This window comes from Aquidulcibacter sp. (assembly GCF_020253525.1).
Taxonomy (GTDB): domain Bacteria; phylum Pseudomonadota; class Alphaproteobacteria; order Caulobacterales; family Aquidulcibacteraceae; genus Aquidulcibacter.
Window position 1 is genome coordinate 1 of sequence record NZ_JADCBK010000046.1, and the last position, 57671, is coordinate 57671.

At 57.5% G+C, this 57671-nt stretch carries 49 protein-coding genes (1 of these 49 running past the window's edge); 27 read left to right on the forward strand and 22 right to left on the reverse strand.

Features of this window, described 5'->3' with window-relative positions; translation table 11 throughout:
* The 4 genes from IOB61_RS05955 to IOB61_RS05970 form a co-directional block, all read left to right on the forward strand.
* On the forward strand, positions 1-1158 hold a 1158-nt coding region (locus IOB61_RS05955), incomplete at its 5' end, for a sulfatase-like hydrolase/transferase (RefSeq protein WP_290813625.1).
* Entirely contained in the window at positions 1158-2204 is a 1047-nt protein-coding gene (locus IOB61_RS05960) for a glutathione S-transferase N-terminal domain-containing protein (RefSeq protein ID WP_290813628.1), read from the forward strand. The genes IOB61_RS05955 and IOB61_RS05960, both read left to right, overlap by 1 nt.
* Before the next feature lie 26 nt (positions 2205-2230).
* Positions 2231-3898 carry a sulfatase-like hydrolase/transferase gene (locus IOB61_RS05965; protein ID WP_290813631.1) on the forward strand — a complete coding sequence of 556 codons (1668 nt, stop codon included), beginning with the start codon at positions 2231-2233 and terminating at the stop codon, positions 3896-3898.
* 14 nt (positions 3899-3912) lie between these two features.
* A complete protein-coding gene (locus IOB61_RS05970) occupies positions 3913-5070 on the forward strand; it encodes an epoxide hydrolase family protein (protein ID WP_290813634.1) in 1158 nt (385 codons plus the stop codon).
* Here IOB61_RS05970 and IOB61_RS05975 read toward each other — a convergent pair.
* Positions 5038-6042, reverse strand: coding sequence for an acetyl-CoA carboxylase carboxyltransferase subunit alpha (locus IOB61_RS05975; protein WP_290813637.1), 1005 nt, complete (start codon positions 6040-6042; stop codon positions 5038-5040). The genes IOB61_RS05970 and IOB61_RS05975 overlap by 33 nt on opposite strands.
* A gap of 203 nt (positions 6043-6245) precedes the next feature.
* Between IOB61_RS05975 and IOB61_RS05980 the strand changes: the two genes are divergently transcribed.
* On the forward strand, positions 6246-8108 hold the full coding sequence (locus IOB61_RS05980) for a VWA domain-containing protein (RefSeq protein ID WP_290813640.1): 1863 nt from the start codon (positions 6246-6248) through the stop codon (positions 8106-8108).
* Between the two features lie 47 nt (positions 8109-8155).
* Here IOB61_RS05980 and IOB61_RS05985 read toward each other — a convergent pair whose 3' ends face one another.
* Genes IOB61_RS05985 through IOB61_RS05995 form a run of 3 tightly spaced genes read right to left on the reverse strand, consistent with a single transcriptional unit; the run spans position 8156 to position 11096 of the window.
* On the reverse strand, positions 8156-9580 hold the full coding sequence (locus tag IOB61_RS05985) for an FAD-dependent oxidoreductase (protein WP_290813643.1): 1425 nt from the start codon (positions 9578-9580) through the stop codon (positions 8156-8158).
* On the reverse strand, positions 9577-10305 hold the full coding sequence (locus IOB61_RS05990) for a VTT domain-containing protein (RefSeq protein WP_290813646.1): 729 nt from the start codon (positions 10303-10305) through the stop codon (positions 9577-9579). Before IOB61_RS05990 ends, IOB61_RS05985 begins: the two co-directional genes overlap by 4 nt.
* 2 nt (positions 10306-10307) lie before the next feature.
* Positions 10308-11096, reverse strand: coding sequence for a DUF547 domain-containing protein (locus IOB61_RS05995; RefSeq protein ID WP_290813649.1), 789 nt, complete (start codon positions 11094-11096; stop codon positions 10308-10310).
* A gap of 121 nt (positions 11097-11217) precedes the next feature.
* Here IOB61_RS05995 and purQ point away from each other — a divergent pair, with 121 nt between their 5' ends.
* The 4 genes from purQ to IOB61_RS06015 all read left to right on the forward strand — a co-directional run bounded on the left by purQ (position 11218) and on the right by IOB61_RS06015 (position 14214).
* A complete protein-coding gene (purQ, locus tag IOB61_RS06000) occupies positions 11218-11880 on the forward strand; it encodes a phosphoribosylformylglycinamidine synthase subunit PurQ (RefSeq protein ID WP_290813652.1) in 663 nt (220 codons plus the stop codon).
* 69 nt (positions 11881-11949) lie between these two features.
* Entirely contained in the window at positions 11950-12297 is a 348-nt protein-coding gene (locus tag IOB61_RS06005; protein WP_290813655.1) for a DUF952 domain-containing protein, read from the forward strand.
* Positions 12294-13301 (forward strand): quinone-dependent dihydroorotate dehydrogenase, encoded by a 1008-nt coding sequence (locus IOB61_RS06010; protein WP_290813658.1) that lies wholly within the window; start codon positions 12294-12296, stop codon positions 13299-13301. The genes IOB61_RS06005 and IOB61_RS06010 overlap by 4 nt, the downstream gene beginning before the upstream one ends.
* A gap of 4 nt (positions 13302-13305) precedes the next feature.
* Positions 13306-14214 carry a histone deacetylase gene (locus IOB61_RS06015; protein WP_290813660.1) on the forward strand — a complete coding sequence of 303 codons (909 nt, stop codon included), beginning with the start codon at positions 13306-13308 and terminating at the stop codon, positions 14212-14214.
* Here IOB61_RS06015 and IOB61_RS16810 read toward each other — a convergent pair.
* From IOB61_RS16810 to IOB61_RS06030, 4 genes are all read right to left on the reverse strand, one after another.
* Positions 14117-14584: an endonuclease domain-containing protein gene (locus tag IOB61_RS16810; protein WP_367272816.1), complete on the reverse strand. Its 468-nt coding sequence runs from the start codon at positions 14582-14584 to the stop codon at positions 14117-14119. The genes IOB61_RS06015 and IOB61_RS16810 overlap by 98 nt on opposite strands.
* A gap of 360 nt (positions 14585-14944) precedes the next feature.
* Entirely contained in the window at positions 14945-16384 is a 1440-nt protein-coding gene (locus tag IOB61_RS06020) for an aldehyde dehydrogenase family protein (RefSeq protein ID WP_290813662.1), read from the reverse strand.
* A 144-nt stretch (positions 16385-16528) separates the two neighbouring features.
* On the reverse strand, positions 16529-18061 hold the full coding sequence (locus tag IOB61_RS06025; RefSeq protein ID WP_290813664.1) for a helicase HerA-like domain-containing protein: 1533 nt from the start codon (positions 18059-18061) through the stop codon (positions 16529-16531).
* 91 nt (positions 18062-18152) lie between these two features.
* The gene (locus tag IOB61_RS06030; protein ID WP_290813667.1) at positions 18153-19634 is read right to left on the reverse strand and encodes a DASS family sodium-coupled anion symporter; all 1482 of its coding nucleotides are present in this window, start codon (positions 19632-19634) and stop codon (positions 18153-18155) included.
* Positions 19635-19723: 89 nt separating this feature from the next.
* Between IOB61_RS06030 and pgi the strand changes: the two genes are divergently transcribed.
* Entirely contained in the window at positions 19724-21328 is a 1605-nt protein-coding gene (gene pgi, locus IOB61_RS06035; RefSeq protein ID WP_290813670.1) for a glucose-6-phosphate isomerase, read from the forward strand.
* Here pgi and IOB61_RS06040 read toward each other — a convergent pair.
* Positions 21325-22071, reverse strand: a complete 747-nt coding sequence (locus IOB61_RS06040; RefSeq protein ID WP_290813673.1) for a polysaccharide deacetylase family protein — start codon at positions 22069-22071, stop codon at positions 21325-21327. The genes pgi and IOB61_RS06040 overlap by 4 nt on opposite strands.
* Before the next feature lie 2 nt (positions 22072-22073).
* Positions 22074-23900 (reverse strand): HAD family hydrolase, encoded by a 1827-nt coding sequence (locus IOB61_RS06045; protein ID WP_290813676.1) that lies wholly within the window; start codon positions 23898-23900, stop codon positions 22074-22076.
* A 190-nt stretch (positions 23901-24090) separates the two neighbouring features.
* Between IOB61_RS06045 and rsfS the strand changes: the two genes are divergently transcribed.
* The 5 genes from rsfS to IOB61_RS06070 all read left to right on the forward strand — a co-directional run bounded on the left by rsfS (position 24091) and on the right by IOB61_RS06070 (position 28409).
* Entirely contained in the window at positions 24091-24411 is a 321-nt protein-coding gene (gene rsfS, locus IOB61_RS06050) for a ribosome silencing factor (protein ID WP_367272818.1), read from the forward strand.
* 2 nt (positions 24412-24413) lie between these two features.
* Positions 24414-24884 carry a 23S rRNA (pseudouridine(1915)-N(3))-methyltransferase RlmH gene (locus IOB61_RS06055; RefSeq protein WP_290813777.1) on the forward strand — a complete coding sequence of 157 codons (471 nt, stop codon included), beginning with the start codon at positions 24414-24416 and terminating at the stop codon, positions 24882-24884.
* Positions 24885-24902: 18 nt separating this feature from the next.
* On the forward strand, positions 24903-26099 hold the full coding sequence (locus IOB61_RS06060) for a peptidoglycan DD-metalloendopeptidase family protein (RefSeq protein ID WP_290813679.1): 1197 nt from the start codon (positions 24903-24905) through the stop codon (positions 26097-26099).
* 145 nt (positions 26100-26244) lie between these two features.
* Positions 26245-27684: a S41 family peptidase gene (locus tag IOB61_RS06065; RefSeq protein ID WP_290813682.1), complete on the forward strand. Its 1440-nt coding sequence runs from the start codon at positions 26245-26247 to the stop codon at positions 27682-27684.
* A gap of 14 nt (positions 27685-27698) precedes the next feature.
* On the forward strand, positions 27699-28409 hold the full coding sequence (locus tag IOB61_RS06070; RefSeq protein ID WP_290813684.1) for a M48 family metallopeptidase: 711 nt from the start codon (positions 27699-27701) through the stop codon (positions 28407-28409).
* Positions 28410-28440: 31 nt separating this feature from the next.
* Here the strand turns inward: IOB61_RS06070 and IOB61_RS06075 are convergent, their stop codons facing one another.
* Together IOB61_RS06075 and IOB61_RS06080 are read right to left on the reverse strand one after the other, a co-directional pair.
* Positions 28441-30975: an FtsX-like permease family protein gene (locus tag IOB61_RS06075; protein ID WP_290813687.1), complete on the reverse strand. Its 2535-nt coding sequence runs from the start codon at positions 30973-30975 to the stop codon at positions 28441-28443.
* A complete protein-coding gene (locus tag IOB61_RS06080; protein WP_085341099.1) occupies positions 30972-31658 on the reverse strand; it encodes an ABC transporter ATP-binding protein in 687 nt (228 codons plus the stop codon). Before IOB61_RS06080 ends, IOB61_RS06075 begins: the two co-directional genes overlap by 4 nt.
* Before the next feature lie 60 nt (positions 31659-31718).
* On the opposite strand from IOB61_RS06080, the gene IOB61_RS06085 reads away from it, so the two are divergent.
* From IOB61_RS06085 to thpR, 3 genes are read left to right on the forward strand one after another with little or no spacing between them, the layout of a single operon-like run.
* Entirely contained in the window at positions 31719-32399 is a 681-nt protein-coding gene (locus tag IOB61_RS06085; protein WP_290813693.1) for an arylesterase, read from the forward strand.
* 30 nt (positions 32400-32429) lie between these two features.
* The gene (locus IOB61_RS06090) at positions 32430-33470 is read left to right on the forward strand and encodes an aldo/keto reductase (RefSeq protein WP_290813696.1); all 1041 of its coding nucleotides are present in this window, start codon (positions 32430-32432) and stop codon (positions 33468-33470) included.
* Positions 33471-33484: 14 nt separating this feature from the next.
* Positions 33485-34027: an RNA 2',3'-cyclic phosphodiesterase gene (thpR, locus tag IOB61_RS06095; protein ID WP_290813699.1), complete on the forward strand. Its 543-nt coding sequence runs from the start codon at positions 33485-33487 to the stop codon at positions 34025-34027.
* A gap of 93 nt (positions 34028-34120) precedes the next feature.
* Here thpR and IOB61_RS06100 read toward each other — a convergent pair whose 3' ends face one another.
* The 5 genes from IOB61_RS06100 to IOB61_RS06120 are packed head-to-tail and all read right to left on the reverse strand — an operon-like array spanning position 34121 to position 43132.
* Positions 34121-35626 (reverse strand): UxaA family hydrolase, encoded by a 1506-nt coding sequence (locus tag IOB61_RS06100; RefSeq protein WP_290813702.1) that lies wholly within the window; start codon positions 35624-35626, stop codon positions 34121-34123.
* On the reverse strand, positions 35623-37098 hold the full coding sequence (locus tag IOB61_RS06105) for a mannitol dehydrogenase family protein (protein WP_290813705.1): 1476 nt from the start codon (positions 37096-37098) through the stop codon (positions 35623-35625). The genes IOB61_RS06100 and IOB61_RS06105 overlap by 4 nt, the downstream gene beginning before the upstream one ends.
* A gap of 1 nt (position 37099) precedes the next feature.
* Positions 37100-38527, reverse strand: a complete 1428-nt coding sequence (uxaC, locus tag IOB61_RS06110; RefSeq protein WP_290813780.1) for a glucuronate isomerase — start codon at positions 38525-38527, stop codon at positions 37100-37102.
* Positions 38528-38532: 5 nt separating this feature from the next.
* Positions 38533-40167, reverse strand: a complete 1635-nt coding sequence (locus IOB61_RS06115; RefSeq protein WP_290813708.1) for a family 43 glycosylhydrolase — start codon at positions 40165-40167, stop codon at positions 38533-38535.
* A gap of 4 nt (positions 40168-40171) precedes the next feature.
* Complete coding sequence (locus IOB61_RS06120; RefSeq protein ID WP_290813711.1) at positions 40172-43132, reverse strand: TonB-dependent receptor; 2961 nt, start codon at positions 43130-43132, stop codon at positions 40172-40174.
* Positions 43133-43377: 245 nt separating this feature from the next.
* Here IOB61_RS06120 and IOB61_RS06125 point away from each other — a divergent pair, with 245 nt between their 5' ends.
* From IOB61_RS06125 to IOB61_RS06150, 6 genes are all read left to right on the forward strand, one after another.
* On the forward strand, positions 43378-44478 hold the full coding sequence (locus IOB61_RS06125) for a LacI family DNA-binding transcriptional regulator (RefSeq protein ID WP_290813714.1): 1101 nt from the start codon (positions 43378-43380) through the stop codon (positions 44476-44478).
* A 117-nt stretch (positions 44479-44595) separates the two neighbouring features.
* Complete coding sequence (kduI, locus tag IOB61_RS06130) at positions 44596-45444, forward strand: 5-dehydro-4-deoxy-D-glucuronate isomerase (protein ID WP_290813716.1); 849 nt, start codon at positions 44596-44598, stop codon at positions 45442-45444.
* Between the two features lie 16 nt (positions 45445-45460).
* A complete protein-coding gene (gene kduD, locus IOB61_RS06135; RefSeq protein ID WP_290813719.1) occupies positions 45461-46219 on the forward strand; it encodes a 2-dehydro-3-deoxy-D-gluconate 5-dehydrogenase KduD in 759 nt (252 codons plus the stop codon).
* Positions 46220-46225: 6 nt separating this feature from the next.
* Positions 46226-47224 (forward strand): sugar kinase, encoded by a 999-nt coding sequence (locus IOB61_RS06140; RefSeq protein WP_290813722.1) that lies wholly within the window; start codon positions 46226-46228, stop codon positions 47222-47224.
* Positions 47211-48803, forward strand: a complete 1593-nt coding sequence (locus IOB61_RS06145; protein WP_290813725.1) for a carboxylesterase family protein — start codon at positions 47211-47213, stop codon at positions 48801-48803. Before IOB61_RS06140 ends, IOB61_RS06145 begins: the two co-directional genes overlap by 14 nt.
* Positions 48803-50146 carry a pectate lyase gene (locus IOB61_RS06150; RefSeq protein WP_290813728.1) on the forward strand — a complete coding sequence of 448 codons (1344 nt, stop codon included), beginning with the start codon at positions 48803-48805 and terminating at the stop codon, positions 50144-50146. The genes IOB61_RS06145 and IOB61_RS06150 overlap by 1 nt, the downstream gene beginning before the upstream one ends.
* Here IOB61_RS06150 and IOB61_RS06155 read toward each other — a convergent pair whose 3' ends face one another.
* The 4 genes from IOB61_RS06155 to IOB61_RS06170 are packed head-to-tail and all read right to left on the reverse strand — an operon-like array spanning position 50147 to position 53763.
* A complete protein-coding gene (locus IOB61_RS06155) occupies positions 50147-51427 on the reverse strand; it encodes a TRAP transporter large permease (protein ID WP_290813731.1) in 1281 nt (426 codons plus the stop codon).
* A gap of 11 nt (positions 51428-51438) precedes the next feature.
* Entirely contained in the window at positions 51439-51933 is a 495-nt protein-coding gene (locus IOB61_RS06160; protein ID WP_290813733.1) for a TRAP transporter small permease, read from the reverse strand.
* Between the two features lies 1 nt (position 51934).
* A complete protein-coding gene (locus tag IOB61_RS06165) occupies positions 51935-52921 on the reverse strand; it encodes a TRAP transporter substrate-binding protein (RefSeq protein ID WP_290813735.1) in 987 nt (328 codons plus the stop codon).
* Entirely contained in the window at positions 52918-53763 is an 846-nt protein-coding gene (locus IOB61_RS06170; protein WP_290813737.1) for a 2-keto-4-pentenoate hydratase, read from the reverse strand. Before IOB61_RS06170 ends, IOB61_RS06165 begins: the two co-directional genes overlap by 4 nt.
* 121 nt (positions 53764-53884) lie before the next feature.
* Between IOB61_RS06170 and IOB61_RS06175 the strand changes: the two genes are divergently transcribed.
* The gene (locus IOB61_RS06175; RefSeq protein ID WP_290813740.1) at positions 53885-55234 is read left to right on the forward strand and encodes a pectate lyase; all 1350 of its coding nucleotides are present in this window, start codon (positions 53885-53887) and stop codon (positions 55232-55234) included.
* Here IOB61_RS06175 and IOB61_RS06180 read toward each other — a convergent pair.
* A complete protein-coding gene (locus IOB61_RS06180) occupies positions 55231-56235 on the reverse strand; it encodes an alpha/beta hydrolase (protein WP_290813742.1) in 1005 nt (334 codons plus the stop codon). The genes IOB61_RS06175 and IOB61_RS06180 overlap by 4 nt on opposite strands.
* Before the next feature lie 339 nt (positions 56236-56574).
* Here IOB61_RS06180 and IOB61_RS06185 point away from each other — a divergent pair, with 339 nt between their 5' ends.
* The gene (locus tag IOB61_RS06185) at positions 56575-57174 is read left to right on the forward strand and encodes a sigma-70 family RNA polymerase sigma factor (RefSeq protein WP_290813745.1); all 600 of its coding nucleotides are present in this window, start codon (positions 56575-56577) and stop codon (positions 57172-57174) included.
* Between the two features lie 105 nt (positions 57175-57279).
* Positions 57280-57671, forward strand: partial view of a cupin domain-containing protein gene (locus IOB61_RS06190; RefSeq protein ID WP_290813748.1) — the 5' portion only. 256 nt of this gene lie beyond the right edge of the window; 392 of the gene's 648 nt are visible here — the first part of the coding sequence; its start codon is at positions 57280-57282; its stop codon lies off the right edge, out of view.

The window sequence follows — 57671 nt, forward strand, 5'->3', positions numbered from 1 at the left end:
TTGAACGCGCGGCCCAAGGACGATAAGCCATTCTTGGCCTATGTTGCCTTGCAGGCAGTTCATATCCCTGTGCAGGCACCCCGCGAATACACTCAGAAATATGCCGGTCGCTTTGACGGCGGTTGGGACCAATTGCGCAAAGAGCGGTTTGAGCGCGCCAAGGCTTTGGGCCTGGTGTCGCAGGACGCAAAGCCACCTGCCATGCACGCCAGCATGCGAGCTTGGGACAGCCTGAGCCCAGAAGAAAAGAAGATGCAAGCCAAGGCGATGGAAGTCTATGCCGGCATGATCGAGGCGACCGATGCCCAGATCGGGCGTCTGGTGGCGCATTTGGACAAGACGGGTGAGTTGGAAAATACGATCTTCGTCATCACTTCCGATAATGGTCCAGAGCCCAGTAATCCCGGCGGCGAGCGCGGCTTTAACTTCTGGATGAAGACCCATGGCTATACGCACGACTTGGCCAATTTGGGTGAGCGTGGCAGCCATAATTGGATTGGTCCGGAATGGGCGAGTGCGGTGGCAACACCTGGTTATTTGTTCAAATTTTATACCTCCAGCGGTGGGTTACATGTGCCGATGGTGATGGCAGGACCCGGCATTGCCGCAGACAAAGCCGTCAATGCCGCAGCCTTTGTGCAGGACATTACGCCCACGTTGATCGACCTCGTGGGCGGGGCACCCGACATTGCAGGGTCTAAGCCGATTTCTGGGCGAAGCCTTGCCCCGGTGCTTTCTGGTCAAGCCCAGTCAGTCTATGGGCCAAATGATGCGGTCGGGGTGGAGGTGTCGGGCAATGCCGCCATCACCAAAGGCGATTACACGCTCGTGAAATATAACCCGCCCTATGGTGATAATCAGTGGCGGCTCTATCATGTCGTCAATGATCCTGGCCAAACGACGGACCTATCGGCGCAATTGCCCGAAGTTCGCGCTGATCTCGAACGTGCCTATGCCGCTTATGCCAAGGCCAATGGCGTGCTTGAATTGCCCAAGGGCTATAAGGTGCAGCGGGCGGCCGCACATAATAGTTTGATGCGTCAATTGAGCTTTTATGGCTGGCAATTGGCAGGTGTCGCATTGGTTTTGGCCCTTATTGTGTCCGCGCTCGTACGCGGCGCCCTTTCGATCATGTCCCGAAAAAAGAAGGCTGCCTGATGTCGGATGCTCCTACCCCGTCTCGTCTCCATGTCCTCGGGGCTGCAGGTTCACCCTATACCCGCAAAGTCATTGCGGCCTTACGCTACCGCCATATTCCCTATGCTCTACATTGGGGTAGCCACCGCAGCCCCATGCCGGGCTTTCCTGAAGCAAAGGTCAAGCTTCTGCCGACGGTCTATTTCCCGCAAGCCGGGGGTGGCTATGAGGCCCAAGTTGATTCCACGCCCATTCTGGCCCGTCTTGAGCGGGAGTTTGCCGGGCGCGCCTTAGTGCCGACCGATCCCGTAATGGCGTTTCTCGATCACCTCATTGAAGACTTTGCTGATGAGTGGCTGACCAAAGCGATGTTCCATTATCGCTGGGCAAGGGAAGCCGACATCGCCCATGCCGGTCCGCAACTGGTCTTCTGGCATGACACGACAACTTCGGATGCCGATGCTAAGGCCGCCTCAGACTTTATCTCAAAGCGCCAGATAGATCGCCTTTATGTCGTCGGCTCCAATGGCGTGACAGCCGCGACGATTGAGCACTCCTATGAACGTTTACTTGGCGTGCTCGAGAGTTTGATTCAGCCGACTGGCTTTGTGATGGGGGCAAGGCCCGGCACATCTGACTTTGGCCTCTATGGTCAATTGACCCAATTAGGCGTGGTTGATCCAACCCCGGCTGCCCTTTGTGCCGAGCGGGCACCCCGTCTGCGCGCGTGGATTGACCGGATGGAAGATCTTTCCGGGCTTGAGCCCAAAGAGATTGACTGGCTTGACCGCAAAGAAGCGAAAGCCCGCCTTGCACCCTTGTTGGCCGAGATTGGCCGCCTCTATGTGCCCTTCCTTTTGGCCAATGCCCAAGCCGCTCAAACAGGCGCTTCAAGCTTTGAGACACGCATTGACGGGCGGGCATGGACGCAACCAACCTTTGCCTATCAGGCCAAATGTTTGGCTTGGCTGAAAGATCACGCAAAGTCCCTGTCCGAAGCAGAAGGGGCGGCTTGCCGCGCCATTCTCGATGGCACTGGCTGCGAAGCGCTGTTTGAGATCACTTAGAATGAGATTTGGGGGAGAAGGACGTCATGCTGAAGAAAATCCTAGTGGGCGGCCTAATTGCCGTCGTGGGTTTGGGCGCATTGGCCTATGTAAAGCGGGTAGATATTGTTCTGGCGCTCGCTGCTTCCCAAAAGCGCAGCGATATTCCGGAGAACAAGCCCATTGCTTGGATGCAGGGTCCAGCGGCCGCCGAGGCGGCAACTGGCGACCGCCCACCCAATATCATTTTCATTCTGGCCGATGATTTGGGCTATAATGATATCTCGACCTTTGGTGGCGGTCTTGGCAATGGCAAGATCAAGACCCCCAATATTGATGCCTTGGCTGCCTCTGGGGTCGCCTTCCGCCAAGCCTATTCGGGTACCGCAAGCTGTGCGCCATCGCGCGCCATGATCATGACCGGGCGCTATCCAACCCGGACGGGTTTTGAATTCACCCCAACACCAGATGGCATGGGCCGGGTGGTGAAAATGGTGTCGGACTCGATGCGTGGCCAAAGCGGCATGCCGCCCGTTATCTATCATGCCGACCGGGTGGCTGAGATGCCGAAGTTCGACAAGCAGGGTTTGCCGGGTTCGGAAGTTACCATCGCCGAAGTTTTGAAGACGCGCGGCTATCATACCGTGCATATCGGCAAGTGGCACACAGGCCTTGGTCCTGAATTTGGGGCCAATGCACAAGGGTTTGACGAAAGCTTGTTGATGGCCAGTGGCCTACATCTGCCGGAAGATGATCCCAATGTCGTCAATGCCAAGCTTGATTTTGACCCAATCGACAAATTCCTCTGGGCGCGCATGGAATATGCTGCCTCCTATAATGATGGGGAATGGTTTAAGCCGCGCGGCTATTTGGCCGATTATTGGACCGATGAAGCGATCCAAGTCATCAAAGCCAATAAGAACCGGCCCTTTTTCATCAATCTCTCGCATTGGACCGTCCATACACCGCTACAAGCCAAGAAAGCTGATTATGATGCCGTGGGACCGATGAGCTCAGAGCGGGAGCGCGTCTATGCAGCCATGATTGTGGCTTTGGATCGCAGCGTTGGCCGGATCGTTCAAACGCTGAAGGAAGAGGGCATGGCCGACAACACGTTGATCGTATTCTCCAGCGACAATGGTGGGCCGGGCTATATTGGCCTGCCGGAGATCAACAAACCATTCCGCGGCTGGAAGCTCTCGCTGTTTGAAGGTGGCATCCGCGTGCCCATGTTCATGTCTTGGCCCGGCAAAATTCCAGCCGGCAGCCAAGTGCAAGCCCCAGTCGCCCATATTGATCTGATGCCCACATTAGCCGCCGCCGCTGGGGCAGCCCTACCCAAGGGCGTGGCGATTGATGGGGTGAATATTCTGCCCCATGCGAAGGGTAAGGCCGGCGATACCCGCCCGCATGAGACCATCTTTTGGCAAAGCGATGGCTATCGGGTTGTGCGCCATCTCGACTGGAAGCTGCAACTCGTCGATAAGCCGAGCGCGGTCTATCTGTATGATCTTGCGACCGATCCAACCGAGAAAACCAATCTGGCTGCGGCTCGCCCTGATATGGTCGCTAAGCTGCGCAAATTGTTGGACGACCATAAGGCCAATGGTCGCAAGCCGCTCTACCCTGCGACGCTGGAAGGCCCCATTGCCATCGACCGCGCTTTAGGCACCAAGGCGACCAAAGACGATGTCATCGCCTATTGGCCGAATTAGCACTGGACCATTGCATGAAGCCCTATTCCATCCACGTCCCTCCGTCCAAACTTGAGGATGTCCGATGGCGGGTTGCCGCTTTTCAATGGCCAGATGTGCCAGCCGATGAGGGGGTGGAGGATTGGTCGCGTGGGGCGTCTACCGCTTGGTTGAAGGGGCTGCAGGATTATTGGCTCCAGGCCTATGATTGGCGGGCGGTCGAGGCAGAGCTTAATCAACTGCCGCAGTTTCAAGTCACGCTAGACGGCCAAGATATTCATTTCTTGCATATTGTGGGCGAAGCTGGTGGCAAGCGGCCTCTCTTGCTCAGCCACGGCTGGCCAGGGTCCCCATTTGAGTTTCACAAAGTCATTGGCCCATTGGCGTTTCCATCCCAGCATGGTGGTAAGGCCGAAGATGCCTTTGATCTGATCATCCCCAGCCTGCCGGGCTATGGCTTTTCTGGCCCTCCGGCACGCCCCATCGGCCCGCGCACGACGGCGGGCCTGTTTCGCAAACTCATGGTCGAGGTTTTGGGCTATCAGTCCTTTATCGCCCAAGGCGGAGATTGGGGCTCGGTCATCACCGCGTGGTTGGGGCTGGATCATGCAGACGTCGTATCAGGTATTCATCTCAATATGCTGGGATTGCGCCCGGACGTCTCGACTTTGACGACGCCAGAGCGCGGTGCTTGGGCGCAAAAGTCCGCCGCAATGATGCAGGCTGGCGGGGCCTATTTCCAGCTTCAAACCACGCGCCCACAATTACTGGCCATGGCCGTAACAGACTCGCCCTTTGGACAGGCGGCTTGGATCGTTGAGAAATTTCAGAATTGGTCGGATGCGTCGCGCGGCAATCTCGACACGATTTTTGGCAAACGGGATCTGCTTACCAATGTCATGCATTATGTGCTGACCGACCGCTTTGCGACCTCGATCTGGTTTTATCGCGGGGTGTTGGAAGAGGGCAGCGGCTACTTCCTAAAGCCAGGCCAACGCATTGAGGTGCCAACGGGCTTTGCCAATTTCCCGGGCGATAGCATCTTCCCCAATCCACCCCGTGACTGGGTTGAGTTAGGCTATAACCTCCAGCATTGGACAGACATGCCCTATGGCGGGCATTTTGCCGCTTGGGAGGCACCAGACCTTTTTGTTCAGGATTTAGCTGGTTTTGGGCGGCGTATCGGTGGCTGAAGGCAGGTCCGCTAGCGAACGGCCAATCCGATAAAAACGCTCCGCACGTTGGGCGCGCAAGCCCTCAGCGTCGAGGGAATCGAGTTTATAAAGCTCTTTTTCAATGCCATCGGCCACAGCTTTCATGGCATTGGCGCGTGCCCGATGTGCCCCGCCTAATGGCTCTGGAATAATGCCATCGATGACGCCAAAGCCTAACAGGTCTTGGGCGGTGATCTTCATTGCGGTGGCGGCATCCTTGGCCCGATCGGCAGAGCGGTAAAGGATGGAGGCAGCACCTTCTGGCGAAATCACCGAATAGACTGAGTTCTCCAGCATCAGCACGCTATTGGCGGCAGCGATGGCAACCGCACCGCCAGAACCGCCTTCACCGGTGATGACGGAGACCATGGGCACACCAAGGGTCAAACAGCGCTCGGTCGCGCGCGCAATCGCCTCGGCTTGGCCGCGCGCTTCGGCGTCAAGGCCTGGATAAGCGCCAGCCGTATCAACAAAGGTCAGGACGCTTAAGCCGAATTTCTCGGCCATATCCATCAAGCGTACGGCTTTCCGGTAGCCTTCAGGCCGCGCCATGCCGAAATTATGTTTCAGGCGCTGAGGTGTTGTGCGGCCCTTCTCATGGCCCAGAACGACCACGCGGCGTCCCCGGAAGCGACCCATACCGCCCAGAATGGCAGCGTCCTCGCCAAACTTTCGGTCGCCTGCCAACTCGACATAGTCCGTGATCAGTTCTTCGACATAGTCCTTAAAGTGCGGCCTGTCAGGGTGGCGCGCAACTTGGGTGCGTCGCCACGGGTCTAAATTCTGATACAGGTCTGCTAAGGCGCGATTGGCCTTTTGGCGAAGCTTCGAGACTTCGGTGCGCACACTTTTCGCGCCGCTATTTTCCGCAGTCGCGTTCAGCTCATCGATCTTCTTTTCAAGATCGGCAATGGGTTTCTCGAAGTCGAGAAATGCGGGACGTTCAACCATGACAAACCGATTAAGCCTGTGCGTGCGCTTCGGCAAGCCTGCGCGCCAGTAGGCTCTTGGTTAAAAATGCCGCAATTTGGCCCTGATGCCTCCCAAACAAGGCCTTGTTGCGCCCTCCCTATCGTGTGAAACGTTCATAGAAGCGTTTGGAGGTAAGCCACATGATCCAAGTTCACGCCCACCTGTCCGGCCCCAGAGTCAGAATGACGTCCGCGGCCAAACAATTTATTGCAGCCATTTCCTTGTCAGCTTTGGTCGCAAGCTGTGGGACCAATCCGGCTACCTATGCCCAATATGCTGGCCCTGTCGGCCAGTCTGTGTCTACAGACGCAACCGATTACAATTGTCCGGCACCGGCAGTAGATGCCCAGCGCGGCTATCCCAGACGCGCCCGCATGGCTGTGGGCATGGCTTCGCCGACCATGATGCCTACGCCTCCGCCGCCGATGGCACCCCCGCCGCCACCCCCACCTCCACCACCTCCGCCAAGCCCAGTAGCGGTTGCCGATGAAGCTTTGTCTTCGGTCGTTGTCACGGGAACCCGCGTGGCACCCCCAACCTACAACTCGCCAGCCGAGGTTGCGGTTGTGGCCGGCAAGAGCGCTTCTTATGCCCCACCGCGCCAGTCTACGGAAAAATACCCGCTCGCGGCGCTCAATAGCGTCAAGCAAACTGCGGAGACCCCAGTTTCTACCTTTGCGATGGAGGTCGACACGGCTTCTTATGCCAATGCACGCCGCTTTGTGAGCGAGGGCAGTCTGCCGCGGGCCGATGCGGTGCGGGTCGAAGAGTTTTTGAATTACTTTGATTATGGCTATCCCAAGCCAAAGGACCGGAAATTACCTTTCTCCACCACGGTGGCAGTCGCGCCTTCCCCCTGGGCCGAAGACAAGCAAATCGTGCATGTTGGGCTTTCGGGTTATGATATCGCTCGCACCGAGCGCCCACCTTTGAACCTCACCCTCTTGATGGATGTGTCCGGTTCAATGATGGACGAAGACCGCTTGCCCTTGGCCAAGCGCGCTTTGGCCTTGTTGACGCCAAATCTGACGGCCCGAGATCGCGTCTCCATCGTCGTCTATGCGGGCGCAGCTGGTGTCGTTTTAAAACCAACTGCCGGGAACAATACCCGTGACATCATTTGTGCGCTCGAAGCTTTGCAGGCCGGAGGCTCTACCGCTGGCGGGGAGGGTATCCGCCTCGCTTATGAGATGGCGGCAAAAAACTATGATGCAAAAGGCGTCAATCGGGTGATCCTGATGACGGATGGCGATTTCAATGTCGGCATTTCTGACCCACGCGCGCTGCAATCCTATGTCACCGACCAGCGCAAGAAGGGCATTTATCTCTCTGTCTTTGGCTTTGGTCGTGGCAATTACAACGACACGATGATGCAAAGTCTGGCACAGAACGGCAATGGCGTGGCGACCTATATCGATACCATCCAAGAAGCCCGCAAAGTGTTTGACACTCAGATCAGCGGCACGCTTTTCCCCATCGCCGACGATGTGAAGGCGCAAGTCGAGTTCAATCCAGCACGCGTCAAGGAATGGCGCTTGATTGGTTATGAAACCCGTGCCCTAAACCGCGAGGACTTCAATAATGACGCGGTGGACGCCGGTGAAATTGGGGCAGGTCATCAAGTAACCGCGCTTTACGAAATCACCCCAATTGGTGCCCAAGGCAGCGTTGATCCCCTGCGCTATGGTGCCGCAAGCCCAACCCCCGCAACAGACAAGGCCAAGGAATTGGGGCTCTTGCGCCTGCGCTACAAGGTGCCGGGCGAGACGACATCGCGCTTGATAGAGCGGCCGATAACCGACGCTGATCGCAGTGCCAGCTTTGATCGCGCGCCAGAAGCAACCCGCTTTGCCGTGGCTGTGGCAGGCTATGCCCAGCTCCTGAGGCAAGATCCGTGGATCGGTAAAGGCTTTGGCTATGGCGATGTCGCCCGGATCGCGAAGGCAGCTAAGGGTGAAGATCGGTTTGGATTCCGCGATGAGTTTATCGATCTCGTCTCGCGCGCCGAAGGCCTAGAGCGTTTGCCCGGTAAAGGCCAAGACTAGCAGCACCTTTTGGGCGTGGTGGTACCTTTGCCCGCCACGCCCCTTTACTAGCCCAACAGCTTCAAGAACTTCACCAGTTTCCGGGTACGATCAGAGAAGAGTTTTGGCGTGAAATAGGCGCCTGCCGCGCGCTTGACGATTTCGCTGCGGGTTGGATAGGGCGAGATGAGGCTGGTAATGGCCCCCACACCTTTCTTATTGGCCATAGCAAGGCCCACAAGTTGGATGGCTTCGCCTGCCCCTTCACCGACGATGGTAGCACCCAGAATTTTGCCACCCTTGCCAATCACAAGCTTACAAAAGCCTTCAGTGGACCGCTCGGTCTGGGCGCGATCATTGTCCTCAAATTCAGCTTTCGTGACGGTCACGTCGCTGCCGAATTGTTCGCGCGCTTGGGCTTCTGTCAGGCCGATCTTAGCCACTTCTGGGTCGCAATAGGCCACGGCTGGCATATGGGCAACAACAGCCGTAGCAGGGGCCTTAAACACTGCATTGCGAATGAAAACGCTGGCGTGGAAGCCTGCTGCATGGGTCAATTGTTCTTTACCCGCCACATCGCCAATGGCCCAAACGCGGGGATTGGATAGGCTGCGCAAGCGCTCATCGGTGGTAACGCCTTTGCGGCTATAGCTGACATTGGCTTTATCAAGACCAATCGTCTCAACCCGCGCCGCCCGGCCAACAGCAACCAAAAGACGCTCGGCCTTTAGGACGCGACCATCTTCCAACGTGACCGAGACTTCGGCGTGATCGCCGGAAACCGCGACTGCCTTTGCGCCTTCTTGGACGGTTACGCCGTCTGCCAACAGGCTGGCGCGCACAATCTCCACCGCTTCAGGCTCTTGTGGACCCATAATGGTCATGGCCTCAACCACGGTCACCTGCGTGCCGAGGCGGGCGAAGGCTTGGCCAAGCTCAACCCCGACTACCCCACCCCCCAAAACGATCAAACTCTTGGGCTGGGTTGGTTGCGCAAAGACGGTCTCATTGGTCAGGAAGGGGGTGTCAGCAAGGCCGGGGATTGGCGGCACAAAGGCGGTCGCACCCGTGGCGATGACAAACTTCTGCGCCGTCACTGTGGCCGATGGGCTTTGTACGGTGCGCGGATCGATGAAGGCCGCATGTTCACGGAAAACGGTGCAGCCCAGGCCCTCAAAGCGCTCTTGGCTGTCGATGGGGGCGATGGTCTCAATCACCCCGTCAATATGGCCCCGCAGCCTATCCCAGTCGACCACGGCTTTGGCATTCCCAAGGCCATAGCGGCTGGCATGTTGCATGGAATGGGCGGCCTTCGCTGCCGCGATCAGGGCCTTAGAAGGAACGCAGCCTGTGTTGAGGCAATCGCCCCCCATTTCGCCTTCTTCATAGAGGACAACCGAAAGGCCAAGTTGGGCTGCACCTGCTGCCACCGATAGGCCCGCAGCGCCTGCCCCAATCACACACATATCGACGTTGAGTTCTTGCGGGCTCATGCTTTTTTCAGCCTCGATTGGACAAACTTCCACACAGTGGGCAACAGCGCCAAAGCTGCCAAGCCCAACAGAGGTCCCATCACTTCGGGATTATAAATGATCTTGAGGTCTGGCGTTTGGCCTTGCGAGATCAAATGCTCAATCCCATTGCCCAACGAGGCATAGACATAGCAGCCGGGAAGAATGCCGATGGCAGTGGCCAGCACGAAGGTGCGCAGCGGCACCCCTAAAAAGCCTGCAGCCAGATTGATCCCAAAAAACGGTGCGACGGGTAGAAGGCGTAGGGTCAGCAAATAACCAAAAGCATTCTTCTGAAAGCCCTTTTCCAATCGGTCGATAAACCCACCGGCACGTGCCCGCAGCCCACCGCCTAAGGCAGACTGGGTGGCCATAAACAAAATCGTCCCGCCAATCGTGGCCGAAGTCGAGGCAATGGCGGTCGCGAAAATAGGGCCAAAGAGTGGGCCAAACATGGGCCCAAACAAAAAGCCACCGGCAATCGTAATCCAAATCGCCCCTGGCAAGGCAATCGTCGTCGCGAAGATGTAGATGCCCATATAACAGGCGATGACAAGAAGGGGGTTGGTTGTCACCAACTGGCGCAGAACTTCGCTTTGCTTGGCCAAAACATCAAATGAAAGATATTTGTGCCAGCCCATCGATATGGCTAAGATCAGACCCAAGGCGATGACCACCAGTGGGCCGAAACGTTTGATGGCTTGCATGTTTAAGAACCTGACGTCGCATTGATGGACCAATCATAATCATCCCCCACAATGCGGGCATTAGTCATTTGGGCCAAGAGGGGTGGTGCCGCATAACGGCGCAAATGGGTGAGAATTCCAGCCTCATTATTCCCAAAGTCGACTTTGAACCATTGGTAAATTGAGGAGACGCGCAGTTTCTGCGGTCCAACGACGCGTACGCCGCGCGGTGAATTGATAAAGGCACGCGCCGCCGCGTCGAGATCAGCTTCAAGGCTTTCTGCCCGCCACCCGCGTCTGCCAAGGTTTGGGCATCCGATTGAGGCGCAATTGACCGAATAATGGACGCGCGGGTCGCGCCATTGTTTGCGCATGATGCCGTGTTCAATATCGTCGAGCGACAATTGCTTGCCCTCCACCCGCACGCGCGGTTCTTTCCAAGGGCCCATCGCCAGGAGGTTTGGCTTAATGTCGCGAATGGATTTGACGGGGAAGCGCGCCAACACGACTTGGATAGTGATGGCGTTATAAAGATTGGCCCAAGTTGCAAATTGGCTGGCTTTAGGCAGGGCTGAAATCTTGATGGCTGCAAGTCCTGCCACGACGCTGTCTAAGGCGCGCATATCTGCCGCATTGGCCTTCCAAGCCGCATAATCGACCCGGTTCAGGCCGGTAGAATCAGGGCGAACATAGCGGCCCAATAGCTCATCCCACACAGCCTGCGGGGACCTTCCAGGGGCGGCTTCCAAGTCAGGCGGGGGCAGGGTCATTAGGGCCGCACTTCCAATTACGAGGCTTCTGCGCGAAATCATGGCCACTCCTAACCTATTCTTGCCGCTTGATACGCTTTTTTCTGCAGGGCGGTTGCACAATGGCTGCAGGAGGTGGCCCATTGGTCTTCACCTTGGGGCCAAAACCGCGTAGGTCGAACCTATGAAAGCTGCTGTCATCATCTACCCCGGATCAAATTGTGACCGCGATTGCAAGGTCGCTTTGGAGCGCTCAGTCGATGCGCATGTCTCCATGGTCTGGCATAAAGAGACCAGCCTGCCAGAAGGCCTAGACCTGATCGTTTTGCCCGGTGGCTTTTCGTATGGGGATTATTTGCGCTGTGGCGCGATGGCAGCCCTTTCCCCTGTCACCCGTGCCGTGGTGGACGCAGCCAAGGCTGGTGTGCCCGTCCTTGGGATTTGCAATGGCTTCCAAGTTCTGTGTGAGACGGGCCTTCTGCCCGGCGCTCTTTTGCGCAATGCCAGCCTGAAATATGTCTGCAAGCCCGTGACGCTGGAAGTAACCAATGCCGCCACCCCCTTCACCCGCGCTTTTGGCAATCGCTCCGAAGCCGTGATGACCGTGGGCAATGGCGAGGGCAATTATTTTGCCGAAGACGCGGTGCTTGATGCGCTTGAACAAGAAAACCGCGTCGCCTTCCGCTATAAGGAAGAGGTCAATGGTTCGTTGAGGCGCATAGCGGGCATTGTGGACCCAACTGGCCGCATCCTTGGCATGATGCCCCACCCAGACCGTGCATTTGAAGCCGAATTGGGCAGCGCCGACGGGGCCTTGGTGTTCCAAAGTCTCTTGGAAGCAGCCTAATCTGTCATTGTTCGTCCGAAAGTGACGGGCAGGGGTCGACTCCGCTGGTTTTGCCATTAAGTCACGCCCATGGATTCTCTGGCTTATAAGATTGAAACACGCAGCGCGTGGGCACAGGCCCAAGGTGCTGGCGTCTATACTGGCTCTGCCCTCGATGTGGCGGATGGGTTCATCCACCTGTCCGCACGAGATCAAGTGCGCACGACATTGTCGCTCTGGTTCAAGGACCAGCCCGACTTGATCTTGGCCACCATTGATCTCAGCCAGCTAGGCGACACCGTGGTGTGGGAAGCCTCGCGAGGCGGGGCCCTATTTCCCCATATCTATGGCCCAATTCCCATGTCGGCTGTGCAAGGAATGATCGATTTGCCGCTATTGGCTGATGGTGGGCATGCGCTTCCGGTGAGGTTCCCATGATCGACCTTTACGCGAAAGCGACTGCGGCTTTACGTGCCTTGCCGGCGGAGACGGCCCATCAGGCCACAATCGCCAGCTTGAAGGCGGGCCTTGGCCCAAAGGCCAAGCCAGATCGCCCGGAAGAGGCGGTTGAACTCGCAGGCCTCACATTGCCAAACCGCATCGGCCTAGCTGCGGGCTTTGATAAAAATGCCGAAGTGCCCGACGCCATGTTGGCCGCTGGGTTTGGCTTTGTCGAATGCGGCACAGTCACCCCGCGCCCGCAAGCAGGTAACCCCAAACCCCGCTTGTTCCGCTTGGTTGAAGATCAGGCCGTGATCAATCGCATGGGCTTTAACAATGAAGGCCTGACCCATTTTGTGAACCGCCTACGCGCGCGCGCCCATCGGCCCGGCATTGTGGGGGCCAATATCGGGGCCAATAAGGATAGCGAGGATCGTATCGCAGACTATTGCGAAGGTCTGCGCCGGGTGTGGCTGCATGCCTCCTATATCACGATCAATATTTCTTCGCCCAACACACCGGGCTTGCGCGCCTTACAAACCCGCGCGGCACTGGAAGATCTTTTGGGCCAGGTCATGGTTTTGGCCGAAGCCCAAACCCGCGCCCATGGCCGCAGGCCTGTCTTTTTGAAAGTCGCCCCAGACTTGGACGAAGATGAAGTGCGCGCCATTGCCGAAACCGTGGTGGCACAAAAGATTGATGCGCTGATTGTCTCCAACACCACGGTCGACCGCCCCGATTACCTCAAGGCCCAGCATAAGGGCGAACAGGGGGGATTGTCGGGTCGGCCCGTCTTTGAAAAGTCGACCCGATTGCTGAAAGAGTTTAAGGGCGCACTCGGCAATACCATGCCTCTGATCGGTGTGGGCGGGGTGGCTTCCGCCCAAGATGCGCAAGCCAAATTTGAAGCCGGGGCCGATGCGATCCAGCTCTATACCGCTTTGGTCTTTGAAGGGCCGGGCCTCGTCCAGAAAATCAAGGACGGGTTGAGGACAGGCTGAGCCAATGCGCCTCTTGCCCATTGTCCACCACCCGAACTACACCGCCGACACGCCAGACGGTCATCGTTTTCCGATGCAGAAATTTGCCCAGCTGGCCGATATCTTGCGGGCTGAGGGCCTCGCCCCGCATGGCTTCGTCACCCCTGATCCCGTCATGCGGGAAGATTTGATCCGTGCCCATACGCCCGCTTATGTCGATGCGGTCTTGAGCCGGACCTTAGACCCCGCAGCGGTGCGGCGCATCGGCTTTAGCTTGACCGAACGCGTGGTCCTGCGCGCACAATTGGCGACAGCCGGCACGCTTCTTGCCGCCCGCCTCGCCCTACAAGAGGGCCTCGCCTGCAATAGCGCGGGCGGCAGTCATCATGCCAGGGCCGATCAAGGGGCAGGCTTTTGTGTCTTCAATGATGTGGCCGTTGCCGCTTCGGTCCTTCTGGCAGAAGGGTCTGTGAAGCAGATCTTGGTGGTGGACCTAGATGTGCACCACGGCGATGGCACCGCCTTGATCTTCCAGAATGAGCCGCGCGTCTTCACCTTTTCCCTGCATTGCGACGATAATTGGCCCTTAGAAAAGCCGCCTTCTGATTTAGACGTCGCGCTAGCGAAGGGGACGGGCGATGCGGCCTATCTTGCCGCATTAGATGAGAGTCTGCAGGCAGTGTTGGATCAGGTGCGCCCGGATGTGGTGTTCTATATCGCGGGCGTTGACCCACATCAGGATGATCGCTTGGGCAAACTCGCCTTGACCGATCAAGGCCTGATGAGCCGCGAACGCCGCGTCATTGAAGCCGTCCGCAGGCGGGCCATTCCTTTAGTCACGGTGCTTGGTGGTGGATATGGCCACGATGTAAACGCCGTGGCGCGGCGACACAGCTTTGTGTTTCATGCCGCGGCGGATTTTTTGGCGGGGTGAGGGGGTGGCGTTTGCGCACGTAGTCCTCGATGAGACCGACGACTGTCTCCAATTCCTCTAGATTCGCACGATCAGAAAATCGCAAGACGTGATAACCAAGGCCCATGAGATGAAAGTCACGATCTTGATCACGAACTTGGACTTCTGGAAGGCGATGTACTCCGCCATCTATTTCAACAATCAAGCGATGCATCAGGCATGCAAAATCAACCACGTGGCCATGGATGGGCACTTGGCGACGAAACTTGAGCCCAGGGATTTGCCGATTGCGAACTCTATTCCAAAAGATTTCTTCGGACTTCGTAGGACGGTGCCGCAATGCGCGTGCGCGCTTTAGAATAAGTGGAGGAATATTTGGCATGAAGATCATGCTACAAACAAATTTAAGGGTGTAAATGCCCTCACCCCCGACCCCTCTCCCAAAGGTAGAGGGGAGAGTTCTTGCGCGTCAAGTTGACGGACTGAAGGGTCGTTTTTCATCTGGAAGGCTTTGGTGTAGGCCGTGCCTACACCAAAGGCCAACTTTGATTGTTTGTGGGCGATTTGCCGGGTCAAGTCCGCTTCGCGCCGCTGCGCGGCAGATTTCCGAAGGAAATCTGGACTTGACGCGACCAATCGCCCAGTCACGCTACAGGAAGCGGTTTTGGTAACCAGAATGGGCACCAAACCGCTTCCAAGTGATAGCTAAGTGTGCCCTCATCACGAGAGGGGCTCTCCGGTGACTGAAGGCCTATTCCGCCGCGACCGCGCCATAGCCCATGACGGCTTTGACTTCGAGGAATTCTTCGAGGCCGAAGTCGCCCCATTCGCGGCCATTGCCCGATTGCTTATAGCCGCCAAAGGGGGCCACGGTGTCGGTGCTGGCACCATTGATGTGGATCATGCCCGCGCGGATTTGCTTGGCCACAGCGCGCGCATGGTCGAGGTTTTCTGACTGCACATAGCCAGACAGACCATACACCGTGTCATTGGCCATGCGGATGGCGTCGGCCTCGGTGTCATAGGGGATCATGGTCAGCACGGGGCCGAAGATTTCTTCCCGTGCGATCGTGGTGTCATTAGTTTCGCTGACAAACACGGTTGGGCGCACGAAATAGCCCTTGTTGAAGCCTTCGGGGCGGCCAAGGCCACCAGCGACCAAGGTTGCCTCCTTCATGCCGATTTCGATCAAGGATTGAACCTTTTCGAACTGGCGGCCATTGGCCAGCGGCCCCATGGCAAAGCGCTTGTCGCCAGCAGGGTCTGCCACCACAACCGATTCAGCGGTAGCCTTTGCGATGGCTACGGCTTCATCCAGCTTTGGACGGGGCACAAACATGCGGGTTGGGGCATTACAGGACTGGCCCGAATTGGTCATGACTTGCATGACGCCCGACGAAACCGCTTTTTGAATGTCGGCATCTTCTAGAACGATATTGGGGGACTTGCCGCCCAACTCTTGGGCAATGCGTTTCACCGTTGGGGCCGCACTCTTGGCGATCTCAATACCTGCGCGGGTAGAGCCGGTGAAGGAGACGAAATCGACTTCTTCATGGGTCGACAAAACGCTACCAACGCCTGGGCCATCGCCATTGACGAGGTTGAACACGCCCTTAGGCACGCCAGCTTCATGAATGATGTCGGCCAAAATCATGGCGTCGAGCGGGGCAAGTTCGGATGGTTTCAACACCATGGTGCAGCCAGCCGCCAAAGCGGGGCCAACTTTGCAGCCAATTTGGTTCATCGGCCAGTTCCATGGGGTGATCAGGCTGCAGACGCCAATCGCTTCATAGCGAATGCGGGTATTGCCACGCGAATGTTCCCACGTGAATTCTTTGAGCGCATTCAATGCCCCCATCAATTGGCCGAGGCCCGCTGGGGCTTGAGCAGCCGTTGCCAGCCACATGGGTGCACCCATTTCTTGGCTGATCGCATGGGCGATTTCAGGCAGCTTTGCCGAGTAAAGCGCGATGATTTTTTCAAGCAGCGCGATGCGCTCATCATGGCTGGTTTCAGAGAACGCAGGGAAAGCAGCGCGGGCGGCAAGGATGGCCTTCACGGCATCTGCTTCGCTGCCCAGAGAGATGACGGCAATAGGCTCTTCCGTTGCCGGATTGATGACATGGTGATCGCGTGGCGTGACTGGATCAACCCAAGCGCCGTCGATATAAAATTGTTTGCGTTCAATCATGGCAGACTCCCTTGTGCGTTTCTCAACCCCGTTGATCGGGGCTTGTGCATAGCGGCTTCTTCATACCAAGGTCCAAGCGCCATGGCGAGGGACCTACACATGAATTTTATTGCACAGTTCGCAAAAGAGACGCCGGCTCACGGCCTAGCGGCGGCGTAGCGAGCCCATCAGGCCGCGCATCAATTCCCGCCCGATGGTGGAACTGGCTTGGCGCACCATGGTCTTCATCGCAGTCTCAGCTAAGCTTTGACGCGATCGGCCAGAGCGGCCACGCGTGGAGCCAAAAATCGTGCCCAAAAGGCCACCATTATCCTCTGGCTCATCCGCTTGGCGTGTGGGTTTCGACCGGCTTGGCTCTGGCGCTTCTATCTCCGCCTGTTGGGCTTCAAGTTCGGCCGCCTTCCGCTCGAGAATTTCAAACGCACTTTCACGGTCAATTACGGCATCATAGCGCGGGCCGATGGGGCTGGCTGAAATCACGCGGGCGCGCGCTTCAGGCGAGCAGGGGCCAACTTGGCTTAAGGGCGGGCGGATAAAGGTGCGCTCCACGATGGTGGGAATGCCCTTATCATCAAGCGTCGAGACCAAAGCCTCCCCCACGCCCAAGGCCGTGATCATGTCTTCGGTCTTAAAGCGAGGATTGGGGCGGAAGCTTTCCGCAGCAATCCGTACCGCCTTGGTTTCGCTGGGGGTATAGGCGCGCAAAGCGTGCTGAACCCGGTTGCCCAATTGCGCCAATACGGTTTCTGGAATGTCTTGTGGGTTCTGGGTGACGAAATAAATGCCCACGCCCTTTGATCGGATCAGACGCACCACTTGTTCGATTGTATTCAGCAGGGCTTTGGGCGCATCGCGGAACAATAAATGGGCTTCGTCAAAGAAGAATACCATTTTCGGCCGGTCCATATCGCCGACTTCGGGCAATTGCTCGAACAATTCCGACAGCATCCACAATAAGAAAGTGGAATAGAGCGTCGGGCTTTGGACCAAACGGTCTGCGGCTAGAATATTGACAATACCCTTGCCGGACAAATCGGTGCGCATGAAGTCGCGCAGATCAAGGGCTGGCTCACCAAAGAAGCCATCGGCACCGGCTTGATCCAATTGCATGATTTTGCGCTGGAGGGCGGCAATCGATTGTGGCGTCACAAGGCCATATTTCTTCGACACCATGCTGTCATTTTCAGCCATGAAGTCGAGAATGGCTTTGAGGTCCTTCATGTCCAACAGGAAAAGGCCTTCTTCATCGGCCATTTTGAAGGCAACCGCCAAAGCCCCTTCTTGTGCGTCACTGACTTCCATCAGGCGGGCAAGAAGCGTGGGGCCCATTTCTGAAATGGTGGTGCGAATGGGGTGACCCTTCTGGCCATAGAGGTCCCAATACACGACGGGGGTCGACTCACTTCTATAGTCAGTCAGGCCAATTTGTTCGGCGCGCGCTTTAAACGGGGCTGAAGGCTCCCACGATTGGCTCATGCCCGATAGGTCGCCTTTGATGTCGGCTGCAAAGACGGGCACGCCCGCGCGCGAAAAGCCCTCGGCCAAGACCTGAAGCGTCACGGTCTTGCCCGTGCCGGTCGCCCCCGCGACCAAGCCATGACGATTGGCCCGCTTCAACAAAAGCTCGATGGAGGTAAGTGGTTCGCCACCGGCGCCGATCAGAATGGACTCACTCATGGGTTACACCAAATCCTTCTAAATGCTGGAGAAAAGGCCTGACTTCACCTTATTGCTGTCTGTTAAACTTGTTAAGGGTAGCGGCGGGAATTTAACCCGTCACCAAGGGACCAATCAGGCCAATAGCCGCAGCAATGGTCAGAACTCCAAACAGATTCAACGCAAAACCAATGCGCAGCATTTCAGACTGTTTGGGGGCTCCGGTTGCATAGGCGATGGCATTGGCAGCTGTTGCAATCGGCAGCATGAAGCCAAAGCTTGCCGCAAAGGTTGCTGACGCCCCGATCAAAAAGGCATCGCCCCCCGATCCCGCGACCATGGCGGTCAGAACGGGCAACATGGCGGTCAAGGTTGCGACATTAGAGGCAAGCTCTGACAGAAAGACCGTCGCGCCTACGAGGATTAAGACCACCAGTAGGATGGGTAAAGCGCCAATGCCCGCCATATGGCTGCCGATATAGGTCGAAAGCCCGGTTGCTTCTAAAGCGGCGGCCATCGACAGGCCTCCGCCAAACAGGATGGCGATGCCCCATGGGATGCGCTCAGCCACATCCCAACCGAGAAGGGCTCTATTGGGCTCGGCTTTGTCGCCCGAAGGCACAACAAACAAAGCAACCGCACCCAAAATGGCGATCACCATGTCGGTCAGGCCTTGAAGACCGGGCAATTTGCTTAAAGGTTCGCGCAGGATCCAAGCCAAAGCGACAGCTAGGAAGATCGCCATCACACGGGCTTCTTTCGGGCTCATCGGGCCTAAAGCGCGGGCTTCTGCCGCAATCACGTCGCGGGCGGTATCATCGCCCATATGGGCGGGGAGGCGATAGGCAATTTTGGTCAAGATCACCCACGTTAAGGGCACCATCACAAGGATTATGGCCCCACCAATCGCCATCCACTCCGGAAAGCTGAGGCCCACCCCATTGGCCTCTAGCCATTTGGCCCCAATCAGATTGGTGGGCGAGCCAATAGGCGTTCCGATCCCGCCGATGGAGGCGCAATAGGCCACACCCAAAACACACGCGGCCATCAGCTTCCGCCGCTCCGGCCCAGCCGGTGCTGCTGCCGTGCACACAGCAAGGGCAATCGGTGTCATCATCAAAGCCGTGGCGGTGTTCGATATCCACATCGACAGCAAGGTCGTGGCAATCATAAAGCCGCCAACAATAGCTGCAGGGCTGGAGCCCACTGCTGCGAGAATATGGATTGCAATACGGCGGTGCAGGCCCGATTGCTCAATGGCTGCCGCAATCATAAAGCCGCCGATGAATAAGAAGATGATCGGATCGGCATAGGGCGCTGCGGCATCAACCGGCTTTAAGACACCCAACAACGGAAGCATGCCCAAGGGCAAAAGGGCGGTCGCAGCAACCGGTATCGCCTCACTCACCCACCAGATGATCATCAAGGCCAAGAGACTGAGGGCTTTCCAAGCCTTGGGGTCCAGGCCTTCGGGGGCACCAACCCACAGCATGATCGCGGCGACCACGAGCCCTAAGACAAAGCCGATCTTTTGACCGACACCGGAAGTGCCATGGCCTTCTTCAAAATCTGTCTCATGGACGGGTTGCGGCATTGGGTTTCCTCAAATGTGTCACGCTTCATGACTGATAGTCAGGGTTTTGAGGTCTCGACAAGTGCGGACGGTCTTGGCAGAGGTGAGCCATGACACACAATGATTTGATCGCCCGTGGCCAGTCGGCCGCCTCTACCTCCCTACCAACTCTTTTGCTTGATCAAGCGCGCCATAAGCGCTTGAACTTTCAGGCCGCTGGCCTGTCTTTTGATTTTTCCCGCGCCCTTCTCAGCCAAGCGGATTTGGACGCCCTTTTGCTCCATGCCCAAGAAGTTGGACTAGAACAAGCACGATCCGATCTTTTCGCCGGGAAAGCAATCAATGTGACCGAGGATCGTGCTGTGATGCACATGGCTTTGCGTCAGCCAGAGCGGGAGTTTATGGCCAAGGGTGAAGCCATAAGCGCGGCTGTGCGCGCGGGGCGTGCGGCGGCAACCGCTTTTGCGCGCGCTGTTCGCGATGGGTCGATTGCGGCTTCTGATGGTCGGCCATTCAAATCCATCCTCCATATCGGCATTGGGGGGTCAGACCTTGGCCCGCGCTTGGTCTATGAAGCCTTGGCTCCGACGGCGGGCAGCGACATTGTTTTGCGCTTTGCCGCCAATATTGAGCCCGGCGAACTCGCCGCAGCCCTTGTTGGCCTTGACCCGCGTGAGACCTTGATCCTGTGTGTATCAAAGACTTTCACCACGCTGGAGACCTTGGAAAATCTCAAAGCGGCGCGGGCATGGCTGCAGGCCACTATTGGCCCAGACGACAGCGCGCATCTAGTTGCCATCAGTGCAGCCCCTGAAAAGACCAAAGCCGCAGGCTTTAGGCCCGACCGCGTGTTTGACTTCAAAGAATGGGTGGGTGGCCGCTTCTCGCTGTGGTCCGCGGTAGGCCTGTCGTGTGAAATCGCTCTGGGCCCAGAAGTCGTGGCAGAGATGCACGCCGGGGCCGCTGCGATGGACACTTTGTTTGAGACGCTGCCGTTGGCGGAAAACCCCGTCGTCATCGCAAGCCTGATCGGGTGGTGGAATCGGACCTGCCTCAATTTCAAGAGCCGCGCCGTTATTCCCTATGCCAAGCGCTTGCGCCTCTTGCCGCAATTCCTGCAGCAATTGGAGATGGAATCTAACGGCAAGTCGGTCGATTTGGGCGGTCACACGGTTGCAACTTCTGGCCCGGTGGTTTGGGGCGCTGAAGGCACTAATGCCCAGCATGCCTTCTTCCAACATCTGCATCAAAGCCCGGATGTCACGCCGGTTGAGTTCATCGCCGTCGCCCAAGATGATGAGGATGCACCCGTCCGCACCCGCATGACTTTGGCCAATGTCTTGGCCCAGGCCGAAGCCCTGACCCATGGCAAAAGCTTGGAGTCGGTGACACAGACGATGCAGGCAGGAGGGGCCAGTGCTGACCAGATTGCCGCTATCGCTCCCCACCGGGTTTTCAAGGGCAATCGCCCGTCCAGCTTTGTGCTGATGGACCGCCTAAGCCCCGGCAATTTTGGGGCTTATCTGGCCTTCTGCGAACACCGCACCTTTGTTGAAGGCAAGCTTTGGGGGGTCAATTCCTTTGACCAATGGGGCGTTGAACTGGGTAAAGTCATTGCCAGCGAAATCGACTTAGATTTGCAAAATGGCCCCAGTGATCGTCGTGACCCATCCAGTGTGGCGATGATTGAGAAGATACGCGCTTTGCGGGCTTAGCCAAACATCACTTTGGCGGCGGCAGCCTTTACAGGCAGGGTCTCAATCCCGGCATCCTTGAGGGTCGTAATCACATCCTCAAGGTTTTGCGGCGTGCAGCCATAGTCTGATGGGTCTGGTCCCACGTCATGGGTGAAAAAGATGATCCAAGCCTGCCGTTCTTTGGCCTCGGCGACCAGATCGCGGACGCGGCCAATATCGTGCTGACGTCGCTCAATCCCAATGGCGCGCAGATCTGAGAAATCCACCCGACCCACATTTAGGCCGCGATAGACACCCCGACAGGTAAAGAAGTGGCGGGCATAATAGGCTTTCGCTGCCAAACTGACCGCGCCATAAGGATAGGCAAAGCTGGTCATCCGCACATCCCCCAGCGTCTGGCGCATAAAGTCGGCATTGGCTTGCCGATCCTGATCGCGCCCGGCATCATTTAGCTTGGTGACAAAGGGGTGAGCATAAGTGTGGCAGGCGATTTCATGGCCAGCTTGATGCAGCGCCAAAAGGTCATGGCTTTCATGCTGGGGTCGGTCTTCAAACGTTTGACCCGTATGACCGCCACAGACATAGAAGGTGCCCTGGATCTGGGCGCGCTCCAAAATGGGTGCGCCGACGCGGGCTGCGGAGAATGGAATGTCATCAAAGCTGATCGAGGCGACCGCTTGGGACAGGCGTGATTGGATCGGGTTCAGCGGAATGGCGCGCGTGATGGCTCCTTCAATCCGGGTCAGAAGGCCAGTCGCCATGATTACACAGCCTCCGTGGTGCGCGCAGGCACGGGTTCGACGAGGGGCAAATGGATGCGCACAATGTCGCTGCCTTCAAAGTCGGCGGGCAAGCTTTTCCGCAATTGGCCGTGGCTGTCGTCTGCCGCTTCCAGAATAAAGCCGAGGCCTAAGAAGAGATCGCGTGCAGGGCCATTTCGGGCTGCTTTCTGGTACGAGATCGAAAGCGCCTCTGCCCCGGCAGTATGATAGCGCGCGGCCAGCCACGCAAAGAAAGCCGCTTCGACCCGTTTGCGCTGCACGCGGCAGCTCATGAAGAAGTCGCGGATATGACCCGTCTTGGGGTTGCCATAGGCAAAGCCGATCAGGCCATAATCGCCAAAGCGGTCGGCACAGCGCAGCGTCCAAGCCTCGCCACCAGTTTCGTCTGACACCATGGCAGCGACATCATCGCGGCTATAGCGGGTCGCAGCAACATTGAGTTGGTTGGTCCGCTGCGACAATTCATAGACCCGCTCAGAATCCTCAAGCGACAAGGGGGTGAGGGTCAAAACCAGATCGCAATGGCGCAGGAATTGGTCCATATCCCCAGCCGCAGACTCGGCGGCTAAGGCGCGCTGGGCTTCCACGGCATAGAGCGCGCGGCGGCCTTTGCTTTCCGGCGTCACCGGCACGTCAAATTGCGGGCGATCCAACAATGTAAGCGCCTCTGTTTCGGCCAATACGGTCACATAAGGATGGGCTTCGCCCACTTCGCCGCGCTCAAATGGCTGATCGTCAAGGAAGACGAAGGAATCGAGGCCAAGATTGAGCGTCTCAGCAATGCGGGCCAAGGCTGCACTCTTGGGGCCCCAGCTGATTTGAGGGGCGAGCATGAATTCAAGTAGGCCATGATGGGCGAGGGCGGCAATTGCCTCATCATGATTATTCTTGCTGGCCACGGACTGAAGAATACCGCGCGCATCAAGGCCTAAGATCACGTCGCGAAGGCCGGGCTTTACAACCACGCCTTCGGGCCCATCTTCAACCAAAATGCCGTCCCAAATCGTATGGTCGAGGTCCCAGACCACCACTTTGGCTTTGGCGGCAGGGGCGCTGAGTTTCGGGGGGCTAGTTGTTTCCACCGTCTTGGCCCAGCTTACAAAGTCACACAAGCCAAACAGGACTTCCAGACCTTCGGCTTCGCCCACCGGCTCGATTTGAACCAGATAATCCTGTCCAAGATCGATGGTGCGCGCAATATCTGCAACCGGGATCGAGACCCGGGTCCAGTCAGCCTGTAATACGAATTGTCTTTGAAATAGGGCGGGGTTGGTCTTGTCGACGGGTACTAAGGTCACGGTGAATGAAATGGTCTCGGCCGATAGGGCTGCCCCTTCGATCAGGAAGGCATCAAATGCGCCAGAAGCCCCTTGGCCCAAAGTTTTGTGCTTTGCCGTGCGTGCACGGGCCTCTCGCCGGGCTAAAGGTGCCAGACCAAGCCCGAGGGCTGGTTGTTGGGCTTGTTCTAGGGCAGCGGCTTCAGCTTTGTGAAGCGCGCCAACTGGACCACGTCCCTCTAGCTTGCCCCAGCGGCGAAACGCGATCCGAGTCAAAGGCGTGTTGTGGATTGATCCCGTCTCAATGGTTTCAATGCCATGGGCAAAGCGCCGGCAATGGCCATCGGGGCGCGGGGTGTAGAAACTGCACGCGGTGTAACAGGTGGGCGCAGCACATTCGGAACAATGCTCCCCCCACACAATCATGCTGCGGCTTTGGATCAAGTCATAGGTAGCGGCGCGTGCATCGGCCATGGCTTCAGGCAGCCGCATGCGGGCCTGAGCTTTATCCAGCGCCACCGTCTCTTTCATTACTAGACCCCTTTGAAGCCTCTCTAACAGGTCGGGCTTAAAAAACCATTTTCCAGCTTGGTTCAGCGCTGTCTGCAACAGGGCATGCAATTTGACTTCACCTGTGCTAGGGAAGTCCTCAAATTTCTGAAAGGCCAAGACCCTGTCGTCCGAACTAAGTGATACTCAAAACCCAAATCTGAAAGACATCATCCTCACATCTTTGGATGACGACCAAGCAGAAGATGTGCTGTGCATTGATTTAACTGGCAAAAGTTCCATCGCCGATGCCATCATCGTCGCTTCTGGCCGTTCGCAGCGCCATGTGGCCGCGATTGCAGACCATATTGTGCGCAAGCTGAAGGATGCCGGCGTTGGCAAAGCGCGGGTTGAGGGCTTGCCCAATGCCGACTGGGTATTGATCGATGCTGGCGATATTGTCGCCCATATCTTCCGTCCAGAAGTGCGTGCCTTTTATGCGATTGAACGCATTTGGACTGGCGAAACCCGTCATGCGGCAGGTGCTGCTTGAATGTGACTTTGGCTGCCATCGGGCGGCTTAAGGCACAAGAACCCGAACAAGCGATGACGCTCGACTGGCTTGGCCGTGCCGATGCCATGGGCAAGCCCTTGGGCATTAAGGCGGTTCGCTTAGCCGAAATTGACCCACGTTTGCGCGAACCCGACCGCGATAAGGAGGCAGCGGCCCTTTTGGCAGCGATTGAGGCGGGCAGTTTCATTATCGCGCTGGATGAACGCGGCGAAGCGCCCGGTTCTGTCGGCTTTGCTAACCGTTTGGCCAGCCTGCGCGATCAAGGCCAGCGCCATATTGTCTTGGCCATTGGTGGCCCGGATGGACATGGCAAAGCCTTAACCCAAGCTGCTTCCATGAAACTGGCCTTTGGGTCCTGGACCTGGCCACACAAGCTTGTACGCGCCATGGCCGCCGAACAAATTTATCGCGCCATTTCCATCCTTGCTGGCACACCCTATCACCGGGTTTAAGGCCCATGTAACGCCAAGATGACCGCGGCCGCAAATCCGGTTATCTCTCCAATCATGCGCAGATTTCGGGCGATCCTTCTGGTGGGTGTGACGCTGGGTGCAGCCATGCCTGTCTATGGCCAAAGCTCTGCCGAACAAGAGCTGAAGCGCCTTGAAGCTGAGCGCTTACGGCGTGAAGAACGTGTAGGGGCCCTCGTTGATGATGCTAATCGCGTGGCAAGCGATGCTGAAGCCTTAAGAAAGAAGCTTGTTGCAGCCGCAGAAGATCGCGATCGGCTTGAGCGCGAGGTAGAACGTTCAGAAGTGCGTTTGATCCAAATGCGGGCGCAGGAAAAGCAATTAAATGCAAAGCTTGCTAACAATCGTGATGCGCTAGAAGATGTCGTTATCGCCCTGATTGCGATGGAAAGAGACCGTCCACCGGCTTTGGCTGTGCGGCCCAAGAATGCCGCCGAGGCCGCCCGTGTGGCGATCTTGATGGGTGAAATTGCGCCCCTTCTCGATGATCGCGCCAAACAGGCTGCAGCTGATATTGCGCGCCTCCAAAGCCTGCGTGAGTCTATTCTGATGCAAAACACCAGCTATCGGGAAAGCAACACCCGTCTGATGATTGCGCGGCAGACGATTGGCGCTTTGATTCAGGAAAGGCGCATGGTGCAGGCCCGCATCATGCGTGATGCTGACACCGAGCGGGCGCGAATTTCAGAAATTGTCCGCCGCGCCAACGATTTGCGCGATTTGGTGATCCGCTTGGGCGGCTCGGTTCCGGGGCTAGACCTTCAAGCGCAACAGGATGGGTCAGACTTTGCGCGTGGCTTTGACCGCGCCATGGGGACGGTAACCTATCCGGCCTATGGCCAAGTTGTGAAAGGCTTTGGCGCTGCGCTGGAAAGTGGCGGCCGCTCTGAAGGCATTACCATTCGCACCCGCCGGTCGGCCCAAGTTGTTGCCCCATTTGATGGTGAGGTAGAATTTGCTGGCCCCTTCCGCTCCTATGGACGGGTGATGATTTTGAATGTCGGCAATGGCTATCATATTGTTTTAGCAGGCATGGCGACGATTTATGTTGAAGCAGGCCAGGAAGTTTTGGCTGGCGAACCGATTGGCGAGATGGCGACCGATAGTCGCATTGTCCCAGACCTTTACATGGAAGTGCGCAAACAAAGTACGCCACAAAATCCCAATTTGTGGCTCAAGCGGCCAAACGGCACCTGATTTCGCTTTCGCGCCGATGCCGGACTGTAGATTAAATCACCGCAATCAACTGCGGTAGGTGGTGCTTAACCACTTTGATTAGACTATATAGATAAGACAAGTTTGTTGATGATCTCATGGCCTTAGCCACTCGGAGTAGTTGCATATGACAGATTCCCAAAAGACACAGCGCTGGTGGATTGCGCCAGTCTTGGCCGGAACATTGGGACTGGGTGCCGCTTTGGGCGCAACGGCAGTTGCATGGTCGGCGGGTGGTCGACCTGACAGCGCTGCGCCTGCTGCAAAAGGTGAAGACACCCTGCGCCAGCTTGAGATTTTTGCCGATGTGATGGCGCGCGTGAAAACGGATTATGTTGTGCCGACCAAGGACGACAAATTGGTGGCCGCCGCCATCGATGGCATGCTGCAATCGCTCGACCCGCATTCGAGCTTCCTTGATGCCGAAGCCTTTAACAATATGCAGGTGTCGACCAAGGGTGAGTATGGCGGTATCGGGATTGAAGTCACCAGTGAAGATGGTGCCGTGAAAGTCATCTCGCCTATGGATGACAGCCCAGCTGTGCGGGCGGGCATTAAGGCTGGCGATAAATTGATTGCGGTGGACGGCGTTTCCATCCTCGGCTTACCCCTTGATGAAGCCGTCAAGAAGATGCGCGGGCCGGTGGGAACCTCAATTGATGTTACCGTCGCACGCGAAGGTCAGGAGCCGTTCGTAGCCAAAGTCATGCGCGAAACCATCGTGCTGAAACCGGTCACCAGCAAGATTGAAGGCGATTTTGGCTATATCCGTATCTCGACCTTTGTGAATGAGCGCACTTCGGAAGGCTTGAATAAGGCGGTTGATGATATTCAGCGCCAATTGGGTGGCCGCTTGAAGGGCATTGTGCTGGACTTGCGCAATAATGGTGGGGGTCTGCTGGACCAAGCCATTGAAGTCACCGATGTGTTTATGGATCGTGGTGAGGTTGTTTCCACGCGGGGCCGTCGCCCAGACGACATCCAGCGCTATTATGGCACGCCGGGTGAGCGTTTGGCCGGTGTGCCGATGGTAATTCTTATCAATGAGGGCACGGCTTCGGCGTCAGAAATCGTTGCGGGCGCGTTGCAAGATCGCGGTCGGGCAACCATTGTCGGCATGGCCTCATTCGGCAAAGGCTCCGTCCAGACAGTGATCCCCCTGCGCAGTGGCCGCGATGGCGCGTTGCGGCTGACGACCTCGAAATATTACACCCCCGCTGGGCGCTCCATCCAAGGTGCAGGTATTGAGCCTGACATTGAAATCAGCGCCGTTCGCATCACCGAGGAACAACTCAAAGAGCGCAAGGCTTTATTCCAAGGTGAAGAAGATCTGCCCCACGCGCTCGATAATGAAAGCGGTGTGAAGCGTAAGCCACCTCATATGCCAGCCGAAATGCCGCCCGTGGGTTGGAATGAGAAGGAAGATTATCAGCTAAAGCGTGCCTATGAGCTTCTTGCTAAAGGTCTGCCCAAGCGCACACCAGCCGTCACCACCCGTCGTGCGGAAGTCAAGCCAGGAGAGGGTGCACGCGCACCCGTGTCCGGGGCACCTGTTACGCCAAATTAAGGCCGATCCGTCGCATGGTGGCGCGGGTAGCCCAAGTAAGCCTGCCATCTGGGCGCAGTATTGAGGCTTGTTTTACCGGTCGTCGCGGTGCCAAGCGCCTGACCATGCGCGTCGACCCGATCAAGCGCCGCCTCGTCGTCAGCGGGCCACTGCGTGTCTCACAAAAGCAGGCCTTGGGCTTTGTGCAGGAAAATGCGGCTTGGATCGAAGCGCGCCTGGATGCTTTGCCAGAACCAGCCCCGTTTGTTGAAGGGGCAGAAATCGTGTTTCGGGGAAGGCCGACGCGCTTGGTCCGCGTGCCCGGACGCGGTGCCCCGATTTATCAGGACGGGCTTGAGCCTAGCTTGGTGATTGCGGCTACGCCTGCCCGTTTCAGTGCGCGGGTTGCGGCAGCCTTGAAGGCCTTCGCCCAATCAGATGCTATCCATTATGCCGACGGCTTTGCTCCACGCCTTGGGAAGGCACCAACCTCAATTGCGCTGCGCGATACGCGGTCGCGCTGGGGCTCGTGCACCTCGCGCGGGGACATCATGCTGTCATGGCGCTTGATTGGGGCACCGCCCAAAGTGTTCGAATATGTCGTGGCTCATGAGATGGCGCATCTCTTAGAGTTGAACCATTCGCCAGCCTTTTGGGCCCATGTGGCCCGCCTTATGCCCGACTGGAAACCTGCGCGCGCCTGGCTGAAAAGCCAAGGTGGCCAGCTTCAAGCCTTGGGCAGCTGAGCGCGTTTTGATCCGTTTGGATCAACGTTGCTCAACCAAATTCCGCCGCCGCTGACAGCACGCGATAGGGCGGCCGCCCCAGGGCTGCAAAGCCAATGGCTACCCCTGCCAGTGCAAACACCGCCACGGCACCCCCGACGATGGAGCCAACAAGGCCGATGTTCAAAATCCAATCGGCTTCCAGCACTTGGGTTACGATCGCATAGGCCGCCCCAAGGCCAAGGCCTGCCCCGATCAGCGCCGCAATCAGGCCCGCGCAGGCTTGCTCAATCGCCATGGCCCCCACAATCCGGGCGCGACTGGCCCCAAGACTTTTCAGGATTGCGGCTTCATAGAGGCGTCTGCGACTGCCCGCAGCCAAAGCCCCTGCAACCGCAGCCGCGCCTGCAGCCAACGCGACCGCCGCAATCGCCTGAATGGCGATAGCGAGGCTTTCAAACAAATCGCCTGCTGCTGCCAAAGCATCGCGCACCCGAACAATGCCCACGGCTGGAAAGTCCTTTGCCAAAGCTTGGGTCATGGCCGCCTCTTCAGCAGGCGTCAGGCGCGCAATCGCGAAGTGACGGAATTGGGCGCCTTCAAACGCGCCCGGCGCAAAGACGACCGCGAAGTTCGCACCAAAGCCCCCCCAATCGACTTTGCGGAGGTTTTCAACTTTGGCCTCAATCTCGCGGCCTGATACCAATATGCCAATCGTATCGCCAACTTTGGCCCCAATGCCTTCGGCTGCTTCAGCCTCAAGGCTGACTTTGGCTTCAAACGGGTCGTTATAATCTTCTGGCCACCAGGTGCCAGCTGTCAGTTTCGCGCCTTCGGGTTGCTTGGCCTGCCAAGTAGAGCCAATTTCTTGTTCCACAAACCAACGCTCGGAAGGTTTGACTTTTTCAACGTCGATCTCTTGGCCATTGAGCGAGATGACCCGGATCGTCATGACGGGTGTGCGGCCATAATCATCTGACTTCAGGCGGGGAACGGTCGCTTTCACCAAGGCATCAAACTCAAGCGCTTTGAGGTCGGGGATTTCGGTATAGGCCACACTTGGGGCTTTGGCCGGGGCTGTATCGCGTACTTGAGCGACAAGGTTTGACTGGATTTGCCCCAGCGCCACCAAAAGGGCGAGGCCCAAGCCCAAGGCAGGGGCTGCTGCTGGTGCGAGGGAACCGGGGCCGCCGAGGGCTGCAAGCCCCAATCCCCAAGCCCCGCCGGGTCGGGGGGCACGATGGGCCAGCACTTGAGCGGCTTTGCCCAGACCGTAAAAGGCCAGCCAACCAAGCCCTGCGCCAATCGCCAATAGGATTGCCATCACGGGATCGGGGCTTGTTAAAGCAAACAGGCCGGCCAGCGCCACAAGGCCCAGCATGGCCGCGATACGTTCTGCCAAAGGCGTTGGGCTATCGCCACCGCCCCCGCGCAATAGATGGGAAGGCGGCGTTGCGCGGGCCGCCCCCAAAGGTGGGGCAGCAAAGGCAAAGGCACATAACAGGCCAATCCCGGCAGCGGCCGCCAAAGGCTTTGGAAACAGCGTCAGCTCAATCGGGATGGGCAGGGCACTGCCATAGGCCCAAGAGGTCAAGAAAGGGGCCGACCCGCCAATCACCACCCCCAAAAGCGCCCCCAAAAGTGCCAAGCACAAAATCTGCAGGCCATAAGCCAATCGGACATCGCCGCCCGAAGCCCCCATGGCCTTTAGAATGGCAATTGAGCCGCGCCGGGTTTGCAAATGCCCGCGCACCGCCCCTGCGACGCCTAAGCCGCCTGCCAGAAGGGCGGCGAAGCCCACACACGACAGAAACAATTCCACCCGATCCAGCGCCCGATCAAACCCTTCTGCCGAGCGGGATTTATCGCGCAACGACACCTTGTCATTTGGAAAGGCCTTGTCGAAGGCGGCTTTGGTTGCTGGTGCCGTGGCTGGATCTTTAAGCTTCACCCGAAGGGCGGAAGAAAACAATGCGCCCGGTTGGGCGAGATTGAGGGGCTTAAGGGCAGCAGTCGACACCATCAAGCGCGGCGAAAAGGCAAACCCACGACCAAGAGCGTCGGGCTCTTTCAACAGAACCGCTCGAATCTGCACCTTGCCATAGGGCAAAGCAATCTCATCGCCCACGTTCAGCTTAAAGGCATCGAGCAAGGCCTGTTCAGCGACCGCGCCCCAAACACCATTTTTCTCCACCAAGAGTTCTTGTAAATTCTGTTGCGGCGCAAGAGTGACAGTGCCTTCCAGCGGATGGACTTGATCGACCGCGCGCAATTGGATGAGGCGACGCACCTCACCGGATGTGCCCATCGTATTGCTATCAATCGCCAGCGAAGTGGTGCCGCGCGCATTGAAGAAGGCCAATTGTTCGGGGCTTGGTGTGCGCTGACGCAGGTTCAAGACAAAGTCGCCACCTAAGATGCGACGCTGCTCGGCATCCAGGCCAGAGCGAAAGGCCTGCGCCATACTGCCTGCGGCAGCAATGGCCGCAACGCCAATAGCAAGACAAACCAGAAACAGGCGGAAGCCCTTAATGCCGCTGCGCAGCTCTGCCACCGCAATGTTGAACGCATAGGACCAGCGCGTCACGAAGCAACCTTCCCATCTTCCAAGCGCACAATCCGGTCGCAGGCGGCAGCAAGGCTTGCTTCATGAGTAACCAAGACCAAAGCTGCGCCTTGGCTGCGGGCGGCATCAAATAACAGATCGCGCACCGATTGGCCTGCCGCTTGGTCAAGATTGCCGGTTGGTTCATCGGCGAAGATCAGTTTGGGTTGGATCACGGTAGCACGCGCCACGGCGACGCGCTGTTGCTCCCCACCCGATAGCTGGCTGGGGTAATGCTTAAGCCTGTGGCTGAGGCCCACTTTTTCAAGCGCGGCAGCAGCCGCCTCGCGGGCCGCTTTACCCGTTGAAATATCGGCGGTTTCAAGCGCAGTCGCGACATTTTCCAGCGCCGTCATATTGGGAAGGAGGTGGAAGGCTTGGAACACAATGCCAATTCGCCCACGCCGCACTGCGGCTAATTGATCTTCACTCAGACCCACAAGCTCTGTGCCCAACAGCTTGACGGAGCCGCCGCTTGCGGGCTCGAGCCCCGTCGACACCGCCAAGAGGCTGGACTTGCCAGAGCCTGACCTGCCGGTGATGGCGACAATTTCGCCTGCTCGGATCTCGCCATCAATCCCTTTGAGAATGTGGACGGGGCCATCGGCACCCGGCAGGGATAGGGTTACGTTTTCAAGCGAGAGGACAATATCATTCTGGGTCATAGACTGCACATAATCTAGAAAGGGGCTGTCGCAATGGGTGCGAAGGCTTAAATAAGCGTCATGTTGCACTTGCCACCATTTTTCACCACCCGTCGAGCCTTTGTGACCTTGAGCGCGGCACTGCTGCTGACGGGCAAGGAAGCTGCCGCCCAAGCCGGCAAAGCGGCCCGCCCTCGACCCTTTACGATTGTTGCCTTTGGCGATTCCTTGACCGCAGGGCTTGGCGTCAAGCGCAGCGAAGCCTTTCCTGCCCGCTTAGAGGCTCGGTTGAAGGCGGCAGGCTATGATCTGCGTATCGCTAATGCGGGCCTGTCGGGCGACACAACGGCCGGGGCCTTGGCGCGCTTTGATTTTGCCGTCCCGCGCGGGACGGACGCGGTGCTCTTGGCCATTGGGGCCAATGACATGTTGCAAGGGCGCAGCCCGGAAGATGCCAAGAAGAATATTGATGCCATGATCACGCGGGCAAAAGCGCGTGGCCTTAAAATCGCTTTGCTTGGCATGCGGGCCCCCAGCAACTGGGGCGCAGATTATCGTGCACGCTTTGATGGGATTTATCCCAGCCTTGCCCGCAAGCATAATATCCCGCTTGATCCCTTTGTGCTGGAAGGTGTGGCCCTTAACCCCGCGCTGAATCAGCCCGACGGCATTCATCCAAATCCTGCAGGTGCCGACCGGATTGCCGCCCGCCTTGTGCCCTTTGTGGCAAAATCATTTGGTCTTAAGCCCAAGCGCCCCTAAACCCTGCTCGCCGCTACAAGGAATTCACCCATGATCATGAAACCACTTGGCCGTACTGGCCTGTCCGTCCCGCTGATTTGCCTCGGCACCATGACTTATGGCGAGCAAAATACCGAAGCCGAAGGCCATGCCCAAATGGATTATGCCTTTGAGCGCGGCATCAATTTCTTTGATACAGCAGAGCTTTACGCCATCCCCCCGCGCCCTGAAACCAGTGGCGCGACAGAGCGCATTATCGGCACCTGGATGAAAGCGCGCGGCAATCGCGACAAGATTTTCCTTGCCTCCAAAGTGGCTGGCCGCTCGCCGATGAATTGGTTCCGCGACTCGGGCGAAGGCTCCCGCGTCAATAAAGCCAATATTGATGAGGCGATTGAAAAGAGCCTGAAGCGCCTACAGACCGATTATATCGACCTCTATCAAATCCATTGGCCCGACCGCCGCGTGAATATGTTCGGCGGCTGGAGCTATCGCGATTATAAGGATGATTACACCTCTTTTGAGGAAGTGTTGGCGGCCTTGGCCCCCTGGGTCGACAAGGGCGTGATCCGTCACATTGGCGTGTCGAACGAAACCGCTTGGGGCGTAATGCGCTTTGTTCAAGAGGCTGAGCGCAATGGCCTGCCGCGCATTGCGACGATCCAGAACGCCTATAATCTCGTCAATCGCACGTTTGAAACCGGCCTTGCCGAAGTCTCCATGCGCGAAAATGTCGGCCTTCTGGCCTATTCGCCTCTGGCGCAGGGCTATTTGACCGGCAAATATCTGGGTGGCGCGCGTCCACCCGGCGCGCGGACGACTTTGTTTGAGCGCGGTCAGCGCTATCAGGGGCCGGGGGCAGAGCCTGCGATCAAATCCTATATCGAGCTTGCCGCCGCCCATGGCCTGACACCGGTGCAACTGGCGTTGAAATTCTGCGCGACGCGGGAATTCATGACTTCCGTCATCATCGGGGCGACGACGATGGAGCAATTGAGCCACGCGATTGAGGCCTTTGATAAGCCTTGGACGCCAGAACTCGAAGCCGCGGTTGAGACCTTGCATTCGACCATCCCCAATCCCTGCCCCTAAGTTCAGCCAACCCCATGCTGCGCCTCTTTGTTGCCTTGCCTTTGCCAGACGCGATTGCCGATGCTGTGCAGAAAACCCAAAGCGGCCTCGAGCGCGCGTCGTGGAGCAAGCGGGAGAATTTGCACATCACCCTGCGCTTTGTAGGTGAGGTGGATGAGGCCAAGGCGGCTGACTTGGACTTGGCTTTGGCCGATATCCGGGTTGCGCCCTTTGAAGTGGCGCTGCAGGGCTCTGGCTTTTTCGGCCATGCAAAACCCCATGCTGCTTGGATGGGCGTTGCCCCCAATGAGGCGTTGACCCTCTTACAACGGGCGTGCGAACGGGCCTGTCGACAGGTCGGTCTTGACCCTGATACCCGCGCTTACACCCCCCATGTCACGACGTGTTATCTGCAAGATGGCCATAATCTCGAAGCGGTGATCGCCTATCAAACGCGCCATAATCTGTTCAAGGCAGGGCCATGGACCGCCGACCGCTTTTACCTCTATGCCAGCCACATCTCGAAGAAGGGCTCAAACCTTTATAGCGTTGAGGCGGAATATCCACTGATCGGCTAGAGCAGGACTCGTTTCGATAGAAACGATGGAGCCTGCGACCAAATAAAATTAGAGCAGGACTCGTTTCGATAGAAACGATGGAGCCTGCGACCTCTAAAGATAAGCCCCAATTTGCCACGGCACAAATTCTTCATCGCCAAGGCCCAAGGCTTCTGACTGGGTAAGCTTGCCAGAGGCGGTTTCGATCAGCGCTTCAAAAATGCGCGCACCTGCTGCCTCGATGCTCTCGCCCGAAAGAATGGGCGAGCAATCAATATCCATATCCTCATCCATATGGCGGGCGAGGGCTTGGTTGGAAGCAAGCTTTAAGCATGGGCTGGGTTTGGAGCCAAATACGCTGCCACGCCCGGTGGTAAAGGCGATCAGGTTCGCGCCTGACGCAATCTGGCCCGTCGCGCTGCAGGGGTCATAGCCGGGGCTATCCATGAAGACAAAACCCTTTTCAGTGATGGTTTGCCCATAGCGATAGACGGCATTCAAGGGCGTGGAGCCGCTCTTGGCCACGGCACCCAGCGACTTTTCCAAAATCGTGGTGAGGCCGCCTGCCTTATTGCCGGGGGAGGGGTTGTTATCCAAGCTCGCCCCATGCTTGCCGACATAATCCTCCCACCAAGCCAGACGATCCTTCAGGGCTTGCGCAACCTCTCCATTCTTGGCGCGTTGGAGCAAAAGATACTCTGCGCCATAGATTTCAGGGGTTTCTGACAGAATGGCCGTGCCGCCATGCGCCACCAATAAATCACTGGCCGCCCCCAAGGCGGGGTTCGCGGTGACGCCAGACCAGCCGTCTGATCCGCCGCACTGCAGGCCCAGGGTCAGGGCGCTGACGGGGGCGGTTTTACGGCGGGCTTGATTGGCTTCTTGAACCAATTCATGCACCAGCCCCCGCCCATGCTCAATCGCGCGTGCTGTGCCGCCCACATCTTGGATGGTGAACGTGTGTAGCCGGTCAGAACGGGCAAGGCCCATGTCTTGGACCAAGCGGTCTAACTGATTGACTTCGCACCCCAGCCCGATGATGACGACCGAATGGAAATTGGCGTGGCGGGCATAGCCAGCCAGAGTGCGCTGAAGATTATCAACCCCATCGCCTGTGCTCGCGGTACCGCAGCCCGTGGTATGGGTGAAAGCGGCCACGCCATCGACATGGACGAACTCTGCCATGCGGTCTTCATGGAAATGGGCCGCAATACGTTTTGCAACGGTCGCCGAACAATTTACTGAAGTCAGTACCCCGACATAGTTGCGCGTGCCCACTTGGCCGTCAGCACGGTGATAGCCCTCAAACGTGCGTGGGTGCAGGACAGCTGGAAGTGGCCGCACATCGCTGCCGATCTTGGCCTCGTGGCTACTGGCGACAAAGCCCAGATTATGGCTGTGGACATGGGCCCCGGCCTCAATCAGCTGCAAGGCTTGGCCGATGATCGCCCCATATTTGACGATGGCCTCGCCTGTTTGGATTTGCCGCAAGGCGATCTTGTGCCCGGCTGCGATGGGCTCGCGCGCACAGATATCGCCAATGCCCAGCGCGTCACCCGCCGCCAAGGGTACCAAAGCAATGCCGACATCATCGGCGGCATTCAGGCGCAGGACTTTCATAGTGCCGCCTCTTTCTGAACCCGCGCTGCAACCGACGCCCGAGCACCTTCTTTTAGGAGTGTATCGAGGGCCTCCCCAATGGCGGTTACAAAACGAGGATCGCGCGAAAGATCTGGGCCAAAGACAGCCTCAAGCGAACAAAGGCTTGCGGCCTTTTCAAACCCGTTCTGGCCCTTTTGATACAGCACACGGGTTTGGGCTGCGAAGGGGTCTTGGACCTCATAAGGCTGTCCCTGCTCGTCGACGCCTGCTTGCCAGCGCATCCAGCCGGCAACGGCCAAAGCAAGGCAGGCAAAGTCTTGCCCGCGTGATATTCGGGTCGCAATGGTTGCCAACAAACGTTGCGTCAATTTCTGCGAGCCATCCATGGCGATCTGATAGGTCTTGTGCATCAAGGCCGCATTCTTAAAGCGCCGCTTGAGGTCGCCGCGATAGGCTGCCAAGTTAAGGCCCGGAGGTGGGGTCAATGTGCTTTCGGCTTCATCTTGCAGATGATCGACAAAGCGCTCAAAGGCGGGATTGGCCATGGCTTGATCCACGGTCGGATAGCCCGCCAAATTGCCGAGATAGGCGAGGGCAGAATGGGCGCCATTTAACAGGCGCAGCTTGGCCATTTCCCACGGCGCAACATCATGGGTGAACTGCGCGCCGGCCAATTCCCAGTGCGGTCTTTCGCCAGCAAAATGATCCTCAATCACCCATTGTGAGAAGGGCTCAGTCTTCACAAGGCCTAAGTCTTGCACGCCGAATTCTGCGGCAAACAGGGCCAAATCATCGGGCGTGGTGGCGGGCACAATGCGATCAACCATGCTGGCCGGGAAAGCACCAAAGCGTTCAATCCAATCGGCAAGGCCCGCGTCTTGTGCGCGGGCAAAGTCTAGCACGGCTTGTTTCAACCGCCCGCCATTGTCGGGCAGATTATCGCAGGACAAAGCGGTGAATGGGGCAAGGCCAGCCGTTTTGCGGGCGGCTAATGCTGCAACCAACAGGCCCGGTGCCGTGGCCGGTGCATGTGGCCGCGCCAGATCAGCAGCAATGGCTGGATCATCCATCCGCAGCGCGCCCGTGGCGGGATCAAGGTGATAGCCTTTTTCGGTGATGGTTAGCGTCACCACATGGACGTCTTTATCGGCTATGGCCGCAATCAAGGCGGTCGGGTTTTCCGGCGCAACAAGGACTTTTTTGATCGCGCCAATCACACTGGCCCGGCTTTCGCCGCCTTCGCGCACCAAGCAGCTATAGAGGCCCTGTTGCGGGTTGAGTTGGTCGGCCACCTGTGGGTTGCGCAGGCTTGCCCCTAAAATGCCCCAGCGCAGATCGCCTGCACAGAGACAGGATTCGCTATAGATGGCCTGATGGGCGCGGTGAAAGGCACCTACGCCCAAATGCACGTGGCCTATGCGCACCGCGCTTCGATCATAGGCAGGCCCCTTGAGACCGCTTGGGAGGTGGCTGTCAGAAAGACGTGTCATCTCACAACCGATAGGCTTCTTTGGCCAGCCGATAGGCGAGGTCATAAGCGATTTCAGCCGCTTCATCGGCTTCTAGGCGGTGGTCGCACACCAATTGCGCCAGCCACGCACAATCCATGCGGCGGGCGACATCATGGCGGGCAGGAATGGACAAGAAGGCGCGCGTATCGTCGTTAAAGCCAACCGTGTTGTAAAAGCCCGCCGTCTCGGTCGTCATTTCGCGGAACCGCCGCATGCCTTCGGGGCTGTCATGGAACCACCAAGCAGGCCCCAGTTTCAGCGCAGGGTAATGGCCCGCCAAGGGGGCTAGTTCGCGGGCATAAGTGCTTTCATCCAGCGTAAAGACAATGACCGACAGGCGCGGATCATTGCCATAGCGATCCAGCAAAGGCTTAAGGTCGCGGACATAATCGGTGCGGGTTGGAATATCGCTGCCCTTATCGCGACCAAAGCGGGAAAAGACGCCCGCATTATGGTTGCGGAAACTGCCCGGATGGATTTGCATAACCAGGCCGTCTTCAAGGCTCATGCCCGCCATTTCAACCAGCATATGGGCCCGGAAAGTCTCCGCATCTTCTGAGGAGACAGGGCCGCGTGTAACGCGCGCGAACAATGTTTCAGCCTCTGGGCCGCTCAAGTACAGGGTCTTCGCCGTCGGATGACCATGATCGGTAGAGGTCGCGCCATGGGCTTTGAAATAGGCCCGCCGATCGCGAAGGGCCGCCAGATAGCCCGCATAGGTCAGCGCGTCTTGGCCTGTGATCTCGGACAAGGTGCGCAGATTATCGACAAAGCCCTCATAATCTGGGTCGAGCACGGGGTCTGGGCGGAAGGCCGTGATGACGCGGCCTTTCCAGCCAGAGTTGGCGATGGCTTGGTGATGCTCCAACAGGTCCAGCGGGCTTTCGGTGGTGGCGATCACTTCGATATTAAAGCGCTCAAACAAGGCGCGCGGCAGGAAATCATCTTGGGCAAGCTTTGCTGCGATCACCTCATAATAATGATCCGCTGTATCGGGGCCAAGCCGGACCTTCAGACCAAAGACGTGTGAATAGACCCAATCATGCCAGAGGCGTGAAGGGGTGCCGCGGAAGCGCCAATAGTTTTCTGCAAACAAGCGCCAAATCTTGCGCGGGTCCGTCTCCGTCCAGCCGCCATCGGCACGCGGCACGCCCACGTGCTCCATCGGAATGCCCTGACTATAGAGCATGCGAAACACATAATGGTCCGGGGTAATCAAAAGCTCTGCTGGATTGGCAAAGGGCGCATTTGTCGCAAACCAAGACGGATCGGTATGGCCATGAGGGCTGATGATCGGCAGGTCTTTGACGGTCTCATAGAGCGTGCGCGCCATGGTGCGCTGGGCGGGGTCGGAAGAAAACAAGCGGTCCGCATGCAGGCTGAGGGCGGTGGCAGAGGGGCGGGGCATAAAGGTCATGATGAGGTCGCAAGTCCGCGGTAGGTGAAATAGGTAAAATTGGCTGCCCCGGTGCCGCTGACATACAGGGCAGGCTTGAGGCTCAAGAAGTCGCCATCGGTATTGTGATGATAGCCCGAGACTTCCATCTGAACTTGGAACTTCGTCCACGCCTTGCCGTCCAGACTATGGTGGATGGTCACAATATGGCGGTCGTTGCGGATGCGCAGATAAAGCGTTTGGGCAAGGCCTGTTGGCGCACGGGATCGGCGTTGGCGACCATAGCGGTGCATAATGAGGCCGTTGCCGTCAAAGCCGAGACCCGCATAGAGCCGCTTGGAATAAAATAGGAGGAGGCCAGCCTCGGCTCCGGGTTCTAGCGTAATTTTCGTCTCCACCTCATAGGCCAAATCGCCCGCGATCACGCTCACGGGTGAGGCATTGCTGGGGCTGGTGCCCTTGGCCGTAAGGCGCAAGCCTTGTGGGCCGATTTGGAAGCGGCGGGCTTCATCGCGGGCAGGCTCATAAAAGGACCAACGCGTGCCCAAATGATTGCCGGAGAAGTCATCCGACAGTGACTTTCCATGCGGGCTGATGGGCCGCTTAACAGGCTTTGGCAGAGGCTGTGACAGGTCACCACCCGCAGCTAAAGGCCAGCCGTCTTTTGTCCAGCGGACGGGGTCGAGCAGCATTTGTCGACCCAAGGTCCAAAAGCCATTCTCATAGCCGTGATAGGCCATCCACCACGACCCATCGGGCACTTCGATCAAAGTGGCATGGCCGCGCGACCACCATTTTTCTTCCGCAGACCAGGTGCGGACAATTGGATTATGAGGGCAATCCTCCCACGGTCCGCCCAAGTCCTTGGCCCGGGCCACGATGACCATATGGCCGGTAGGTGGGCCGGCCGTGCCGCCAACGGCGGTAATCATATACCAATAATCGCCGCGCTTGGTGATTTTTGGCCCTTCGGGTGAAAAGCTCTCAACCGTCCAATCGTCTGGATAGCGCCACGGGTCATAGATATGTTCAACCGGCCCTGCCGTCGAAAGACCATCGGCAGCCAAAGCCACCCGGTCGCCACCACTGAGGAACAGCCAACGTTGGCCTGCCTCATCAGCCACATGGTCTGGGTCGATATGAGCCGGCAGTTTCAGATCGATCGGCTCACTCCATGGCCCCTCAATCGTGTCGGCGTGGATAACATAGATGGAGCGATAGTCAGAGGTCCGTGCTGGAATATAGAGGTAGAAATGGCCATTGTGTTGGGCCAGCGCAGGGGCCCAGACAGAGCCGATATAGGTCTTGAGGGCGGCCGTCACGGGGGCCCAATTCACCAAGTCTTTCGACTGCCAGATGACAAGGCCCGGATAGGCCTCAAAGCTCGAGAAGGTGAGGTAGAATGTGTCGCCGACGCGGATCAGAGCAGGGTCTGGATGGTCGCCTGGAAAGACGGGATTGAGAAACCGGCCATTGCCAAGATCAGCACGTCTTTGGCCATCAAAGCCTGTCGCCCATTTCTGCTTGCGCCACGCGGCGCCATGCGGCGAGAGCAGGCCCTCTTGTCGAGGTGCCGCAAAAAGACCTGACGGAGACACGGTCGAACTGGCAATCAGCCCAAACGTGCCCCCAATCAGGTCCCTGCGGTCCACGAGATTAGAACTTCATCCGTGCGCCAAAGTAGAATTGGCGGCCCGAATTGGAGACGTCGAACAACAAATCATTGGCGACATTGCCTTGAGCGGTGTTGTAGGTGATGCGGCTATCTTGAGCCTCATCGGTCAAATTGGTGCCTTCCAGCACGAAGGTGATGCGATCATTGAGCTTGTAGGACACTTGCATGTCCAAAGAGCTCACGCCCTCTTTGCCCCACAAATCGGCGGACGATCCGGGCAGGAGCACCGAGATATAGCCGTCGCGATAGGAGTAAGACACCCGACCCGACAACTTCTTGCCTTCATAATAGAGGGTCGCGTTGTAGGAATTGGGCGACATGCCGATCAAATTATAGGCGGCATAGGTTGTTGCGGTCGCCGTCGAGGAGATCACATAATTGATCGTCGATTCCACCTGCGTATAGTTCAAAATCACGCCGGTGTCCGACAAGAAGCTTGGCAAGAAGCTAAATGGCTGGTTGACCGAGACTTCAAAACCCTGCAGCTCGCCACCCTGGGTGTTGACCGGTTGGGTGACGGTATAGGCTGTAGCGAGACTTTGGCCCGTACCATCCAATAGCGAGACATCATAGCCGGTTTCGCCAAACGGAATGGTGCGCACCAAGGATTGGATCCAGGATTGCAGATCCTTCTTGAACAAGCTGACGGTGAACAACGTGTCCTTGGAAGGATACCACTCAATGCTCATGTCATAGGTGTTGGCGCGGATCGGGTCGAGATTGGGATTGCCAATGCTCAGCGTATTGCTGGTGGTGCTGATCGACCCGGCTGGCGAGAGGCTCGCCAAGGTTGGGCGCGACATGGCTTTGGCAGCCGCAAAGCGAACCAAGACATTTTCCATCGGCTCAATCGTCAGATTGAAGGCTGGCAAGTAATCTTCATAAGAGCGCTTCAGCGTGATCTTTTCTAAAACCGCACCACGCGAGAAGAAGCCGTCCACAGTTTGCGATGTGCCGACATAGCGCACGCCGATATTGCCGCGGACCGGCATAGAACCAAGCTCGGTCTGGAAGTCAGACTGCACATAAAGGGCTGTATCTTCTTCTTGAGCCGAACGGTTGTTTGCCCGCGCATTATTATTGATCTTGTTGACGGTGAACTGGCCCCATTGATTGGTGCAGTTACAATTATAGTCAAACTTGGCGCGGATCTTATCCAAATCGGGAACCAAATAGGTCAGACCGGCAACGGTCACCGCGCGGGCATAATTGATCAGATTGCCGTTCAATTCGGTAACAATGCCAGACCCTGGTGCGGCAGCTTCGTTAGAAGTTTGGTCTGAAGTCGTGTAGCGGCGCCATTCTTGGGTCTCAAACGAGAACACCTTGAACGAGCCACCAAACTTGAACTTCACATTGTCGTTCCACTCATATTTGAAGTCCATCGCGCCGGTATTATAGGTGTTTTCAACCGTTTGAGGCCGCAAGCGGATCAAGGACGCGTCGCCATTGGCGTTGGTTGCGGCTGTGGTTGAAGAAGCCGCGGCATATTGCCAATAGCAGCCTTGAGAAATGTTACAGCCAGTCGCGCTTCTGCCAAAGTCGATGATTGGCTTGGTCATGTCCGTCAGGTCATATTTATAGCCTTGGACATTGTAGGACTCGAAGGTGAAGGTGGTTTGCTCTGGGTTGTCGAGATAGGAGCGGGAGCTGCCGATCAAGAGCTTGCCAGAGAATTTATCGTTGAATTGCTGATCGAGCGTGAAATTGACCTGGTTGAACGTGGTCTTCAGCGCGTCAAAACGCATTTCGCTGCGGATATCGACGTCATTGAAGGACGCCTTGGTGATCACCTTGCGGCTATCGATCGTGTAATCATAAATGTCGCTTTGCGGCACACCTGCCGTATTGCGCGAGAAGGAGATGGGCTCGAGATTATATTCGATCCGGTCTGCGCTGAACTCAGAATGCAACACGTCCAAGGTGAAAGTGGTGTTTTCGGTTGGGCGATATTGCAGCGAGCCCGTAATCCCCAAACGCTCTGCATCGGTGATGAATTGGCTGGTGCGCAAGAAGCGTGGGTAGATGGCTTGGGTCACGGCCAAGGCTTCACCCGTCAAAGTCGGGTTGGTGGCGCTAACTTCGGTGGTGCTGCACACGCGGGTGGTTGCCGTGGTGCAGGGCGTGATTTGAATGAAGGTGCGGCCGCCATCGGTTGAATAGGATTGCAGGCGGCCCGCATTGCCGGCGGAATACGCATTCTGCCAACGGCCTGAGTTCGGGCCTTCTTCAAAGTTTTGCTTGGTCGAATAAGCAATCGAGAACAAAGCCCCCAATTTGCCATCTGCCCAGCGGTTTGAGACCATGAAGGTCCCGCGCTTGCCGACATCTTCGGACAAATCATTATAGCCCGCTTGTAGCGAGCCAGCCATGGTGAAGCCCTTATAGTCGAAGGGGCGGGCGGTACGCAGATCAACCGTTGCACCCAGCGAGCCTTCTTCAATTTCTGCCGAGGTCGACTTGCGGACGGTCAGAGAGTTGAACAATTCCGAGGCAAAGACGTTGAAGTCAAAGCCACGGCCACGGTTTGCCCCGCCGTCCTTATCTTTGCCGCCAGTGGTGGAGATGGCTTCAAGGCCATTTAGACGCACGCGGGTGAAATCGGGGCCAAGGCCGCGAACCGTGATTGTCTTGCCTTCGCCGCCTTCGCGGTCGATGGCGACGCCTGGAATGCGCTGCAGGGATTCTGCCAAATTATTGTCAGGGAATTTGCCGATGTCTTCGGCCTTGATCGAGTCGACAATGTCGATTTCCGCGCGCTTGGTCGCAATCGCGGAGCGTAGCGACTCGCGGAACGAGCCCCGTACGATGATGACTTCGGCTTGCTTTTCCGTTTCGCCGGCGCTGGTCGTAGCGGTTTGTGCGTGGACAAGACCAGCCTGGAGGCTTGCCGCAGCAACACCCATCATCAGAACGGCGGTAAGACGTATCTTCCGTGACATTGTTAACTCCCCTCGAGGCCGTGCCCCTATTTCGTCTTTCCGGGTTTCCCGCAACAGCGCACAGTGACCCATCCGACAGTCTTTTGCTACCGGTAGCATTTTCGAAAATGTCACCGGTGTCAATCCTAATTTGATCACAGGATGAAACTTGATTGCAGTGCTGGGGGCAGGTCAATGCAGATGGGCCTTGCTTGCGAGGCTGTGAGAGGCAAGGCTAAAGGGAAAAGACGCATGCAGAGGTTTTTGTGAAACACGAAACTGACCCAGATGACGCAGAACCCACTTCTGGCCCGCAAACTGCGGGCGGGGAAGCTGTTTTGCGCGGGAAGGCGACCATTAATGATGTGGCGCGCTTGGCCAAGGTTTCTAAAAAGACCGTCTCACGCGTGATCAATGAATCGCCCTTTGTGAAGCAAAAGACGCGCGACGCCATTAAGGCGGTCATTGCAGAACTTGGCTTTACGCCAGACCCACAGGCCCGCGCCCTTGCCCGTCGGAAGAGCTTTCTGGTTGGCCTTGTCTATGACAATCCAAGCCCGCAATATGTGGTCAACATCCAACGCGGCATTTTGGATGCGCTCGAAGGCACTGATTTTCAATTGGTCCTTCATCCGTGTGATCGGTCCAAGCCCGATCATGTCGCCCGTATTCAGTCCTTCATTCAACAGCACAAGCCCTTTGGCCTGATCTTGCCGCCATCGGTGTCTGAGGATGAGCCATTGGCCTTGGCGTTGAACGAGGCCGATGTCGATTATGTCCGTATTGCCTCGGTTGAACTTGATACGCCCTCGCGCATGATCCGCACCTTGGACGGCGATGGTGGGGCAGCTGCGGGGCGGCATTTGGCCGATCTGGGTCATCGTAACATCGCCCATATCCACGGGCCTTTGAGTTTCCGCTCTACCCATGAACGCCGCGCCGGTTTTGAGCGGGCGCTGGCAGAGGCAGGCCTCGTGCTGCGTCCTGACATGGCTGTAGAAGGGGGCTATACGTTTGAAGGGGGTGTGGCCGCGGCAGAGCACTTATTGGCCCAGCCCCATCCGCCCCAAGCCATCTTTGCCGGTAATGATGAAATGGCGACGGGGGCCTATGTTGCGGTGCGCCGGGCAGGATTCCGCATTCCGGAAGATATTTCCATCGTCGGGTTTGACGATACCCCGATTGCGGGCAGGCTTTGGCCCGCTTTGACCACAGTTCGCCTGCCGATCCGCGAAATGGGCTCTGCTGCTGCGACGTTGCTCTTACAGACAGCCGATGGCATGACCACCAAGAAGCTCATCACCTTCTCGCCTGAGATCATTGTCCGCGGCTCAACGGCGGCACCAGAGGGCACAGAAGCGACGTAATCGCACTTGCCTGCAGACAGCCCCACTTGTCAGATGAAATCTTCCCGTATAAGACTTTGTCGCGTATGACACCGGTTACCATAATGGTCACGGTGCTGGCTTGGGAGGGCCAAGAAGATGTTCGACAAGGTTTATCACGCCACCCATCCAGACATGATGGCCGGGGCCGATAATGACGCATTGCGCGCCCGCTATGTGGTCACTGGCTTGTTCCAAGCCGATGAAATTCATCTGAATTATTCTCATAATGAGCGGATGGTTGTTGGCGGGGCGATGCCTGTGCATAGCCAAGTCGTGCTGCCGCATCAGACCGAGCCTGCCTCTGCTGCGGGTCATCCTTTCTTGGAACGGCGCGAACTGGGCCTGATCAATGTGGGTACCGGCGTCGGGGTCGTCCATGTTGACGGTGTGGCGCATGAGATTAAGCCACGCGATGGCCTTTATGTGCCTATGGGCTCGAAAGATGTGATCTTCACGTCGCAATCGGCTGATGCGCCTGCCAAATATTATCTGGTCTCAACCCCAGCCCATGCCCGCTTTGAGGTTGCGAAAATCTCGATTGAGACCGCCGTTCCGCTTGAGCGTGGATCGCTGGCTGAATCCAATGAGCGCGTGATTTACCAATATATCGTGCCCGCCACGGTTAAGTCCTGCCAGCTTTTGCTGGGCCTGACCCAACTCAATACCGGCAGTGTGTGGAACACCATGCCGCCGCACCTGCATGATCGCCGTTCGGAAGTCTATTTCTACTTTGGCTTGGGCGAGAAGGATCGGGTTTTCCACTTCATGGGGGAAGAGGACAAGATCCGCCATATCGTTATGGAGAATGATGAAGCGGTGATCTCGCCGCCTTGGTCGATCCATATGGGTTCGGGCACCCGCAATTATTCCTTCATCTGGGCGATGGGCGGGGAAAACCTCGACTACACAGACCTCGCGGTCTGCGACATCTGTCAGTTGAAATAGACCGAGGGAGACGATCATGAGCCTTTCCTTCTTTGACTTGTCGGGCAAAGTCGCCCTCGTAACCGGTGCGAACACGGGCCTCGGCCAAGGTATTGCTTTGGCTTTGGCCGGAGCGGGAGCCGATATTGCCGCTGCTGGCATTGTTCCAGCCGACGAGACCGGTGCTAAGGTCACCGCCATGGGCCGTCGCTTCATCAATATTGACGCCAATCTGATGAGCATTGAGCCTGTTGACCGGATCGTGGCAGAGACCCTGTCCGGCCTCGGCAAGCTTGATATTTTGGTCAATAATGCAGGTCTGATCCGCCGTCAGGATGCGGTCGATTTCTCCGAAAAGGACTGGGATGATGTGATGAATGTCAACATCAAGTCCGCCTTCTTTATGAGCCAGGCTGCCGGCAAAGTGATGATTGGCCAAGGCAGCGGCAAGATCATCAATATCGCCTCTATGCTATCCTTCCAAGGCGGCATTCGCGTGCCATCCTATACGGCATCCAAAAGCGGCATTGCGGGCATCACCAAGCTGTTGGCCTGTGAGTGGGCCTCGAAAGGCCTCAACATCAATGCGATTGCGCCGGGCTATATGGCCACCGACAATACGGCGCAATTGCGCGCCGATGAAGAACGCTCCAGCGACATCTTAAAGCGCATTCCAGCGGGTCGTTGGGGTGAGCCTGCCGATTTAGGCGGTACGGCTGTCTTTTTGGCGTCAAAAGCGTCAGACTACCTCAATGGAGCCGTCATCCCCGTCGATGGCGGGTGGCTAGCAAGGTAAAGCGCCATGGCAGGGTCAGTCGTTTGTTTCGGGGAATTGCTGATCCGCTTGAGTGGGCCAGGCCACGAACGTCTGTTGCAATCGCCGCGCTTGGATGTGGCGATTGGCGGGGCAGAGGCCAATGTCGCAGTTTGCCTCGCCCGCTTTGGCAATCAGGCCCGCATGGCAAGCGTGGTTGCTGATAATGACCTCGGCCAAGCCGCCATTGCCGAAATCCGCAAGCATGGCGTGGACACAAAGCTTGTGCGCCAAACCAAGGGCCGGATGGGGCTATATTTCTTGTCCCAAGGCGCGGTCAGCCGCCCTTCTGCTGTCCTTTATGATCGGGCAGACAGTGCCTTTGCAAATTCGGCTGCCGATCTGACTAACCCCGCTGACGTCCTAGACGGGGCTGAATGGCTGCATGTCTCCGGCGTTACCCCGGCGGTTGGACCACAGGCGTCCAAGGCGGCTTTAGCCCTTGTGGAAGCAGCGAGCCAAGCCGGGGTGAAAGTGTCGTTCGACGGCAATTATCGCGCCCAACTTTGGGCCGCTTGGTCGGGTGATGGGCCTGCCATCCTGAAACAAATCCTGTCGCACGCGACCTTGGCCTTCATCAATGAGCGCGATGTGGAACTGATCTTGGGCGAGCGCTTTGCCAGCCGCGAAGCAGCTTTACAGCGGGCCTTTGAGGTCTTCCCACAGCTTCACTGGATTGCCGCGACCACACGTACTTTGGCTTCTGTCACCCAACAGGGCTTACAAGGTGAACTGGTTAGCCGCACGCAGCGCTTTGTCTCAAAAGAGCATGAGCTTTCAGGCGTTGTCGACCGTATTGGCGCGGGTGATGCGTTTGCCGCAGGCCTGTTGCACGGTCTTCTGGCAGGCCACGAACCCCAAGCCGCCTTGGAATTTGCCGTGGCTTCTGCCGTGATCAAACATTCCATCCCCGGAGACTTCAATTTGACGAATGTGCAAGAGGTTTCCGATGCTATGGCCGGGGGTGGGCTCGATGTCCGCCGGTGAGGCAGGCCCTTTGGCGGCAGCAGCCTCGCGCCGATTGATCTTGGCTGGTGGTCTGATGGCCGGTCTGGTTCCACAAAACATCTGGGCCGATGAAGCCCAAAGCCTCGTCCAAACCACTTTCGGCCCCGTGCGAGGGCGCAAGCAGGCAGGCCTGCATGTGTTTAAGGGCATCCGCTATGGCGCTGATACGGCGACAACGCGCTTTGCGAGGCCGAAACCACCCGTGCCCTGGCAAGACCCGCTTGCGGCAGTCGATTATGGTCCTGCCAGCCCGCAAGCGGGCAGCGAGCCCAATCAATCGGAAGATTGCTTGTTCCTCAATATTTGGACTGCAAGCTTAGATGCGCGCGCAAAAAAGCCCGTCATGCTCTATATTCATGGCGGGGCCTATAATACGGGCTCTGGCTCTTCGCCTTTAACCGATGGCCGTATTCTGGCGGCTGAGGAAGATGTGGTCGTCGTCACCATCAATCACCGCCTCAATGCCTTTGGCTATCTCTATTTGGACCAACTTATCCCTGAGCTTGCGCCCGATAGCGGCAATGCGGGGCAATGGGATTTGGTGCTGGCGCTCAATTGGGTGAAGGCCAATATCGCCCGCTTTGGCGGTGACCCCTCCCGCGTTATGCTGTTTGGGCAGTCGGGCGGCGGGGCGAAGATTGCATCCTTGATGGCCGCCCCTTCGGCTTCTGGCCTATTCCATGCGGTGGCGACCATGAGTGGCCAGCAAGTCACAGCCTCTGGCCCCCTAAATGCCACCGCGCGGGCCAGAGCTTTCTTAGAAGCCCTAAAAGTCTCGCCGCAAGACGTGTTTAACGTGCCAAGCGGCCGCTTGATTGAGGCCTTGAACACGGCCGATCCGGTCAATGCGACGCAAAAGCTCTATTTCGGGCCAGTGCTGGACCAGCGGCATTTATCGCGCCACCCATTCTGGCCAGATGCGCCGCCCCAATCGGCGCGTATCCCCATGATCCTTGGCAATATGGCGAACGAGACGCGTAATCTGATTGGCCGTTCTAACCCTGCTGCCTTCAGCCTGACTTTTGACGCGCTCCCTGCTTGGCTAGCCACCCACATGCGGACCGATATTTCCCCCGCCTATGTGATTGCCACCTATCAAGCCGCTTATCCCGGTATTTCGGCGTCTGACCTCTTTTTTGCCGCGACTACTGCCGGCCGGTCTTGGCGCGGGCAGGTGGAAGAGGCTGACGCACGCGCCCGCCAAGGGGCCCCCACTTGGGTGTATCGCTTTGACTTAAAGAGCCCGGAAGATGGCGGCAAATGGGGCGCGTATCATACGCTCGATATCCCCCACGCTTTCCGCACCTTGGCAGCTTCTGGCCCGATGACGGGGACAGGCCCTGAGGCACGCAAAGTCAGCCTAGAGCTATCCTCAGCCTTAGTGAACCTCGCCCGCAACGGCACGCCGCAAGCTAAGGGCTTACCAAACTGGCCGCACTATAGCCTCGAGCGGCGCGAGACGATGATTTTTGATGCCACAACGCGGCTAGCCTTTGATCCGCGCGGGGTAGAGCGCGCCTTATTCCAGACCGTACCATTCATCCAATGGGGTAGCTGATGGCCCGCCTGATATCTTCTCTTGGTCTGGCCAGCGTGCTTTTGGCGACCAGCGCCACAGCGCAAGTTCCCGCCCAACCCTTGCGCGCTTTCCCCGGGGCCGAAGGCTTTGGCGCTTTCACCCAAGGCGGGCGCGGCGGGCGCGTCATCAAAGTGACCAATCTGGCAGATGCAGGCCCGGGTAGTCTGCGCGCCGCGATTGAGGCGAAAGGCCCCCGAATAATCCTGTTTGAAACAGGTGGGACGATCGAGCTTCAATCGCCCTTGGTGATCCGCAACCCCTTCATCACCATCGCTGGTCAAACCGCACCCGGTGATGGCATTACGCTTAAAGGCCATGCGCTTTTGGTCTCAACCTCTGAAGTCATTGTGCGCTTCATCCGCGTGCGGCCGGGCGATATCTCCAAGACCGAAACCGATTCCATCTCGCTGACAGCGGGCCGCAACATCATCATCGACCATTGCTCGGCCTCATGGTCGACCGATGAGACTTTGTCGGTCTCCCAGCAAATGACACAAGGCGAGCGGCAATTGGACCTGGTGACGGTGCAATGGTCGATCATCTCAGAATCCTTAGACCAATCGGTCCATTCTAAAGGTGCGCATGGCTATGGCTCGCTGGTCCGCGGATCGGCAGGCTCTCGCTATAGTTTCCACCATAATCTGTGGGCGCATCATCGCGCGCGTCTACCAAGGCCCGGCAACTTCGCCGATGCCAAGCTCGACCCGCAAGGCCCGGTATTCGATTTCGCCAATAATCTGTTTTACAATTGGGGTGGCGATGGCTCTGGCTATAATGTCGATGAGACAGCGATCAGCCGCTATAGCTTCCGTGCTAATTCCTATCGGCAAGGCACCAACTCGAAATCTGCGCTTGCCTTTGTCGAATCCGCCCCCGGCGCGCGGGCTCACTTCTCTGGCAATTTCATGAATGGCGCGCTGGTTGAGACCGCGGCCCTTGTGCGCTTAAAGCGCCCTCCTGAAGGCTATTTCTCCGACACCGCGTTTGAAACGGGTGGGCTGGTGGCAGAGCCTGCCCTTGTCGCGGAAGAGAAAGTCTTGGCGAGGGCCGGTGCGTCTTTGGTACGCGATGGCGTCGATAGGCGCGTGGTTGAAAGCGTGCGTTCAAGGACCGGCCAAATCATCAATTCCCAAGACGACGTGGGCGGTTGGCCTGTTTTGGCAAGCGGGACGGCGCGGCCCGACCAAGATGGCGATGGTCTACCCGATGCGTGGGAAATCCAGCATCGATTGAACCCAAAAGATGCACGCGATGCAGCCCTAGACCCCGATCAAGACGGCGTCAGCCATCTTGAGGTCTGGCTGAATTCTCTGGTGCGCTGATTAAGCCACTAAGCTTGGCAGCCACAGCGACAGCTGCGGGAAGATCATCACCAAAGCCAGCACGATCAACGCGGCCAGATAGAAGGGCCACATGCCGCGCACGGCTTCCATCACGCTAATCTTGCCAATGGATGCCCCCAAGAACAGGACCGAGCCCACTGGTGGCGTCACCAGGCCAATGCCAGCCGACAAGATCAGCACGACACCAAAATGCACAGGGTCGATGTGATAGGCTTTAGCTACGGGCAAGAAGATCGGGGTGGAAATGATGATGAGTGGGGCCAAATCCATGAAAGTGCCCAAGACCAAGAGGCACAACACCATAAGGGCAAGCACCGTCAGCTTGTCATGGGCAATGGCCTTCATGGCGTCCACCGCATGGCTGGGCACTTGCAGATAGGCCATCATCCAGCCAAAGGCCCCAGCCGCCCCAATAACGAACAAGACAGAACCGGTCGTCTTAGCGGCCCCTTTGGCTGCGTCCAAAAAGGCGTTCCAGCTGAGGCTGCGATAGACGATCAGGGTTACCAAGACCGCATAGACCACGGCGACAGAGGCGCTTTCAATCGCGGTGAAAATCCCGGCCTTGATCCCGACAAAGATGATCAGCACCAAAACCAAAGCGGGCAAAGCGGTGACAAAGGTCGTCAATAGCGCGCGGGCTCCGATCTTACCTTCGGCCTGATAACCGCGCTTGACCGCCAAAATATAGGCCGTCGCCATGACGGCGAGCGCCAGCATCAAGGCTGGAATAATACCCGCTGAGAAGAGGGCAGTGATTGAAATACCGCCGCCAGCAGCGGCAGAAAACAAGATCATATTGTGGGATGGAGGCACGAGGAGTGCGACCAGCGCTGCTGAAATCGTCACATTGACCGCATAATCCTTGTCATAGCCGCGCTGGGCCATTTGTGGGATCATGGTACCCCCCACGGCAGAAATGTCGGCAATGGCAGAGCCTGAAACCCCGCCAAACAGGGTCGAGGCCACAACACTGACTTGGGCGAGGCCTCCGCGGAAGCGGCCGACCAACGCGCTGGCCAGCGCGATGATCCGCTCTGAGATACCGCCCTTCAGCATCAATTCGCCAGCAAACACAAACAGCGGAATGGCCAGAAGGCCGACATTTGAAATATCGGCTGCTGCTTGTTGGCCTACCACCATCGGCGGAATGCCCGACACCAAGGCTGCACTGATGGTTGAGATGATCAACGCAATCGCCACCGGCGCGCCAAGGACCAAAAGAAGGGCGAAGACAAGGAAAAGTGCGGCGAGTGCCATCGGTTTCGTCCTTAGTTTTTCGTTGGCGCGAATAAGCGCTCAGCGGCAAACAGCGCCATGATGGAAGCGCCAATAGCAAAGGGCACATAACGTATGCCCGCCGGAATTGGGGCACCTGCCATGCTGACATCCCAATTATCGAGCGCGAGATTGAGGCCCCAATAGGCCAATAAGAGAGCGACGCCCAATGTGAGGACGAGCAGCAATCGGCGCACCAGTGCTTGTAGGCCCGCTGGCATGGCGTCGAGGATGTTGGAGAAGGAAAAATGTGTGCCCTCGCGCACCCCAACGGCGGCGGCCATCATCACCGTCATCCCCATGAAGAAGACGGCCACAGGCTCTGTCCAGCCAGGGGAGTCATTGAGGATATAGCGGGCAAAAACCTGCCAAGCTTGAACCAAAGTAATGATGACGAGGCCGGTTAGAGCGACGATTTTGCAGGCATTGGCCAAAAGGTCCAACAGACTTTCTTGACCTTTGGGTGGGACGTTTTGTTCGTTTTCCATGTCAAACCATCGCTTTAATCGCCGCATAGAGGCGGGCGACATCTGGGTTGTTCAGACGTTTGGCATTGACCGGGTCACAGACTGCCTTGAAGGCAGCTTTATTGACCTCGACCACTTTGGTGCCAGCGGCGAGTGCTTTTGTGCGGGATTCGGCCTCGGTTTTGACCCAAGCCTCCCGCATGACGGCGACAGACGCTTTGGCCAGATCACGGACTAAGCCTTGGTCCTTTTGGCTGAGCTGACCAAAGCTTTTGGCCGACATCATCAAAAACTCTGGCGAATAGGAATGCTGGGTCTCTGACCAATAATGCGCCACTTCGAGGTGTCGGGCTGTTTCAAAAGTGGGCCAGTTGTTTTCTGCTCCATCGATCAAGCGGCTTTGGAGTGAAGAATAGACCGCACTAAAGCTCAAAGGTGTTGGGTTTGCCCCCATGGCACCAATTGCTTCGATGAAGACATCCGACTGCGGCACACGGATTTTCAGACCATGCAAGTCCTTTGGCGTCTCAATCGGGCGGTGGGTATTATAGAAGCACCGCCCCCCAGCATCGTAAGAAGCCAAACCAATCAGTCCGCGCGCTTTAAAGCCATCCAAAATCTCTTGACCGATCGGTCCATCTAAGACGCGGTGCAAATGATCGTCATTCTGGATGACGAAGGGCATTGAGACGACTTGGGTGAGCGGGAACGCATTGTTCAGGGCAGCCGCATTGGCGCGGCAAATGTCGATCACGCCAGATTGGGCCAGTGCAATTGTATCATCCTCAGCCCCCAATTGGCCGGATGGATAGCTGCGGATGGAGAGGCGACCCCCGGTTTCCTTGGCCAAAGCCTCGCCCAGCCACTTCACCGCCATCACCGTGGGATAGCCGTCGCGGTGGACGTCGCACGCGGTTAAAACGCCCGAGGCGCTGTGGGGTTGGCACGCAGAGACAAGTGGTAAGGCAAGGCCAGCTGTGGCCAAAAGAGAGCGGCGTGTAACCATCATTTTTGTCCTGAGCTTGAAGGGCCCGCCAAGCGATGACAGGCAATTTTTCCGTCTTGGCCAAAATCTGCTATCGCATGATCGCCGGGCTTAGCATCATGAACGCCCGAAACAGCGCCCGTAGAAATTAGCATCCCGCGTTTGAGTGGAAGGCCGCGCCTTGCGGCACAATTCAGCGCAAAGACCAGCGATTGGGTGATGCCGCCCGGAAATGCGGTGACAACCCCGGTACCAACCACATCGCCATTAATCGTCACGGCGCAGGTGAGGTCTTCCAAGCGGGCGCGCCAGTTCTGGACAGGCTTGCCAAGGATCAAACCCCAATTATTGCCAAAGTCGGAAACCACAACCGTAGGGCCAAGGTCATTAATGGTGGCAAGCGGGCTGCCCGCGACTTCAATACCGGTCCAAAGCTCACCCACCAAATCTAGAGCAGAGCTTGCATCATAATCGGTTTTGCCGGGGATGGCGTCGGCGGCAAGCTCAAACACATATTCGCCCTCAACCGCACAAAAGCCGTCTTGGATCGCCGCAAAGCTCTCCTCGGTCTCGCCTGTCGCGCGCTGTAGGGATGCAGCAAAAATCGGCCCAATCAGGCGGTCTGTTCCATGCACGGTAACCAAATCGCCGAGAATGCGGCCCACTTTCCAGCCAACCAATTTGTCGGGCCAGCCCGCAATTGCGGCATCCTGAATGGCATAGGATTCATCAAGGACGCGCGGCAAGGGTCCCGGGAAGTCTGAAAGGGCGGTCTTGCTTAAACGCGCAGCTCGAAACTGGCCAGCAATGACGCTAGCCTCGGCGGCGCTAGAAGGCTCTTTCACGGAGTCGCGGGTCTGAAACATGTGCGCTTTCGTCCTTTGATTTTCATGATTGCGCATTTTGGAAACCGGTGTCAATATGCATGAACAACACAAAATCGATGGTCCATCTATCCTTTGGATCGTCAAACAGGGGAGAAGCGGCATGAACCGCAGACAGCTTTTGGGTGCGACTTCAGCGGCAGTTGTGGGTTTGATCGCCAGCCCAGGCATGGCGCAGACCTTGGCCAGTGCTGCGGCTCAAAAGGCTTTCCCCGGCGCCGTCGGATGGGCTGCGAACACACTTGGCGGGCGCGGCGGGCAGATCTTGCGCGTCACGACTTTGGCCAAGGATGGCCCGGGCTCTTTCAAGCAAGCGCTCGAGACCAAGGGTCCACGGATCATTGTGTTTGAAGTGGGTGGCGTAATTGATTTGGAAGCCACGACGCTGAAAATCACCGAGCCATTTCTGACGATTGCCGGACAAACCGCCCCATCGCCTGGCATTACCTTGATCCGGGGCGGCATGGATGTGGCGACCTCTGAGGTCATTATGCGCCATATTCGCGTGCGGGCGGGTGAGGCTGGCAAGGCGAAAATGAGCGGCAATGATTTTGATTCCTTCTCCACCATTGGCGCGCGCAATGTGATCGTTGATCATTGCAGCCTGACATGGGGGACGGATGAAAACCTTTCTGCCTCTGGCCCGCGCTTTACCGGCAAAACCCCAGCTGAATGGCGGGCGGGCACCTCGCGACAGATCACCTATTCCAACAATTTGATCGCCGAAAGCTTGGCCAATGCGACCCATGCGAAGGGGGAGCATTCGAAGGGCTCTCTCATCCATGACAATGCCAACGACATCCTGATCTATCGCAACATCTATGCCCATAATGTCGAGCGCAATCCTTTGTTCAAAGGCGGCGTGCATGGCGCGATCATCAATAATCTGATCTATAATCCGGGCTATCGGGCTATTCATTACAATCTGATGGCCAATGAATGGGGGGCTCAGCCCTTCCAGAATGGCCGGATGACCGTGATCGGCAATGCGATGCGTGGCGGACATAATACCGCCCCCGGTCTGCCGTTGGTGATGCTAGGCGGGCATGGTGATCTCGACCTCTTCATGCGCGATAACATCGCCCAAGATATGAATGGCAAAGCCCTGCCACAAATGGGTCGCTACACGTCGGGTGCCGCAAAAATCAATCTGGCAACCCAGCCACTCGACCTTCCTGCGGGCCTGAAGATTAGCCCTGCAGCTGGCCTTGAAGCCGACCTATTGACCAAGGTTGGTGCCCGGCCTTGGGACCGCGACGCCCATGATGTGCGCATCTTGGCCGATATAGCCGAGGGTCGCGGGAAAATCATCGATAGTGAAAGCGAAGTCGGCGGCTATCCGGTGCAAAAGCCAACCTATCGCGCCTTTGTGCCGGAAGATTGGGACTTGGCGACGATGGAGCCGCGTCGCCCAGATGTGCTGGATTCAGGCGCTAAATCGCGCGGGACCTAAGGCTTCGGGAAGCCCTTATCCTGCGCCCAGCTTAACAAAAGGTCTGGCCAAACAGCCAAAGGCGTGCCCGTAATGCCACGCAGGCCAAAGCCGTGGCCGCCTTTTTCAAACAGATGCAGCGTGACAGAGGCTTTCACGCGTCGCGCCGTCTCGTAGAGCGCTAAGGCGTTTTCAACTGGCACGGCGGGGTCATCGCCTGCGTGCAGGATGAATAGGGGCGGCGCATCGGCCCGGACTGAGGTCTCGAGTGAATAAGCCGCAATCGCTGCGGGGCTGGGGCTAAGTCCAATCATATTCTCGCGCGATTTGGGGTGGCGAAAAGGCTCTGTCATTGTCACGACCGGATACATGAGGACGGCCAAGTCAGGCTTAGCCGACAGACCATCCACTTTGTCGAGCCGTGGGGCAATTTGCTGGTCGAATTTGAGGGCGAGTGAGCCTGCGACATGGCCGCCCGCAGAAAAGCCCATGACCATGATCTGATTGGCTTGAATGCCGTCTTGGCCCGCCCGCGAGCGGATCAGGCGCATGGCGCGCTGGGCGTCTTGCAAGGGCGTATCTGGCCCGGCCGCCCAGCCTTGATGGGGCAGGCGATAGCGCAGCACATAGACCATATAGCCTTCGGCGGCGAAGCGCTTGGCCCCCTCATAGCCTTCCTTGTCGATCACCACCCAAGAATAGCCCCCACCCGGAATAATCAGAATGGCAGCCCCATTGGGTTTCTGGGGCACAAAGAGGCTGAGATTGGGGGTTGCAACCTGATGGGCGGCGCGGTCGACCAAATTGAACGGATTGTTCCTGAAAACAATTTCTTCCTTTGGCAGGGGATTGGGCGCACCGGGCGCGACCCCGGGCCAGAGATTGACGATCGCGTCCGGCTCGATGCTAACCGCACCCGTCTGCGCCTGCGACAGGGCGGGCCAAGCGGCGAATAGGACCAGCGTCATCCCCAATCGAGCCATAAAGCGTATCAGGCGCGTGGGACTGGCTAAGTTTTGCATCACATATCCCATCCTTGGATTTTTCACCGCTCTATCCACTAGGTGGAGGCGGCCTCATTATGCCTGCGCCGCTTCAGTCACAGGTTTGGTTTGTCACCTTGCACCCTTGGCCGCGTCCTTTTATGCGATTGGCTCGCTTTTCTCACACTTTATGTGGGGAGGCACCCCAAAAAACGTCCCGAGTACAGACTGTTGCCTTTGCCTTACTTTGTTATGTCGCGCGTGGTAAGACGTGTAAGCGCGTCGTGGTTTCCTCGCCAGACAGAGCGCCGTAGAAAGTAGCTTCCAAACCCCATGTCTTCTTCGGACAATTCTTCACGCAAGCCTCAAGCGAGCCCGATGGGGTCTGCCGCTGGCAAAGCCCCGCCCAGCCCGGGGGCCTTGAGTGAGGGGGAGCGTGATCGTTTTGCCGATCTGATGGAAGCCGTCGCCCTGCATAAAGACAAGGCCGCCTATGGGGAATTGTTTGCCTATTACGGCCCGCGCGTGAAAGCCTATCTGATGCGCTTGGGTGCCGATAATGCGCTGGCCGAAGAATTAGCCCAAGATGTGATGGTCACGGTTTGGCGTAAGGCCGATTTGTTTGATCGCACGCAGGCTTCGGTCTCGACTTGGCTGTTTCGGGTCGCGCGCAACAAGCGCATTGACGCCATTCGCCGGACGACTAAGCCAGAGCTCGACCCCAATGACCCGCTTTTGTTGCCCTCTGCGCCACCGGCGGCCGATTCGCTGATAACGGGGGCAGAGCGCGACCACTTGGTGCGGGCAGCCATTGTCGATCTGCCCGAAGAACAGCGCCAACTTCTGCATCAAGCCTTTTATGACGGCCTGTCGCACCGCGAGATTGCTGAACAGACCGGAACGCCACTGGGTACGGTCAAGTCCCGACTTCGCTTGGCTTTTTTGAAGCTCAGATCGAAACTCGACAGCCCAGACTGACCTATTGCGGCCATTTCGCCTTGACGTTAGGAAATGGCAACCAATATCGCTTATCTTGGGAAGATCACGGCACCTTGGCCTTTAGGGTTTGGATTAGGGAAGAAAATGATCAGCGCTTATCCTGATGACTTCCTGACCGCAGACCCGTCTCTGCGCCTGCTGGTAGAGACCCAAGCGGCTTTAAAGGGCGTTGCGCCCTTGTCGCTGGATCTTGGCGATGTGATTGGCGGCGATGCGTTAGAAGCCCAAGCCCCAGCCCCGGTTTCAGACAATTTCCTCGCCGGTGTTCTGGCACAAATTGATGCGCTGGAAGACAGCCACGCCCAAGCCCGCGAAGCCATGCATGCGGCAGGGCGCGCTTTGGACGAGTTGTTGGGCCTGCCCCAACCCTTGCGTGACATCAGCCTCGATTCCGCGGCCCGCGAGGGCTGGACCTTTGCAGGCCCCGGCGTCAAATCCATGGCGCTGGAAACGGGCGGCGCTTTGCGTGCCAAGCT

Excerpts from the sequence above, each read along its gene's own strand:
- IOB61_RS05960 (WP_290813628.1), top strand. The coding sequence starts at position 1,158 with ATGTCGGATGCTCCTACCCCGTCTCGTCTCCATGTCCTCGGGGCTGCA.
- IOB61_RS05965 (WP_290813631.1), top strand. The coding sequence starts at position 2,231 with ATGCTGAAGAAAATCCTAGTGGGCGGCCTAATTGCCGTCGTGGGTTTG.
- IOB61_RS05970 (WP_290813634.1), top strand. The coding sequence starts at position 3,913 with ATGAAGCCCTATTCCATCCACGTCCCTCCGTCCAAACTTGAGGATGTC.
- IOB61_RS05975 (WP_290813637.1), bottom strand. The coding sequence starts at position 6,042 with ATGGTTGAACGTCCCGCATTTCTCGACTTCGAGAAACCCATTGCCGAT.
- IOB61_RS05980 (WP_290813640.1), top strand. The coding sequence starts at position 6,246 with ATGACGTCCGCGGCCAAACAATTTATTGCAGCCATTTCCTTGTCAGCT.
- IOB61_RS05985 (WP_290813643.1), bottom strand. The coding sequence starts at position 9,580 with ATGAGCCCGCAAGAACTCAACGTCGATATGTGTGTGATTGGGGCAGGC.
- IOB61_RS05990 (WP_290813646.1), bottom strand. The coding sequence starts at position 10,305 with ATGCAAGCCATCAAACGTTTCGGCCCACTGGTGGTCATCGCCTTGGGT.
- IOB61_RS05995 (WP_290813649.1), bottom strand. The coding sequence starts at position 11,096 with ATGATTTCGCGCAGAAGCCTCGTAATTGGAAGTGCGGCCCTAATGACC.
- purQ (WP_290813652.1), top strand. The coding sequence starts at position 11,218 with ATGAAAGCTGCTGTCATCATCTACCCCGGATCAAATTGTGACCGCGAT.
- IOB61_RS06005 (WP_290813655.1), top strand. The coding sequence starts at position 11,950 with ATGGATTCTCTGGCTTATAAGATTGAAACACGCAGCGCGTGGGCACAG.
- IOB61_RS06010 (WP_290813658.1), top strand. The coding sequence starts at position 12,294 with ATGATCGACCTTTACGCGAAAGCGACTGCGGCTTTACGTGCCTTGCCG.
- IOB61_RS06015 (WP_290813660.1), top strand. The coding sequence starts at position 13,306 with ATGCGCCTCTTGCCCATTGTCCACCACCCGAACTACACCGCCGACACG.
- IOB61_RS16810 (WP_367272816.1), bottom strand. The coding sequence starts at position 14,584 with ATGATCTTCATGCCAAATATTCCTCCACTTATTCTAAAGCGCGCACGC.
- IOB61_RS06020 (WP_290813662.1), bottom strand. The coding sequence starts at position 16,384 with ATGATTGAACGCAAACAATTTTATATCGACGGCGCTTGGGTTGATCCA.
- IOB61_RS06025 (WP_290813664.1), bottom strand. The coding sequence starts at position 18,061 with ATGAGTGAGTCCATTCTGATCGGCGCCGGTGGCGAACCACTTACCTCC.
- IOB61_RS06030 (WP_290813667.1), bottom strand. The coding sequence starts at position 19,634 with ATGCCGCAACCCGTCCATGAGACAGATTTTGAAGAAGGCCATGGCACT.
- pgi (WP_290813670.1), top strand. The coding sequence starts at position 19,724 with ATGACACACAATGATTTGATCGCCCGTGGCCAGTCGGCCGCCTCTACC.
- IOB61_RS06040 (WP_290813673.1), bottom strand. The coding sequence starts at position 22,071 with ATGGCGACTGGCCTTCTGACCCGGATTGAAGGAGCCATCACGCGCGCC.
- IOB61_RS06045 (WP_290813676.1), bottom strand. The coding sequence starts at position 23,900 with ATGAAAGAGACGGTGGCGCTGGATAAAGCTCAGGCCCGCATGCGGCTG.
- IOB61_RS06060 (WP_290813679.1), top strand. The coding sequence starts at position 24,903 with ATGACCGCGGCCGCAAATCCGGTTATCTCTCCAATCATGCGCAGATTT.
- IOB61_RS06065 (WP_290813682.1), top strand. The coding sequence starts at position 26,245 with ATGACAGATTCCCAAAAGACACAGCGCTGGTGGATTGCGCCAGTCTTG.
- IOB61_RS06070 (WP_290813684.1), top strand. The coding sequence starts at position 27,699 with ATGGTGGCGCGGGTAGCCCAAGTAAGCCTGCCATCTGGGCGCAGTATT.
- IOB61_RS06080 (WP_085341099.1), bottom strand. The coding sequence starts at position 31,658 with ATGACCCAGAATGATATTGTCCTCTCGCTTGAAAACGTAACCCTATCC.
- IOB61_RS06085 (WP_290813693.1), top strand. The coding sequence starts at position 31,719 with ATGTTGCACTTGCCACCATTTTTCACCACCCGTCGAGCCTTTGTGACC.
- IOB61_RS06090 (WP_290813696.1), top strand. The coding sequence starts at position 32,430 with ATGATCATGAAACCACTTGGCCGTACTGGCCTGTCCGTCCCGCTGATT.
- thpR (WP_290813699.1), top strand. The coding sequence starts at position 33,485 with ATGCTGCGCCTCTTTGTTGCCTTGCCTTTGCCAGACGCGATTGCCGAT.
- IOB61_RS06100 (WP_290813702.1), bottom strand. The coding sequence starts at position 35,626 with ATGAAAGTCCTGCGCCTGAATGCCGCCGATGATGTCGGCATTGCTTTG.
- IOB61_RS06105 (WP_290813705.1), bottom strand. The coding sequence starts at position 37,098 with ATGACACGTCTTTCTGACAGCCACCTCCCAAGCGGTCTCAAGGGGCCT.
- uxaC (WP_290813780.1), bottom strand. The coding sequence starts at position 38,527 with ATGCCCCGCCCCTCTGCCACCGCCCTCAGCCTGCATGCGGACCGCTTG.
- IOB61_RS06120 (WP_290813711.1), bottom strand. The coding sequence starts at position 43,132 with ATGTCACGGAAGATACGTCTTACCGCCGTTCTGATGATGGGTGTTGCT.
- kduI (WP_290813716.1), top strand. The coding sequence starts at position 44,596 with ATGTTCGACAAGGTTTATCACGCCACCCATCCAGACATGATGGCCGGG.
- kduD (WP_290813719.1), top strand. The coding sequence starts at position 45,461 with ATGAGCCTTTCCTTCTTTGACTTGTCGGGCAAAGTCGCCCTCGTAACC.
- IOB61_RS06140 (WP_290813722.1), top strand. The coding sequence starts at position 46,226 with ATGGCAGGGTCAGTCGTTTGTTTCGGGGAATTGCTGATCCGCTTGAGT.
- IOB61_RS06145 (WP_290813725.1), top strand. The coding sequence starts at position 47,211 with ATGTCCGCCGGTGAGGCAGGCCCTTTGGCGGCAGCAGCCTCGCGCCGA.
- IOB61_RS06150 (WP_290813728.1), top strand. The coding sequence starts at position 48,803 with ATGGCCCGCCTGATATCTTCTCTTGGTCTGGCCAGCGTGCTTTTGGCG.
- IOB61_RS06155 (WP_290813731.1), bottom strand. The coding sequence starts at position 51,427 with ATGGCACTCGCCGCACTTTTCCTTGTCTTCGCCCTTCTTTTGGTCCTT.
- IOB61_RS06160 (WP_290813733.1), bottom strand. The coding sequence starts at position 51,933 with ATGGAAAACGAACAAAACGTCCCACCCAAAGGTCAAGAAAGTCTGTTG.
- IOB61_RS06165 (WP_290813735.1), bottom strand. The coding sequence starts at position 52,921 with ATGATGGTTACACGCCGCTCTCTTTTGGCCACAGCTGGCCTTGCCTTA.
- IOB61_RS06170 (WP_290813737.1), bottom strand. The coding sequence starts at position 53,763 with ATGTTTCAGACCCGCGACTCCGTGAAAGAGCCTTCTAGCGCCGCCGAG.
- IOB61_RS06175 (WP_290813740.1), top strand. The coding sequence starts at position 53,885 with ATGAACCGCAGACAGCTTTTGGGTGCGACTTCAGCGGCAGTTGTGGGT.
- IOB61_RS06180 (WP_290813742.1), bottom strand. The coding sequence starts at position 56,235 with ATGCAAAACTTAGCCAGTCCCACGCGCCTGATACGCTTTATGGCTCGA.
- IOB61_RS06185 (WP_290813745.1), top strand. The coding sequence starts at position 56,575 with ATGGGGTCTGCCGCTGGCAAAGCCCCGCCCAGCCCGGGGGCCTTGAGT.